This window comes from Variovorax sp. PvP013, assembly GCF_050435945.1.
In the GTDB taxonomy this organism is placed as follows: Bacteria; Pseudomonadota; Gammaproteobacteria; order Burkholderiales; family Burkholderiaceae_C; genus Variovorax.
This window is the reverse complement of record NZ_JBNDLF010000006.1, coordinates 115344-170284: the sequence shown is the minus strand read 5'-3', so window position 1 is coordinate 170284 and position 54941 is coordinate 115344. Positions and strand designations below refer to the sequence as shown.

The 54941-nt window shown below is 63.1% G+C and carries 58 protein-coding genes and 4 pseudogenes (2 of these 62 cut by a window edge); 29 read left to right on the top strand and 33 right to left on the bottom strand.

What is annotated here, in order from left to right; genetic code table 11:
* On the bottom strand, positions 1-114 hold the beginning of the coding sequence (locus ABID77_RS16785; RefSeq protein WP_429598193.1) for a LysR family transcriptional regulator. The gene continues 846 nt to the left of window position 1, outside the view; only the first 114 of its 960 coding nucleotides appear in the window; it begins with the start codon at positions 112-114; its stop codon lies off the left edge, out of view.
* Positions 115-314: 200 nt separating this feature from the next.
* Here ABID77_RS16785 and ABID77_RS16780 point away from each other — a divergent pair, with 200 nt between their 5' ends.
* The 4 genes from ABID77_RS16780 to ABID77_RS16765 all read left to right on the top strand — a co-directional run bounded on the left by ABID77_RS16780 (position 315) and on the right by ABID77_RS16765 (position 3514).
* A complete protein-coding gene (locus ABID77_RS16780; RefSeq protein ID WP_429598309.1) occupies positions 315-1229 on the top strand; it encodes a tripartite tricarboxylate transporter substrate binding protein in 915 nt (304 codons plus the stop codon).
* A gap of 5 nt (positions 1230-1234) precedes the next feature.
* Entirely contained in the window at positions 1235-2296 is a 1062-nt protein-coding gene (locus ABID77_RS16775; RefSeq protein ID WP_429598191.1) for a maleylacetate reductase, read from the top strand.
* A 27-nt stretch (positions 2297-2323) separates the two neighbouring features.
* The gene (locus tag ABID77_RS16770; protein ID WP_429598189.1) at positions 2324-3298 is read left to right on the top strand and encodes an SMP-30/gluconolactonase/LRE family protein; all 975 of its coding nucleotides are present in this window, start codon (positions 2324-2326) and stop codon (positions 3296-3298) included.
* A 63-nt stretch (positions 3299-3361) separates the two neighbouring features.
* On the top strand, positions 3362-3514 hold the full coding sequence (locus tag ABID77_RS16765) for a helix-turn-helix domain-containing protein (RefSeq protein ID WP_429598187.1): 153 nt from the start codon (positions 3362-3364) through the stop codon (positions 3512-3514).
* 359 nt (positions 3515-3873) lie between these two features.
* Here the strand turns inward: ABID77_RS16765 and ABID77_RS16760 are convergent, their stop codons facing one another.
* Positions 3874-4119 (bottom strand): hypothetical protein, encoded by a 246-nt coding sequence (locus tag ABID77_RS16760; protein ID WP_429598185.1) that lies wholly within the window; start codon positions 4117-4119, stop codon positions 3874-3876.
* A 336-nt stretch (positions 4120-4455) separates the two neighbouring features.
* Here ABID77_RS16760 and ABID77_RS16755 point away from each other — a divergent pair, with 336 nt between their 5' ends.
* A complete protein-coding gene (locus ABID77_RS16755) occupies positions 4456-6609 on the top strand; it encodes a sensor domain-containing diguanylate cyclase (protein WP_429598183.1) in 2154 nt (717 codons plus the stop codon).
* A 124-nt stretch (positions 6610-6733) separates the two neighbouring features.
* The gene (locus ABID77_RS16750; RefSeq protein WP_429598181.1) at positions 6734-6982 is read left to right on the top strand and encodes a transposase; all 249 of its coding nucleotides are present in this window, start codon (positions 6734-6736) and stop codon (positions 6980-6982) included.
* Here ABID77_RS16750 and ABID77_RS16745 read toward each other — a convergent pair.
* A pseudogene (locus ABID77_RS16745) lies at positions 6918-7505 on the bottom strand (integrase core domain-containing protein); the annotation flags it as partial. The gene ABID77_RS16750 and the pseudogene ABID77_RS16745 overlap by 65 nt on opposite strands.
* Positions 7506-7727: 222 nt before the next feature.
* Between ABID77_RS16745 and ABID77_RS16740 the strand changes: the two are divergent.
* Positions 7728-8135 (top strand): annotated as a pseudogene (locus ABID77_RS16740) (transposase); the annotation flags it as partial.
* Between the two features lie 777 nt (positions 8136-8912).
* Here ABID77_RS16740 and ABID77_RS16735 read toward each other — a convergent pair.
* The 8 genes from ABID77_RS16735 to ABID77_RS16700 all read right to left on the bottom strand — a co-directional run bounded on the left by ABID77_RS16735 (position 8913) and on the right by ABID77_RS16700 (position 19091).
* Positions 8913-12194, bottom strand: a complete 3282-nt coding sequence (locus ABID77_RS16735; protein WP_429598179.1) for a tetratricopeptide repeat protein — start codon at positions 12192-12194, stop codon at positions 8913-8915.
* Between the two features lie 23 nt (positions 12195-12217).
* Positions 12218-12607, bottom strand: coding sequence for a hypothetical protein (locus ABID77_RS16730; RefSeq protein WP_429598177.1), 390 nt, complete (start codon positions 12605-12607; stop codon positions 12218-12220).
* A gap of 296 nt (positions 12608-12903) precedes the next feature.
* On the bottom strand, positions 12904-13992 hold the full coding sequence (locus tag ABID77_RS16725; protein ID WP_429598175.1) for an IS630 family transposase: 1089 nt from the start codon (positions 13990-13992) through the stop codon (positions 12904-12906).
* Positions 13993-14158: 166 nt separating this feature from the next.
* On the bottom strand, positions 14159-14818 hold the full coding sequence (locus ABID77_RS16720; protein WP_429598173.1) for a hypothetical protein: 660 nt from the start codon (positions 14816-14818) through the stop codon (positions 14159-14161).
* Between the two features lie 872 nt (positions 14819-15690).
* Positions 15691-16113 carry a hypothetical protein gene (locus ABID77_RS16715; RefSeq protein WP_429598171.1) on the bottom strand — a complete coding sequence of 141 codons (423 nt, stop codon included), beginning with the start codon at positions 16111-16113 and terminating at the stop codon, positions 15691-15693.
* A gap of 8 nt (positions 16114-16121) precedes the next feature.
* Positions 16122-16817 carry a hypothetical protein gene (locus tag ABID77_RS16710; protein WP_429598169.1) on the bottom strand — a complete coding sequence of 232 codons (696 nt, stop codon included), beginning with the start codon at positions 16815-16817 and terminating at the stop codon, positions 16122-16124.
* Between the two features lie 90 nt (positions 16818-16907).
* The gene (locus ABID77_RS16705) at positions 16908-18461 is read right to left on the bottom strand and encodes a hypothetical protein (RefSeq protein ID WP_429598167.1); all 1554 of its coding nucleotides are present in this window, start codon (positions 18459-18461) and stop codon (positions 16908-16910) included.
* Between the two features lie 27 nt (positions 18462-18488).
* Positions 18489-19091 carry a hypothetical protein gene (locus ABID77_RS16700; RefSeq protein WP_429598166.1) on the bottom strand — a complete coding sequence of 201 codons (603 nt, stop codon included), beginning with the start codon at positions 19089-19091 and terminating at the stop codon, positions 18489-18491.
* A 951-nt stretch (positions 19092-20042) separates the two neighbouring features.
* Between ABID77_RS16700 and ABID77_RS16695 the strand changes: the two genes are divergently transcribed.
* Complete coding sequence (locus ABID77_RS16695; RefSeq protein WP_429598164.1) at positions 20043-20258, top strand: hypothetical protein; 216 nt, start codon at positions 20043-20045, stop codon at positions 20256-20258.
* A 66-nt stretch (positions 20259-20324) separates the two neighbouring features.
* On the opposite strand, the gene ABID77_RS16690 is transcribed toward ABID77_RS16695, so the two are convergent.
* Positions 20325-21218, bottom strand: a complete 894-nt coding sequence (locus ABID77_RS16690; RefSeq protein WP_429598307.1) for a LysR substrate-binding domain-containing protein — start codon at positions 21216-21218, stop codon at positions 20325-20327.
* Positions 21219-21334: 116 nt separating this feature from the next.
* Here ABID77_RS16690 and ABID77_RS16685 point away from each other — a divergent pair, with 116 nt between their 5' ends.
* Positions 21335-21781, top strand: a complete 447-nt coding sequence (locus ABID77_RS16685) for a cupin domain-containing protein (protein WP_429598162.1) — start codon at positions 21335-21337, stop codon at positions 21779-21781.
* A gap of 165 nt (positions 21782-21946) precedes the next feature.
* On the opposite strand, the pseudogene ABID77_RS16680 reads toward ABID77_RS16685, so the two are convergent.
* The 9 genes and pseudogenes from ABID77_RS16680 to ABID77_RS16640 form a co-directional block, all read right to left on the bottom strand.
* Positions 21947-22677, bottom strand: a pseudogene (locus ABID77_RS16680) (IS66 family transposase).
* Positions 22678-22830: 153 nt separating this feature from the next.
* A complete protein-coding gene (locus tag ABID77_RS16675) occupies positions 22831-23262 on the bottom strand; it encodes a MarR family winged helix-turn-helix transcriptional regulator (RefSeq protein ID WP_429598305.1) in 432 nt (143 codons plus the stop codon).
* A 131-nt stretch (positions 23263-23393) separates the two neighbouring features.
* A complete protein-coding gene (locus ABID77_RS16670; protein WP_429598160.1) occupies positions 23394-24572 on the bottom strand; it encodes a Gfo/Idh/MocA family protein in 1179 nt (392 codons plus the stop codon).
* 20 nt (positions 24573-24592) lie between these two features.
* Positions 24593-25564, bottom strand: a complete 972-nt coding sequence (locus tag ABID77_RS16665) for a PDR/VanB family oxidoreductase (RefSeq protein ID WP_429598158.1) — start codon at positions 25562-25564, stop codon at positions 24593-24595.
* Between the two features lie 10 nt (positions 25565-25574).
* Positions 25575-26552 (bottom strand): Bug family tripartite tricarboxylate transporter substrate binding protein, encoded by a 978-nt coding sequence (locus ABID77_RS16660; RefSeq protein WP_429598156.1) that lies wholly within the window; start codon positions 26550-26552, stop codon positions 25575-25577.
* 32 nt (positions 26553-26584) lie between these two features.
* Complete coding sequence (locus ABID77_RS16655) at positions 26585-27574, bottom strand: ABC transporter substrate-binding protein (RefSeq protein ID WP_429598154.1); 990 nt, start codon at positions 27572-27574, stop codon at positions 26585-26587.
* A gap of 4 nt (positions 27575-27578) precedes the next feature.
* Positions 27579-28898: a Rieske 2Fe-2S domain-containing protein gene (locus ABID77_RS16650; protein ID WP_429598152.1), complete on the bottom strand. Its 1320-nt coding sequence runs from the start codon at positions 28896-28898 to the stop codon at positions 27579-27581.
* Positions 28899-28935: 37 nt separating this feature from the next.
* The gene (locus ABID77_RS16645; protein WP_429598150.1) at positions 28936-29424 is read right to left on the bottom strand and encodes a bacteriohemerythrin; all 489 of its coding nucleotides are present in this window, start codon (positions 29422-29424) and stop codon (positions 28936-28938) included.
* A 365-nt stretch (positions 29425-29789) separates the two neighbouring features.
* Positions 29790-30056 (bottom strand): annotated as a pseudogene (locus ABID77_RS16640) (transposase); the annotation flags it as partial.
* Between the two features lie 256 nt (positions 30057-30312).
* On the opposite strand from ABID77_RS16640, the gene ABID77_RS16635 reads away from it, so the two are divergent.
* The 8 genes from ABID77_RS16635 (at position 30313) to ABID77_RS16600 (ending at position 37117) form a co-directional block, all read left to right on the top strand.
* Positions 30313-31296, top strand: coding sequence for an IS5 family transposase (locus ABID77_RS16635; RefSeq protein ID WP_429598148.1), 984 nt, complete (start codon positions 30313-30315; stop codon positions 31294-31296).
* 155 nt (positions 31297-31451) lie between these two features.
* The gene (locus ABID77_RS16630) at positions 31452-32321 is read left to right on the top strand and encodes an isocitrate lyase/PEP mutase family protein (RefSeq protein ID WP_429598146.1); all 870 of its coding nucleotides are present in this window, start codon (positions 31452-31454) and stop codon (positions 32319-32321) included.
* The gene (locus ABID77_RS16625) at positions 32290-33189 is read left to right on the top strand and encodes an amidohydrolase family protein (RefSeq protein ID WP_429598144.1); all 900 of its coding nucleotides are present in this window, start codon (positions 32290-32292) and stop codon (positions 33187-33189) included. Before ABID77_RS16630 ends, ABID77_RS16625 begins: the two co-directional genes overlap by 32 nt.
* Before the next feature lie 55 nt (positions 33190-33244).
* Entirely contained in the window at positions 33245-34246 is a 1002-nt protein-coding gene (locus ABID77_RS16620) for a tripartite tricarboxylate transporter substrate binding protein (RefSeq protein WP_429598142.1), read from the top strand.
* 66 nt (positions 34247-34312) lie between these two features.
* Positions 34313-35293: a tripartite tricarboxylate transporter substrate binding protein gene (locus tag ABID77_RS16615; RefSeq protein WP_429598140.1), complete on the top strand. Its 981-nt coding sequence runs from the start codon at positions 34313-34315 to the stop codon at positions 35291-35293.
* Between the two features lie 50 nt (positions 35294-35343).
* Entirely contained in the window at positions 35344-36204 is an 861-nt protein-coding gene (locus ABID77_RS16610; protein ID WP_429598303.1) for a LysR family transcriptional regulator, read from the top strand.
* Positions 36205-36546: 342 nt separating this feature from the next.
* Positions 36547-36816, top strand: coding sequence for a hypothetical protein (locus tag ABID77_RS16605; RefSeq protein ID WP_429598138.1), 270 nt, complete (start codon positions 36547-36549; stop codon positions 36814-36816).
* Positions 36817-36988: 172 nt separating this feature from the next.
* A complete protein-coding gene (locus ABID77_RS16600) occupies positions 36989-37117 on the top strand; it encodes a hypothetical protein (protein WP_429598136.1) in 129 nt (42 codons plus the stop codon).
* Positions 37118-37203: 86 nt separating this feature from the next.
* On the opposite strand, the gene ABID77_RS16595 is transcribed toward ABID77_RS16600, so the two are convergent.
* The 5 genes from ABID77_RS16595 to ABID77_RS16575 form a co-directional block, all read right to left on the bottom strand.
* Positions 37204-37398, bottom strand: coding sequence for a hypothetical protein (locus ABID77_RS16595; protein ID WP_429598134.1), 195 nt, complete (start codon positions 37396-37398; stop codon positions 37204-37206).
* A 108-nt stretch (positions 37399-37506) separates the two neighbouring features.
* Positions 37507-37713 carry a hypothetical protein gene (locus ABID77_RS16590; protein WP_429598132.1) on the bottom strand — a complete coding sequence of 69 codons (207 nt, stop codon included), beginning with the start codon at positions 37711-37713 and terminating at the stop codon, positions 37507-37509.
* Between the two features lie 83 nt (positions 37714-37796).
* The gene (locus ABID77_RS16585) at positions 37797-38021 is read right to left on the bottom strand and encodes a hypothetical protein (RefSeq protein ID WP_429598130.1); all 225 of its coding nucleotides are present in this window, start codon (positions 38019-38021) and stop codon (positions 37797-37799) included.
* A gap of 83 nt (positions 38022-38104) precedes the next feature.
* Entirely contained in the window at positions 38105-38680 is a 576-nt protein-coding gene (locus tag ABID77_RS16580; protein ID WP_429598128.1) for an NAD(P)H-binding protein, read from the bottom strand.
* Positions 38681-39196: 516 nt separating this feature from the next.
* On the bottom strand, positions 39197-40096 hold the full coding sequence (locus ABID77_RS16575) for a LysR family transcriptional regulator (protein WP_429598126.1): 900 nt from the start codon (positions 40094-40096) through the stop codon (positions 39197-39199).
* A 70-nt stretch (positions 40097-40166) separates the two neighbouring features.
* On the opposite strand from ABID77_RS16575, the gene ABID77_RS16570 reads away from it, so the two are divergent.
* From ABID77_RS16570 to ABID77_RS16560, 3 genes are read left to right on the top strand one after another with little or no spacing between them, the layout of a single operon-like run.
* On the top strand, positions 40167-41288 hold the full coding sequence (locus ABID77_RS16570) for a TauD/TfdA family dioxygenase (protein WP_429598124.1): 1122 nt from the start codon (positions 40167-40169) through the stop codon (positions 41286-41288).
* Complete coding sequence (locus tag ABID77_RS16565; protein WP_429598122.1) at positions 41285-42256, top strand: tripartite tricarboxylate transporter substrate binding protein; 972 nt, start codon at positions 41285-41287, stop codon at positions 42254-42256. The genes ABID77_RS16570 and ABID77_RS16565 overlap by 4 nt, the downstream gene beginning before the upstream one ends.
* Positions 42253-43125, top strand: a complete 873-nt coding sequence (locus ABID77_RS16560) for an isocitrate lyase/PEP mutase family protein (RefSeq protein ID WP_429598120.1) — start codon at positions 42253-42255, stop codon at positions 43123-43125. Before ABID77_RS16565 ends, ABID77_RS16560 begins: the two co-directional genes overlap by 4 nt.
* Positions 43126-43186: 61 nt before the next feature.
* Here ABID77_RS16560 and ABID77_RS16555 read toward each other — a convergent pair whose 3' ends face one another.
* Positions 43187-43456 carry a tripartite tricarboxylate transporter substrate-binding protein gene (locus ABID77_RS16555; protein WP_429598118.1) on the bottom strand — a complete coding sequence of 90 codons (270 nt, stop codon included), beginning with the start codon at positions 43454-43456 and terminating at the stop codon, positions 43187-43189.
* Positions 43457-43726: 270 nt separating this feature from the next.
* Here ABID77_RS16555 and ABID77_RS16550 point away from each other — a divergent pair, with 270 nt between their 5' ends.
* Positions 43727-44428, top strand: coding sequence for a dihydrofolate reductase family protein (locus ABID77_RS16550; RefSeq protein WP_429598116.1), 702 nt, complete (start codon positions 43727-43729; stop codon positions 44426-44428).
* A gap of 28 nt (positions 44429-44456) precedes the next feature.
* Here the strand turns inward: ABID77_RS16550 and ABID77_RS16545 are convergent, their stop codons facing one another.
* Genes ABID77_RS16545 through ABID77_RS16530 form a run of 4 tightly spaced genes read right to left on the bottom strand, consistent with a single transcriptional unit; the run spans position 44457 to position 47559 of the window.
* Positions 44457-45392: a 3-keto-5-aminohexanoate cleavage protein gene (locus tag ABID77_RS16545; RefSeq protein ID WP_429598114.1), complete on the bottom strand. Its 936-nt coding sequence runs from the start codon at positions 45390-45392 to the stop codon at positions 44457-44459.
* Positions 45393-45440: 48 nt separating this feature from the next.
* Positions 45441-46232, bottom strand: a complete 792-nt coding sequence (locus ABID77_RS16540; protein WP_429598112.1) for an SDR family oxidoreductase — start codon at positions 46230-46232, stop codon at positions 45441-45443.
* A complete protein-coding gene (locus ABID77_RS16535) occupies positions 46229-47188 on the bottom strand; it encodes a Bug family tripartite tricarboxylate transporter substrate binding protein (RefSeq protein WP_429598110.1) in 960 nt (319 codons plus the stop codon). The genes ABID77_RS16540 and ABID77_RS16535 overlap by 4 nt, the downstream gene beginning before the upstream one ends.
* A 53-nt stretch (positions 47189-47241) precedes the next feature.
* Positions 47242-47559, bottom strand: a complete 318-nt coding sequence (locus tag ABID77_RS16530; RefSeq protein ID WP_429598108.1) for an AtuA-related protein — start codon at positions 47557-47559, stop codon at positions 47242-47244.
* Between the two features lie 94 nt (positions 47560-47653).
* Here ABID77_RS16530 and ABID77_RS16525 point away from each other — a divergent pair, with 94 nt between their 5' ends.
* The 7 genes from ABID77_RS16525 (at position 47654) to ABID77_RS16495 (ending at position 53974) form a co-directional block, all read left to right on the top strand.
* Complete coding sequence (locus tag ABID77_RS16525; protein ID WP_429598106.1) at positions 47654-48544, top strand: DNA/RNA non-specific endonuclease; 891 nt, start codon at positions 47654-47656, stop codon at positions 48542-48544.
* 36 nt (positions 48545-48580) lie between these two features.
* On the top strand, positions 48581-48856 hold the full coding sequence (locus ABID77_RS16520; protein WP_429598104.1) for a hypothetical protein: 276 nt from the start codon (positions 48581-48583) through the stop codon (positions 48854-48856).
* Positions 48857-49223: 367 nt separating this feature from the next.
* Positions 49224-49919 carry a DNA/RNA non-specific endonuclease gene (locus ABID77_RS16515; protein WP_429598102.1) on the top strand — a complete coding sequence of 232 codons (696 nt, stop codon included), beginning with the start codon at positions 49224-49226 and terminating at the stop codon, positions 49917-49919.
* A gap of 287 nt (positions 49920-50206) precedes the next feature.
* Positions 50207-50524, top strand: coding sequence for a hypothetical protein (locus tag ABID77_RS16510; RefSeq protein WP_429598100.1), 318 nt, complete (start codon positions 50207-50209; stop codon positions 50522-50524).
* Between the two features lie 107 nt (positions 50525-50631).
* On the top strand, positions 50632-52200 hold the full coding sequence (locus ABID77_RS16505) for a recombinase family protein (RefSeq protein ID WP_429598098.1): 1569 nt from the start codon (positions 50632-50634) through the stop codon (positions 52198-52200).
* Positions 52197-53093, top strand: a complete 897-nt coding sequence (locus tag ABID77_RS16500) for a plasmid partitioning protein RepB C-terminal domain-containing protein (RefSeq protein WP_429598096.1) — start codon at positions 52197-52199, stop codon at positions 53091-53093. The genes ABID77_RS16505 and ABID77_RS16500 overlap by 4 nt, the downstream gene beginning before the upstream one ends.
* A gap of 2 nt (positions 53094-53095) precedes the next feature.
* On the top strand, positions 53096-53974 hold the full coding sequence (locus ABID77_RS16495; RefSeq protein WP_429598094.1) for a plasmid partitioning protein RepB C-terminal domain-containing protein: 879 nt from the start codon (positions 53096-53098) through the stop codon (positions 53972-53974).
* Between the two features lie 278 nt (positions 53975-54252).
* Here ABID77_RS16495 and ABID77_RS16490 read toward each other — a convergent pair whose 3' ends face one another.
* The gene (locus ABID77_RS16490) at positions 54253-54711 is read right to left on the bottom strand and encodes a DUF6283 family protein (RefSeq protein ID WP_429598092.1); all 459 of its coding nucleotides are present in this window, start codon (positions 54709-54711) and stop codon (positions 54253-54255) included.
* A 59-nt stretch (positions 54712-54770) separates the two neighbouring features.
* Between ABID77_RS16490 and ABID77_RS16485 the strand changes: the two genes are divergently transcribed.
* The gene (locus tag ABID77_RS16485; protein WP_429598090.1) at positions 54771-54935 is read left to right on the top strand and encodes a hypothetical protein; all 165 of its coding nucleotides are present in this window, start codon (positions 54771-54773) and stop codon (positions 54933-54935) included.
* On the opposite strand, the gene ABID77_RS16480 is transcribed toward ABID77_RS16485, so the two are convergent.
* Positions 54925-54941, bottom strand: the end of a protein-coding gene (locus ABID77_RS16480; protein ID WP_429598088.1) for a hypothetical protein. Its footprint extends 223 nt past the window's final position; only the last 17 of its 240 coding nucleotides appear in the window; its start codon lies off the right edge, out of view; its stop codon occupies positions 54925-54927. The two genes, ABID77_RS16485 and ABID77_RS16480, sit on opposite strands and share 11 nt — an antisense overlap.

Sequence of the window (54941 nt, the reverse complement as noted above, 5' to 3'; positions counted from 1 at the left end):
GCGCGCCACTGACGACGCCACCATGCCTTTGCGCCGAGCCACGGCCGAAAAGCTCTTGGCTTGCGCCACATCAATGAACATGGCCAGGTTCTCAGCGAACTTGATCGATTCCATCTGTGCAACCTATGCAAAGGCTTTTGGCAAACGGAGGTGATTCCGTCGCTGGGGTGCAAACCATACCATCTGTGCACCAAACCAATAAGGAGACGACGATGCATCCGCAGACAACCAGCAATTCAACCGCTTACCCCTTGGTCTGCCGCACCAGCGCACTGCTCCGGCAGTTGCGGCTCGGTCTGGCACTGTGCGCCGTGATGGCTGGCGCGGCTGCGGCTCAGGACTACCCTTCGAAGAACGTCACGCTTGTGGTGCCGTTCGCTGCCGGAGGCACGGTCGACAAGGTGGCGCGGCAGATCCAGGAGCCGCTGCGTGCCCGGCTCGGCCAGCCCGTGATCATTGAAAATAAGGGTGGCGCCGGGGGCACTATCGGCATGGCCGCCGTGGCCAAGAGTGCGCCCGACGGCTACACCTTGGCTCTGGTGTTTGACTCCTACGCGACCGAGCAGCACATCTATCCGAAGCTACCCTACGCGACGCTGCGCGACCTGACCGGCGTTTCTTACGTGGCGCGTTCGCCCATGGTTCTGGTGGTGCCGGCGGCGTCACCCTATAAGACGCTCCAGGACTACGTGGCCGCCGCCAAGAAGCCGGGCGCTGTGTCATACGCATCGGTCGGCGCGGGCAGCTCCAACCATCTGGCAGCCGAGCTGTTTCACGAGACGGCCGGTACCAGCGGCGTGCACGTACCGTTCAAGGGGGGTGGCCCGGCCATCACCGACCTGCTGGGCGGCCATGTGGACTCGATGATCGCCAGCCTGCCGCTGGTGCTGCCGCAGCTCCAAGGCGGCAAGCTGCGTGCGCTGGCCATTACCTCGCCCAAGCGCGCCGCCGCGCTGCCCGACACGCCCGCGGTGGCCGAGTCGTACAAGGGCTTCGAGGTCTATTCCTGGGTGGGCATGGTAGCGCCTGCCAAGACGCCGCAACCCGTGCTCGACGGCTTGGCCGCTGACATGACCGCCGCGCTGCGCAACCCCGATGTGGTGAAGCGCTTCACTGAGGGCGGTTTTGAAGTAGTGGCAGGCTCGCGCGAGCAGATGAACCAGCTCATCAAAGCCGAGAGTGAGCGCTGGGGCCGTGTGATCAAGGCCCGCAACATCGTCGCGGAATAACCACCATGCAGAACTTCACTTTTGTGAGCCACGCGCAGCGCGTGCTGTTCGGCGCCGGCACGCTGAACAGTACTGCGGCTGAACTCGACGCGATCGGCGCGCGCAAGGCCATCGTGTTGTGCACGCCGCAGCAGCGTGCGCAAGCCGAGCAGGTTGCCGACCTGCTGGGCGAGCGCGCCGCTGGCATCTTCGATGCTGCCGTCATGCACGTGCCGATCGAAACGGCCCGCGAGGCGCGCCGCTTTGCTACACAGCAGGGTGCGGACTGCGCTGTGGCCATTGGCGGTGGATCCACCGTGGGCCTGGGCAAGGCCATCGCTTTCGACTCGGGGCTGCCGATCCTCGCCATCCCTACCACCTATGCTGGCTCGGAAATGACGCCCATCTACGGCCTGACCGAGCAGGGCATCAAGCGCACCGGACGCGACCTGCGCGTGCTGCCGCGCACAGTGATCTACGACCCGCAACTCTCGCTGGCGCTGCCAGTAGGCATGTCGGTGGTGAGCGGCATCAACGCCATCGCCCATGCCGCAGAGGGTCTGTATGCAGCTGACGGCAACCCAGTGACCAGCCTGCTGGCTGAAGAAGGCATTGCCGCGCTGGGCCGCGCCTTGCCGGCCATCCGCCGCGATGCCGGCGACGTGCAAGCACGCGCCAATGCGCTGTACGGTACCTGGCTGTGCGGTAAGGTGCTGGGCAGCGTGGGCATGGGCCTGCACCACAAGCTGTGTCACACGCTAGGCGGCAGTTTCAACCTGCCGCATGCGGAGACACATACCATCGTGCTGCCGCATGTGCTGGCCTACAACGCTGCGGCAGCAGCTCCGGCCATGCAGCGCATCGCCCGCGCGCTGGGTGGTACAGATGCTGCGCAGGCCGTCTACGCCCTTGCTCGCGATAACGGGGCGCCGGTGGCCCTCAAAGACATCGGTTTGCAAGAGGCTGACCTCGATCGAGCCTGCGCCATCGCGCTCGACAACGAGTACCCCAACCCACGCCCGATCGAGGCCAAGGCACTGCGCCGACTGCTGCAAAACGCATACGACGGCGTGCCGCCGGCGGCCTGACCCTTTTCTTTAAACATTGAGACATCCATGCATTACAGAGTCTTGTGGCAGGCGCTCGCCTGCGTGTTCATAAGCAGCGCAGCGCACGCGCAGGCCCTGCAGTCGCCCACCACGGCCACCACGGCCACCAGCGTGCGCGCCATTGTGGTCGCGCAACAATCGGCGCCGTCGTTCCTGGAGAGCATCGCGGTCGGCCCTGACAACGCGCTGTATGTGACCGACTTCCAGGGCCGCCAGATCCTGCGCTACGCCGACGACAAGGGCTTTAGTGTGCTGGCGCGCTTAGACGTGCATCCCTGGGGCATGGTGTTTGACAGCGACGGCACGCTCTATTTCGGTGCGGCCGAACGTGGCATCAGCGACAAGAACTCGCCGCCCACTCAACTGGTCTACCGGATGGCGGGCGGTCAAGCGCCACAGCGGCTGCTGACGATCGACGATGCTAAGGCGCTCAACGGCATGACACTGCTGGCACCTGGCCGGCTGCTGCTGGCCGATGGCCGAGGTGGCACTATCTGGCACCTGGATGTGCGAAGCTTGGCGGTGTCGCGCTGGCTGCAGGACGATGCGCTCGACGTGCCGGCTGGCTTTGCGATGCCTACTCCGGCCGCCAACGGTTTAAAGATCCACGCCGGACATCTTTACATCTCCAACACCGCGCGTGGCACCATGCTACGCGTGCCGGTCGGTGCTAACCTGGCCCCAGCTGGTGCGGTGGAGGTGTTCGCGCAGCCAGTGCGTGCCGACGACTTTGCGTTCTCGCCCGTTGGCAATCTGTACTACACGACGCATCGCAAGGAGATCATGAAGATCACGCCCTCCCGAGTGGTGTCCGAGGTGCCAGGTATTGGCCCAGAACTCATTGGCAGTACAGCGCTGGCTTGGCGACAGGGCGACGATGGGCCCTTCGCTATCAATGACGGCGGCTTCATCGCGCACCACTGGTACGGCGGCCCGTCGCCAGCGGCATCGAACCTCGTGCGCCTGTATGGGCTGGATTGAACAAGAGGACCCCTTCGCCACCGCTTCGAAACTCGCATTCGCGAACTGCGGCTGTAGACAGGCTTGTCGCAGGAGGAATTTGCGGAGATGTGTGGGTTCTCGCGGACGTACATGTCGCGCATCGAAACGGGTGGAGTCAACTCGTCGCTGAATGCGATTGAGACCCTGGCCACCGCATTGCGGACTTCACCGGGCGCTCTGTTCATTGAGCTTTGAACGACTGACGGCCAAACTGCTGCCTTTTCGCAGCCACAGCCGCTGCCTTAGAAGGCGGAGGCGTTGGCTCAACCCTCAGGCCTTGCGTCACGCACAGCAGTTCCCGGTTATTGGCGTTCCTCTGTCTGCCACTGTAATCTGGGGTCAAGCCAGTTCATCCCCAAGCTGCGACGCTTTAGCGAGGCGTTGTAAGCAGGCCAGTTCGTTGTGTGGTATCTCGCCTGAGGTGGTTTGCTCATGTCCTAAGGCTAACAAGATCACACCCTCAGCAAGACCCGGAATGAGGAGTTATACAACAACGTCTTTTCAAGATATACCTGCGGTCCATCCTGATTTTTTTAGCGACTCTGAATCTTTTTTTAATATGCTGTGATGAGCTTGAAAGCTTCGCCGGATGGAGAAACCAGTACGTCACTGACTTCACAAGCCGTCAGCGTTAAACATTCATGCTTCCAATGGGGCAGCTCGGGCTCCCACTCAGACCAACTCAGGTCTGGCAACTGCGTCCGAGTGAAAGTCGTGAGTTCGTCGATAAGAACCATTTTTCCATTACTCAATGCCAACAAAGCATTCGTCTTTTCTACGCGTTTCTCGATTTTCTTCACTTTGCTTACCTGCTATGTCTTTTCCAATTAATCTAAAGTTACTACATTCCTAAGCCTGGCAGCCATGAATCCGGATGTTATGCTTTTGCCAAGCATGCACCTTATATTTAAATACACCTTGTTAATGGCCGCAACTGATCGTTTGGAGCTTTAAGTCGTTGTGACTTAAGTCCTGCATGCTGTACACATCACTGGTTTAGGCGCGTCAAGTCATGCCAACCAAGGTCGCTGGCATGGCAAGTCAATATTGCTCAGAATCGCAAATTTTTTACTCTGATCTTTGGCTGAGACATGTCACTGGATACTTTGATGTTCAGCTTGAATTGAAGCTTGCAGTTGGGCTTTGACGTGATCATCGCTTCCATGAAATGTTGTCCGCTGGACCTACATTCGATCCTTTGGCTGAATTTCTCAATGACGTCCCCGGATCAGAGCCATGGACAGCGGCGCTCGTTGTCGCAACGACTGCGTGAAGCCTCGGGGTCGCTCAAGTTGCGCATCACGCTCGGCAGCATCGCAGCGCTGGGCCTGAGCATCGCACTGACCTCGCTGGTGCTGGTGAGCCGCGCCGAACGCGCCATGCTCGAGTTCGAGCGCGAGCATGAGATGGCCGAATCGGTGCGTACTGCGGCCCTGCTATCCCGGCGCGTCGTGAGCCTGCAGCGTGCCCTGGCGTCCGTCGTCCCCCAACTCGACGCTGCCACCTTGGCCGACGGGCCGGCACTGATGCGCTTCGTCGAGCGTCAGCCGTTCCTGCGCAGCATGTTCCCCATGATGTACGTAGCCGACCTGCAGGGCCGGGGCCTGATCTACGCCGACGAGAAGGGCGGCAGCGTGCCGCGGATGAACGTGACCGATCGCGCGTACTTCCAGCGGACCCTGGCCGAGGGGCGACCCCAGATCTCCGAAGTGGTCCGCAACAAGTTGTCGCGTCAGCCAGTGGTCGTCTTCACGCAACCTGTCACGGAGAACGGCCAGGCCCGCGCGGTCTTGGCCGGTATCCTGCCATTGGACAACCGCGACCTGCTCGACGGCTTGGTCGAGAGTCAGGAAGGCAGCGTCATCTCGACCACCACGGTCGTGACCGACGATCGGGGCCTCGTGCTTGCGCATCCCGACCGCACGCGTGTGATGGGCAATCTGGTTAACGAGGCTCGGCTCTATGGCGCTTTTGCCGCCTGGCAGGCGCTGGGCTCACCGATCGAGCCTCAGGGCCTGATGGTCGCGCAGCCTGGCGAACTGGTCAGTGTCAGCGGCGTGCCAGGCCCCAACTGGCTGGTCTGGCGTGTGCGCAATGAACGCGCCCTGCTCGCGCCGCTGCACAACGCCCGGCGGGATGCCCTGCGCGTCGCCGTGATCCTCGTCATCTTGTTCTCTACCGTCCTGCTTGTGCTGTTGGGTTGGCTGCTGCGGCCGCTGGTGCAGTTGCAGGAGCGCGCGATGCACCTGTTCGACGGTACGCTGGCGCCGCGGGACGGCTGGCCTACGGCCGGTGGCGAGATCGGCAGCCTGGGCTGCGTGCTGCAACGCGTGGGCAGCGAACGCGCCGAGCTGGAGTCGCGCAATGCCGAAGTGCTCGGCCAGTTGCGCTCGGTCATGCGCGCCGCGCCCGCTGGTATCGCCATCGTGCGCGAGGGCCGCTTCGAACTGGTCGGCATCGCCTTTCATCGTCTGCTCGGATGGAACAGCGATCCGTTGATCCAGGAGGTCGACGATCCGCTGCTGAACCAACCCGTGGCGCGCATCTTCGCCTTGTCTACCGAGGCGGCCATGTTCGCGACGCTCGAGCAGGAGGCGTTCGTCCAGCAACGCGCCTACCTGGGCGAATGGCGACTGCAGCGCAGCGATGGCACGACCTTCTGGGCACGCGTGCACAGCAAGCCGATCGATGCCGCCGACGTCTCGCGGGGCGCCGTCTGGGTGGTCGACGACATCGACGAGGCACGGGCCGCGCATGAGGCTCTGACATGGTCAGCGACGCACGATCCACTCACCGGCCTGGCCAACCGCAGCATCTTCCGGCAGCGAGCCGAAGCGCTGATCGCGACCTCGGCCCAGGACCGACCAGCCGCCATCGTGTTCATCGACCTCGATCATTTCAAGCCCATCAATGACCTCGCCGGCCACGCCGTCGGCGACCTCATGCTGCTGGCCGTGGCCAAGGCCATGACGTCGCGCGTGCGCGGCAGCGATCTGGTGGCGCGCATGGGTGGCGACGAGTTCGCGTTGCTCCTGGAAGGCTGCGCGCACGACATCGCCTTGCGCATCGCGCGCGAGGTCCGCGACAGCATCGTGCAGATCGCCATGCCCTGGGATCAGGGCACATTGAGCGTGGGCGCGAGCCTGGGCGTGGCCAGCCTAACCGAGCACACTCGCGATGTGGATCATTGGCTAGAAGCGGCCGATGCAGCCTGCTACATCGCCAAGCAAACCGGGCGTGGCCGGGTGTATTCGGCCATCGATCCAGACGATTGCTTTGCAATCAAATAGGCCACAAGCGTAAGCGTACGGTCTGAACAGCATTGCTTTCGAGACGTGCGCGGTCAACGATGTGTCCGCAATGTTGAGCAGCGGACACACCCCAGACTGGACCAGCCCGACCGTGGAACGGGTCATGAGCAACGGCAAGCGCATCTTCGTGCTGGCCTTCAGGCGCTGGCTGGTCGAGCAGGCGCGCCAGCCCAGTGCGTCGGTAGCGGGCCTGGGTCTGCGCCACGGCATCAACGCCAATCAGCTGTGTCGCTGGATGCTGGTCGACCACAAGCTCGTGATCTTGCCCCCGTATTTCAGGACACGGTCTATTCGCGATGTGGCGCCTGTTCAAACTGAGCAAGGCGCTGTTGAGCAGCACGATGCTGCCTGAACTCCCTGGGTGATCTCATCTTTAGCGCCGAGTGTGGGTGGACTTCGTTGAAGTGCTCGAAGGCCACAGCCATTTGAGCCATTACCGTCCGTGCATCGGTCAGGTCCATCTGGCCGACGTAGTCACGCTTGAACGTATTGACGAAGCTCTCGGCCATCCCGTTGCTTTGCGGGCTGCACACGGGCGTGTTGATCGGTCGCAAGCCCAACTGTCGGGCGATCTGCCGCGTCTTGGCGGCGATGTAGGTGCCGCCGTTGTCCGAGAGGAACTCCAGGGCGTGAGCCTTGGGGATGCCCTCGACATGGCCAAAGCGCTTTTCCACCGCCTCAATGAGCATCTCGCGCACGGGCTCGCCTGGCAGGCCTTTGCCTTCCCAGGCCCGGTAGGCCAGGATCTCCCGATCGCAGCAATCTTTCGTGAAGGTCGCTGTCACGGTCTGACCCGAGTCTCACTTGATCTCGAAGCCGTCCGAGCACCAGCGCATGTCGCTTCGAGAGACGGCGACCTTGCCTTCGTGAGGCCGACTGGACTGGCTCCGTCTGGCAATGGGGCGGCTCAGCAGCGTAAAGCGTATTGAATAAGCGAAGACGATAGTGGTGCGAAGCTCTGGTTCACACCACTAGAGCGTGTTATGCATTTCCCGTGGCCGTCAGCAGTTTAATTGCCTTGGGCAACATGAGGATGGCGAAGCCCAGGAAGTGCAGTCCGCACAGCACATCGGGCAGTCGCTCGTAGTCCTACCTTCCTCATGACCCAGGACGCCCCGCAGCGCGAGCACAGCTTGCAGGAGGTCTTTAACGCCTTGCGATGGATCGTGCGGGCGGGCTCCCCCTGGAGATTGCTGCCCAACGGCTTTCCGCCCTGAGAGGCGGTCTATCAACAAAACCGCCGCTGGCTCGATGCGGGCGGCTCCGAGGCCATGGTCATGGACCTGCGCTCGATGATCCACTTTGCTTCCGATCGGCAAGGCCAGCCCAGTGCGGTGGTCCTGGATGGACGCATCCTGCAGTCGAGTTGCGAGAGCGGCCTGCGCAGTGGCTACAACGGCTACAAGCGCAAGCGCGGCAGCAAGGTGCACATGGCGGTCGACACGCTGGGCCATTTGCTGGCCGTACACGTGACGCCGGCCAACGCGCAGGAGCGAGCTCAGGTGTAAGAAAATTCGACTGTTTCGTTAGAGACGCCATAAAGGCTAAGCAAACTCCACACTAAACATAATTAAACTTGTATTATGCGCAACATGGTTAGCAAATGTCGGATTGGCGTCCAAAATGCTGATCAAGCTTATATGAAGATCAAACTGTGCTCGTATCAAGGCAGTTTGCTTCAGGAGTGCATGCGGTGTTGCTATCCAGCGGCAGCACTTTCAGCTTGGATGCGGATACGGGTGCGCAAACGTGATCTTGAGGCTTTCGAACGCTGACTGCTTCAGACGCGTTCGGGCACAGCGCCTGACCTGTAACGCTTCGCATCCTGTCGCACAAGCCGCCACAATTTCTTCCAGAGAGCGTCCGGCTGGTCGGGGTCGGCATGTTGACGCGGTCGGCCGCTATGCTTTGCATGCATGCCGCTGGGGCGAAGGCGATGCGGCTCAAGGATGCCTGAGCTACGGGTTCAGTGGTCGTCTGCACTAGGGACGTCGGTACACTGCCGCTGTTCGCGTAGCACTTGGTGGCCAGTGTCCTGGCGTCCTGGCGTGCAATGCTGCATGACCTAAAGCTCAACGCGCTTTTGTGAACCCTCTTTAGGTCACGCCGAACAGATGGCCGATCAGGCTAATCTTATGGCACAACCGCGATGGATGATCATGTGGTTTATAGGATTGGCTTGTCCTGAAGTAATAAAAAACTGGCTGTTGGATTGAGTCAAGTCACCGAGCAGATAATATGATTTGTAGATTGACTTCCTCGTACTCAGTCGAAAAATCCGGTTAACGCTGTACTATGTCGCTGAATGCATCAATCAAGTTGTTTAAAGAAGTAGCCAAAGTCGCCTCAAACACATCGGGTTGCTGTGCGGCTAATGCACGGTAGAGATCGTAAGCTTCCTGAGCTGTCGATAAAGCCGGCTCGTGTTGGCCCATGCTGCTTAGTATGAGGGCAAGACTGTGGAGCGATTGGGCCAAAGTAGTATTGAACACATCGGGATATTGCGCGGCCAGTCCATGATAAATAGTGACCGCTTCCTGTGCAGACGATAAAGCAGGTTCTCGCTGATCCAACCCGTTTTGGAAGTTGGCCAAGTTGTTCAAGGATCTGGCCAATTCCACTTCAAACACATCAGGTCGCTCTTCGGCTAGTGCGCGGTAGATATCGACTGCTTCCTGCGCGGCTGATAAAGCCGGCTCGCAATGTTTTAAACTATTGAGTGTGATGGCCAAGTTGCTGAGCGATTGGGCCAGATCAGCTTTGAAAACATCAGGTCGCTGAGCGGCCATTGCGCGACGGAGATCAATTGCTTCTTGCGCGGTTGACAAAGCAAGTTCGCTCCGACCTACGTCATTGAACCTGTTTGCCAAGTTGTTAAGCGATTGGGCTAGAGCAGCATTAAACACGTCTGGTCGCTGAGCAGCCAGTGCGCAGTAGAGATCGACTGCCTCCTGTGCAGCCAACAATGCGGGCTCGCGCTGACCCATGGCAAACAGTGTATTTGAAAGGGCGTTAAGGCATCCCGCAAGATAGGATTTGAATACAGCGGGTTGCTCTTCGACCAGTTTGCGACAAAGATCGACCGCCTCTTGCGCGGTTGACAAGGCTAGTTCTCGCAAGCCTATGTCGTAAAATTTGTTAGCCAGGTTACAGAGTGGCATGGCCAGATTGGCCTTAAAAATATCAGGTCGCTGTGCGGCTAGTGCACGGTAGAGAGTGACTGCTTCCTGCGCGGTCGACAACGCTTGGTCGCGATGGCCCAAGTCACTCAGTCTGCTGGCCAAGTTGTTCAGTGACTGAGCCAGAGCGGCATTAGCCACGTCAGGTCTCTGTACGGCTAAGGCGCGGTAGAAATTAACTGCCTCCTGAGCGGTCGATAAGGCTGACTCGTGCTGGCCTAACTCGCTGAATTTATTGGCTAGATTATTCAGCGATTGGGCCAGGGCAAAATTGAACACATCAGGTCGCTTCGTGGCTAATACTCGATAGAGATCAACTGCCTCCTGTGCTGTCGACAAGGCTGGTTCGCGTTGGCCTACGCCACTGAATCTATTGGCTAAATTGTTCAGGGAACTGGCCAGCTTAACCTTGAACACATCAGGTTGTTGTGCGGCCAACACGCGGAAGAGATCGACTGCTTCCTGCGAGGTTGACAAGGCCAATTCTCGTCTGTCCAAGTCGCCGAGTATGTTAGCCAAGTTACTCAGGGATCCAGCCAAAGCGTCCTTAGACTCTTCGGGTTGCTGTGCGAATAGCATGCGACGGAGATCGACCGCTTCCTGTGCGATTGACAAGGCTAACTCTCGTTGCCCCAGGTCAACGAATCTGTTTGCCAAATTGTTGAGAGACGTGGCCAGAACCGCATTGAACACGTCAGATCGCTGTGCGGCCAGTGCGCGGTGAAGATCAACTGCCTCTTGAGCAGTTGACAAGGCTGTTTCTCGCTGGCCTAGTCCGCTCAATCTGTTGGATAGATTAGTGAGCGACTGGGCGAGAGCAGCCTCAAACACATTAGGTTGCTGCGCGGCCAGTGTGCGGTAAAGATCGACCGCCTCTTGTGATGAACGAACAGCTTCTTCTCGGCGATCATTCATAGCCTGCGCGATACCTAAATTATTCAGCGCAGACGCTCTCGTTTCCAGTGGCGTCTCATCACTGGCGGTACACAAATCGTATAATCGCTGAGCCACCTGTAAGTTTAAATCCCTAAGTACAACACTTTCTGTCGGTAGGCTATTGTTTAGTGCCGCCAGTGCACTTTCATCATCTTTGATAGTTTGCGTAATGGCTTCAAGCCATGATAGCGGTGCGACCGATTTCTGGGAAAAGTCCTGTGTGCAGCGGATAACGGATTCCGCTACTGCTTGACCCACAGTAGCGTGGCAGCGCAGCACAGCCGACGTACCCGCATCTTGTTGCATCGTTCGTAAGATAAGCGCTTCGCCGATTAGGTCGGGTAACACAGGTGCAATCCCGTTGGCATGTGGCAGCGCTTCTTGTAACACGTCCGCCAGCGCTGCGGCGTCGCCACCATTCGAGCGGTTTATGGCCATCTTCTCTTCGTTGGCATAGCGCTCAAAAGTTTCTCGAGACATGCCTTGTGCCAGAGTGACGCATGCTGCCATGTGCTGCACTAATACTGGATTTAGGGAGGCAGCTTCGGCCAATTTCTTGAGTCGATCGGCTTCGCGCTGAGCTAATTCGTCCGCAAGATCGATACGATCCAAAGTCAGTGCCTTCGCATGGCCTACCCGAATCATCGCAAGCGCAGCCATCATCAAAAACAGTGGGTCACCTCCCCATGCAAGCTGCATGAGCGTGGTACGAAACGCTGGGTCGTCAAAGGGAATATGGAGGATGCGGTCCTCTCGACTGGCCTGCTCAAGCATAGCTTTGAGCAGCGCCAAACGCTCGTCAACCTGAGCGAGAGCGCGGATCGGCATTGGTTCGCTTGGATCGAGCAAGGCACGCTTGCCTGCAGCACCCCAACCGCCAGAGGCGAATACGGTGGTCCACCAGCCTGTGTCAGTATTAGCACTCCGCTCAAGCAAAAGAATACGCAAGGGTTGAGCAGGCGGATTTGTCCGATCAGCAAGTTCATCCAGCCACTTACTCAACATACGAGCGTGCTCGGCAGCGTAGTCCACCACGATCAATGTGGGCTTGCGCCATCCCCAAGCGCTGAGGTTCTGTTTTGAAAAAAAGCGATCTAACTCGGTGCGGGTGACAAAGCCAGCGTCCCAGCCCAAAGCGATGGCTTGTTCGCATAGTTCAAGCGCGATTCGTGTCTTGCCGCTGCCGCCCCCACCGACGATCACCCGAGCTAAAAGCGGCCGAGGGTCCCGGAGGTATGCATGCAGACTGGACAGTTCTGCCTCACGTCCAATCAAAGGAGTCGACAGGGTGTATGGCGAGAGTCGATCCAGGTCCTGTCGAATCTGTCGTCGAGCCAAATAACGTGTGAGCTCCAAATAAGGTTGGCCGGCAATCACTGTATTGTCATGGCCTTCTATCTGCACAATCGTATTGCCATTTCCGACAACGATCGACTCTTGGGACATCATGGTTCTCGGGAAACCTCGGAAATTTAGCTTACGCTGTTGCTTGAACCTGTGATCTGGACTGTCTTGTTGTTGTCGCCATAAGTGTTGGCTGTCTGAGTGACGTCGGTCTTTGACCCGGCTTCCTCGCCCCATTGTTTCAAGAACGCTGCTAGCTCGACATCAGCCTCCAGCGCCTTGCGCAGCTGCATGTTGAGGGCCCCCTGTGCTGCTACATCGCTAGGCTGTTGCGCCAGATCTTCCAACGCTTCCTTAGCTCCTCTGTGTCGCAAACGATCATTCAGCTTGTCAAACAGCATCTTGGCAGCCGAATCACCAATTTTTTCGGCCCCTTTGTCAATAGCTTTTTGCAGCAGTGGTGCAAGCACCGACACAGTTGAGGTTGCAAGGGCAGTCATAGTGGCAATATCTAGCATAAATTAGTCCTTTTTGGTTATCTTCAATTAAATACTAAAAACTTAGCTTCAAGAAAGTTTTTACTAAAAGTACCAGAGTACTAGAGGTGACATGCTCTGTGCCTGCCTAGCGCGGGCTCAAATGCGACGGGCCAATGTTTAATTCCTAGTCAACCGCATGCAGGAGCGCGAAGTAGCGTAATCTTAGGTCATTGCGTTGAGCCAAGGTCTGTGAAAAGCGCAACTTTCATTAATTCCCTGCCAACTTTGCGCCTGAGAGCTGATCTACTGATCCCACTGCGACTTCACAATCGTGCCTAGTGGTGAGAGTTTGAAGTTCGTACGCAGAACTCTGCGACGGACTGAAGGATCTGGTCGGCTGTTTTGGTCCAGACGAATGGCTTCGGATTCACGTTGTTGGTAGCCACGTAGGCACGGATGGCGTTCTCCAAGGCGCGGGTCGAGCGGAACCGCCCGCGCTTGAGCCTTCGTGCCGTGAGAACAGAGAACCAGCATTCCACCAGGTTGATCCAGGAGGCTGACGTCGGCGTGAAGTGCAGATGCACGCGCGGATGTCTGAGCAGCCAGCGTTGGATGATTGGACTCTTGTGAGTGCTGGCGTTGTCGAACACGAGATGCAGATCCAACTCGGCCGGCGTGGCACGCTCGACGGTCTGCAGGAAGTGACGGAACTCCACGCTGCGGTGGCGCCGGTGGACTTCGGCGATGACCGTGCCGGCCTTGACGTCCAAGGCGGCAAAGAGGTCGGTCGTGCCGTGGCGGATGTAGTCGTGGGTATGACGCTCGAGCTGGCCTAGTTGCATGGGTATGGCCGGTGCGGTGTCGCTGTGGGCCTGGATGGAGGGCTTCTCGTCCACGCACAGCACCAATGCCCGCTCGGGCGGATGCAGATAGAGGCCCACGATGTCTCGCACCTTGTCGACGAAGTACGGGTCGGTGGAGAGTTTGAAGCCCTCGGTGCGATGAGGCGCCAGGGCGAAGGCACGCCAGATGCGCGAGATGGTGGTCTGGCTCAGCCCCAGATGGGCCGCGAGCGTGCGGGTAGACCAGTGGGTGGCGTTCTCGGGCACGGTCTCCAGCGTCGTGGTAATCACCGCTTCGACCTGCTCGTCCAGGACCGTGCGCGGTGCTCCTGAGCGGGGCGCATCGTCGAGTCCGGCAACGCCGTGCTGAGCAAAGCGCCGGCGCCACTTCGATACCGTCATCAGGCTCAAACCCATGGCCTCGGCAATCGCCGTGTTGGTCGCTGCTGAATCGGCGCAAGCCAGCACGATGCGCACTCGCAGTGCCAGGCCCTGTGCTGTCTTGCCCCGACGTGCCCAGCTCAGCAAGACGGCTCGATCGGCCTCTCTCAACTCGATCGCAACGGCATGGGGTGTGGCCATGATGCGCTCCTCGGATGCTGTAAACAGCTGCCAGGGAAAACATTATAAGAGCTCATGCGAATCTTGCGTTCACACCATTAGGAGCGCTAAGGGTTGCGTTTATCGAAAGCGGAAACGCAAGCCGCTTTCAATGAGACGATGCGGTTGAGACTTACCGTTTGTTTGGCTATAGGAGTGGCGCGACACTCTTAAGTGCGTCCAGGCCGACCGCGACTGGTGTGTAAATCACTGGTGGCTCGTTGTGGACCGCTGACTTGTCGCTCAAAAAGTTTTGATAGTCGAAAGCCCCGGGCACGCCGGAGATGACGCTGCCATATTGGGTGTACGGCTTTTCTGCGGTGGTGAGCCACGTGCCGAGTGTCAGGTCGACAATGTATTCGCCACCCAAGGTGAGCCAGACGTGACCTCGGATGATCTCGGGGCGGGCCTCCATATCTTGCAGAAATTGGGCCCTGGTGTACGGGAACGCTTTATGGTCAGAATTGACCTGCACTCCCCCGATGGTCAGGTGACATGACATCGGAAGCCGCATATCTTCAATGTTGTTGCATGCGTGGAGGTGGGCGTTGCCGCACTGCGAACCAAGCGCCCAGAATTCTCCATCCCCCTTGATTTCGCCAACGTCTTCGCCGACGCCTGCATTCTTCAAGCCGGGAATGATGGCTTTTTCGAGTTCATAAACGGCCCTGCTACGTGCTCGCTCGTAGTTTGCAGGGGTCGATGTGCTGATCTTGTCTGCTCCTAACTGCAGTAGCCGCTTCTCCTTTGTGAAAGTGATGGCGGCCTGGAATGCCTGTTCGTACGCGGTCTGTGCGGATGTTGTCATTGATTTGTTGAAGCTGTCGGCAAGCCAAAGAAAACCCCCGCCGATATGACTCGACAGGGGTATAAATCCAGGGGGTTCTCACACCGCATCTGGCAGGATCTCACAGCGCAAGCACCGTGAAGGAAGGCCTCTCTGAGGAAAAGCCTTCGTTCACTGAGCCTAGTCAGGTCTACTTTCCCATCATTTTCTCAGTTAGTCGGTGTGGTTCGATGCCTCTATTTTGAGCACGACCACCTAGCTCATGACCAGCTGGACCAGGCTGTGTTACTTGGTGAACTCTTGCAGAATGTCGGTGCTGCGGTTGGCAGCGCGCAGCGGTCGCAGCCTGTCTTCCCGGTACTTGGCGTCTTGGGCTTCCGAGACACCAGCGCGCGACATCGACCTGCTGCTGCCGTATCGCTGGAACCCGGCTCGCTGAGCCTGATCACCGCAGCATCCGGCCGTCAACATGTGTTTGCTGGCCGCTTACCGACACCTTTCCCATACAGCGCGTTGAGAGGCGCCCCGGCAGTGCTAGCCCTCTCGCAGTCCCACTTTGTGAACCCGGTGACGCCAGTGTTGCTGTTGCTCCACCACACGGCAGCAAGTGCGTATGAAGCCCATCCGCCAGAAGCAAAGAACTGCTTGGCTGGCTGGCTGAGTGGAACTCTGTCACCCGGCAGGAAGAAGCCGACCGCGCAGATTTTTTCTCCACCGCAGAGCTTACTTACAGCTTGTTCGTTAGGTGGCTCGGTCTTGAGCCTTGGCGACTGCAATCTCCACAAACTTTGCCCTCAATCCGTCTGTCAGCCCACCAACTGCGTGCCAGTCCTGACTGCCAGATTCGCTGCATCCAGCAACTGCGCCCGCAACGGCGAGTACCGCTAGTATTTTCATTTCAGCAACCCACAGCTCTGAGACGCAAATTTGCTCTGCGCCAATGTCTTTTGAAGGGACCGGTCTGCGTTGAGCACGTCCTTGGCTGCGCTATCCATGGCAGCTTCAAAAATTCTGCCCAGCATGAAGTCAGCGGTGGGGCCACCCATCAGTGTGATGATGGCGATGGGTACTTCGCTTTCCATGTCGGCGGGATGAATCTTCTTCGCATCAAAGGCTGCAAAGAACCTCTTCCCGTTGTCGTAGCCTATCTTGAAATGACGATCCTGCTCTTTCTGGTCTGAGCTCAAGGCCGCGAGAGTTGAGCATCTGAAGGCTGACCAGGTTGCTTGGCCCATTCGTGCGAACTCCATGGAGCTCTGGGCAAAGGAGGCGACGGGAAGGGCAACCAGAGCCACGAGAAGAATTTTGGCAAGCATCGTTGAGGTCATAGAGGAAGAATTTCTAAGCTGTCGCGCGTGGCATCAAGCACGGCGTCATGGCGCAGGATGAAGACCTCATCCACGTTGGAAAAAGTGCGCGATGCTGTGAGCCAGCCATGGAGTAGAGGGGCGCACTCTGCGGTCTCAAGGCCAGGGAGCGACCAGTTGTCGTAGACCAAGACGGCGCGCCTATCGCAGCTCTGGTACTTGGCAAATTTCTGGACCTTCAATGTGACGAAATGGCTCATGGCTGCGAGCCAGTTTTGCCCGTACTCATCTCCGACAAAGGGTGTGCCGATTCCTTGGTATGTCTGGGCATCCAGCCTTGAGATTGGCTCGTCGTGGGGTGTCCTGGCGTCTAGAAGGCGAGGCACTAAGAGTTCACCGGAGGCCGCCGACAGCTTGCCTTGTTCAACATCAATCTTCGCTTCCACATGGCTCACAGCCTCCGTGTGCTCAATCCCTACGGTGCAGCCCCCCAATGAGAGGATGAAGTCAGGTCGTTCGGTACGAGTGAGCATCACGGGGAAGCTGTAGCGCCGCATGGGCAGGGCTTGCAGGAGTTGATGGATAGCCCACTGCTCAACTTGCCATGACTTGCGGCCAAGGTGGCGAGGAGTAACCTTGATATGCAAGGCTGCAACGGCATCCGCAAGTTGGACTTGATTGGTCGCAGTGAACAGTACCGTGTCAGCCTTCATCGTCATGCTCGGAAACCCCGTCCTTGGCTTGGGCATCGCAAAACGATGCTGGCCATAAATCAATTCCGGTCCAGTTAGACATCTCTGTTCCTATCGAAGGCGAGGCTGAACGCCAATTGCTTCAAATACTCGTTTGATGCTCATCTCTGAAGCTTCCTCCAAAATTGCGGGTGTTTCGTAGCGATGAACATAGTTAGCAAGGTGCTGCCCGATGTAACCCTTTTGTGTTTGTGACTCACGGTTGTCTTCCACTGCTTTGGCCAGAATTTCTGGGCCAGACTTCCCGGTCTGTCTCATGACACTGACGAAACTTTCCATCTCGCTAGTTGAGATGATAAAAATGCGTTCTAGTGGCAATACATCACCACCTTCTGCTGCGTCGGTCAACGAATCCGACCTTATGATTCGTCCGAGTCTCTCAGCGGTGTAAAGGTGAAGATCTGAGTTGGCAACTATTATTGCGTAAGTCAAACCACCTGTATACCAGGAAGCCGCTTGGTTTTGCACTGCAACCCTTCTTACTTGCTTGATGCCATCGCGAATTCTTTTGGTGGCGACTTTTAAAATTTCCTCATTGACTGAAAATAGGCTTCCATCGTTGTAGAGAGTCATTTTGGCTTCAACGAGCAAACAACCATCGTCAGATGGGATTATTGCTTCAACTTGAGAGCCTGCCGGAAATTCTTCAGATTGAGCTGCTTCCGAGATGTAGGGCTTGTCCAAAGACTGAACTAGGTCAACCACATATTCTTCGTGGATTATTGAATAGGCTCGGGAGTAATCTTGCCCATTTTCAGACAGCCGGATGTGCACTGCATCTTCCATCCCGCGTGAGAAGACAGCTTGGTGCCAAACACTTACTGTTTCATTTGTTCGTTGAAGCAACGGGAAACGACGAAAAATTGGAAACTCATAGAGCTCTGATGAGCCTCTGTTGTGCTGAAGATTCTTGTTTTGTAGTTCTGTCCGCAGGGTTATCGGGTCACGAGCCAACAAGTCAAAGAATGTGTTTATCGGTTGTGTGTAGCGAGGTGCTAAGCCAAAATACTTCCGTATGTTGAAGTGCATGTCGCCGTTGAGCACTGCTGAGTAAACAGCCATGCTGATGTCCATGAACGGCTCTGGTTCAATCCCCAAGCCCTCTACAAACATCTTTCGCGCTGGATGTTGAGGCGGTAGCCTTGAAATCAGCATTGGAGTTCTCATGAAGCTCCATGACGGCCTTTTTTGAAACTCCATTTGCCCTGCAAACATCTGGCGAAGCATCGCGTAGACGTTCACCTTCTGTCCTTCTGGTCGTGACAAGTTCCATAACTCGTTGCGGATGTAGTCAAATTGTTCCACTGATATCGGCGGATTGACTCGCATCGGAACCATATTGTCTTGAAACGCCCACTTAACTAGAAGTAAGGCTACCCATGGTGCCGAACGAAGCTCATGCTCTTTGTTCTTGGTCATGTGGTGATGTAAGGATGTCAGAGCTGCATCAATGATTGACAACGCATTGAATCGTCTAAGTTTGTTGCGGATGCGTCTGTACTCTGCGTCAATATCGCGCTTGTCTAATACCGCAGTACGTCCAATCTCAATCGCGTAGTTGGAGGCAAAAGAACCGAATTTTCCAGCACTGTATGGCAGCTTCAAGTTGTCTCCGCAGATCAAAAAACAGTGTTAACGCGAAAGATTTTTCCTGACTTCATTCCTGACCTCTGCGAGTTGAGGTGCAAAACGCTGAGTATTCTGCGGGACTTCATCAAGCATGAAGTAGCGGCGAAAACGAATTTCAACAATCGCAGGGAGTTGCCTGCGAAAAATTCGCTTCAATGAGCCAACTGATTGGTTCTGGCCCTCAGCATGAAGAAGTTTGCGCTGGCGTCTTGCAACTGCCTCAATGCCTTTAGAAGTACCGTTCTCGCTGAGGTAGCTAAACATCAAGTCTCTCCACCAGTCGTTGGCCGTGACGATTGCCATAGAGCCATGTTGCAGCTTGCGGTTCTTCCAGCTTCCCATGGCATGCCCAATGTCGGTTGTCTGAAGGAGCGTGCGGTAGAAGTCCCGAAAGTGACCAAGAAGCTCGGCAGGGTCTACTCGGTCAGATGGACCAATCAAGCCCAAGCAGGGGGCACCTTTGCCAGTATCAATGCCGCTCACGATGTTCGCGCCGTAGCAGGTGGAGACAACCACGAAAAGCTGGAACCCGCATGCCTCGTTTATAGGCCGCAGCAAGTCACACAGGTCCTCCCAGCTCAACTCACTGCCGTTGGCGAAATACAAGCCGTCATCGCTTGAACCATGGCACTCAATATGTAGCCACGGGAGGTGGCCAGCCTTGCTCTTCTCGAGCACCCCCGCAGCAACGTCACGAAAGCCTTGGACACCAGCGCATGTGAACAACCCCAAGGGAAGGGCGAACGGCGAATCCTCAACAACCGGCTAAAGGTACTTAAAGAGCTCAGTGCCAGTTTTCAGTTCATGGTCCTCAAGCGACTCAACGATGTAGAGGCGGTTGAATCGTAGGAAGTCCATCGGACGGCATCATAGGAGCTACCCTATGGTCGCCAAGGTCTGTGCTGAGCATGTGAAGGTGTCGCATAGCCAGCGGTGCTCCCAGATGGCGATAAGTTCTAAGTACTTGAAGGCGCCCAATCGAGCGAAAGTTGCGAATTTCCAATAGTCGGGTGGGCACCATGTTCCTCCCTAGGTCGCATGCACTATGCCACCAAATATCCGTTCTGTTCTCGCAAATTGATTCGTCGCGCCAGCGGCTTCAGGGCACTGCTGACATAGAAGCTTTTGCGTTCGCTAAAAGCGTGGTGTGTCGCAAAGCGGCCCTGGGTGCAGCACCGCAATCAATCTCCAGCCATATTTCGCAATTCAAGTTTCGACGTCTGCTTCTGCCCCGAAAGCTGCCGTCGACGTTTTGTTCAGTATCTACGGTAATCGCTGCTAAGTACCCACTTCAATTCACTGCTAACGCCTGAGCATTCATTCCACTACCCATTTAAACTTCCTGCCTTCCTGCCTTCCTGCCTTCCTGCCTTCCTGCCTTCCTGCCTTCCTGCCTTCCTGCCTTCCTGCCTTCCTGCCTTCCTGCCTTGGAGGGGTATGGTGGTCATCCCGTTAGCGGATTTGGTGTTTCGGGCTGGTCGTGAGCCTTTGACGGTCCCATCCCGCTATCCTTGGGTGCTGTCCTGGCCCTGCCGCCTCCCTCCTCTTCCACCCCGTATGCCCACCGAACGCCTGCCCGCCCTGGGTCACGATGGCAATGCCTATGTCGTGGTCCGCAAGACGCCGGGCCTCCCGGCCATCTCCCGCCGCGACAGCCAGTACGACATGGCCCGCTACCAGCTCAGCGCCGGCGAGGAGCTCGCGCCCACGGGCGAGCCGCAGACCTTTCGCACCGCCGACGGCAAGATCGTCCTGACGCTCATCGCGAACTGATGGATCGGCTCCAACCACGAGGTCGTCGAAATCAGGACGCTGTGCGGATGCTCGCGCCGCTCTCGGTCATCCTGAAAAGTCGGGGTGCTTGCTGAACACGTCGGCGAGCATGTCGACGAAGCTGCGCACCTTGTAGGCAATGTGACGGTGGGCCGGATAAACCGCGTGCAATGGGATCACGGGCAACTGCCATGCCGTCAGCACTGGAACCAGGGTTCCCTCCCTCAGGGCGGGCCCGACGACGAAGGCAGGCTCAAGCGCAATGCCTGCACCGCCAAGCGCCGCGGCCAGCAGGGTCGGGCCGTCGTTGCATTCGAGCTTGGGCTGAATGGGCACCTCCACCGTCTCCTTGCCCTGGCAGAAATGCCACGCGTGACCCCAACGCAGTTCGGAAAAGTGCAAGCACGCATGGGCTGTCAACGCCTGGGGTGTCTCGGGGATGCCATGGCGCGCGAGATAAGCCGGTGCCGCGCAGGCGACGATCGGTGAGGTGCCGATCCGGCGCGTGACCAGATTCGGCTCAAGCGTGAGTGCTCCGCGAATCGCCAGGTCGTAGCCACCACCCACCAGGTCCACGCTCGCCGTCGACAGTGACAGCGCGATGGCCATGCCAGGATGGGTGTCCAGATAGGCTGTCACCACGGGGGCCAGATGATGGACTCCCAGGTCGGGGGGCGCCGCGATGCGCAGGCGACCAATGGCTTCGGTCTGAAACGACCGCGCAACGCGCTCGGCTGCGCAGACCTGCTCGGTGAAGCCGGCCAGTGCCGCTCGGTAGGCCCTGCCGGCCTCGGTCAAGGTGACCGCACGCGTGGAGCGCTGAAACAGCCGAACGCCCAGGCGCTTTTCCAGGCCCAGGATCTGAGCGCCGATCGTGGCACGCGCCACGCCCAGTGCCAACCCGGCTGCAGTGAAGCTCGAATGCTCGGCGACCGCCAGGAATGCCATGACGCCAGCCATCGGATCCACGGGCTTCATCTGAACGATCTATTTGACAGTGATGGCCGATTATTGAGCTTATCGCCAGCGTGACGGAAGACAAGAATGGCATCCCCTCCACTCCTGCACCCCTCGTCATGGCTGAGCACCTCTGGTTCACCACCGCGCATCTCACGATCTTGCTGCCCAAAGCGCACACAGCGAATGGCATCTCGCTGATCGAACATCACATGGCAAAGGACTTTGCCATTCCGCTGCACGTCCACCATGACGAGGAAGAGAGCTTCTACATGCTCGACGGTCAACTGCGGCTGCAGATAGGCAATGCCATTCACACACTGAGCGCTGGGGAGGCCGTGTGCCTGGCCCCTGGCGTGGCGCATTCATTTCGGATCGTGTCCCCACAAGCGCGCTTCCTGACCCTGACGAACGGACGTTTCGAAGACATGATTCGCAGTTTGGCGCGACCGGCCGAGAAACCCGAACTGCCACCTCAGGATGAGCCCACAGCCCAACAGATCCAGACGCTCATCGACGCCTGCCAGCGTCATGGGATCGAGTTCATCGGGCCACCTGTCGATTGACACAACGGGTGAAGGGGTCGCGTGATGGTGGTGTTGCACAAGCCCATAGCACGCTGCATTGACCCTAACCAAAGACGACGTTACGCCGCACGCACCGTCTCAGGTAGCGTTGACGGCACCGATCAGCTCGTTCGTCGCAGAAGCGACGTACCGCCCGCTGGGCACTCAGGTGCAGGTGTCGGTGGGCCTGGCCGGGCGAGACGGTCCCGGTGTCGGCCAAGCCGTGCTGCTGCAGGCAAAAGACAGCAGCCCCGGCGTAAGCGTCCGGGCAAGGCATCCCTCGGCAATGCGACCTGGCTCGGCGGCGAGTACCTGCTCATAAGCCTTGTATTCGTCGCGCACCAGCGTGCCGCGCCAACCCGGTGTCTGGTCCGGGTCATCGTCGGCCTTGCCAAGGAAGGCGCTCGGGTACTGCGCATTGCGTCCAAGGCAGAAGTCGTAGACCACGCCCGGTGCCGCATCGAAGGCACTTCGCGCATACGCCCGACGTAGGCCCGTCGGGTCTTGCCGGCGCCCGGGTCCAGCATGGCCACGGGCGTCTCGTCGGCGTGCAGTACCCGGCTGGAGAGCACGAAGCGCTTTTGCGCGACGAACAGCGGCTCCAATGCTGCACCACCCTGACCGAACCAGCTTGCCAGCGTCGAGCGCGGAGCATGCACCCCCGAGCGGGCGTTGATGGACTCCTGGCGGTAGTACGGTACGTGGTCGACGAAGCGGCCGATCAGCGTGTGGGCGACCAGGCCTGCGGCGGGTATGCCGCCGTCGATGATCTGCGCCACGGCCGCCTCCTGCACCAGGCACTGGCAGCAGCGGCAGGCCCACTTGCCGTACACGTGGAGATGCACGAAGAACTCGGCCGGAACGATGTCCAGGCGCTCGCTGACGTCCTCGCCCACGCGTGTCGTCGGCTTGCCGCAGCCTTGGCTGGGGCAGGTGGTGTCCGTGGGCTCGTGGTGGTGCTCGACGTGACGCAGATGATCGGGCAGTGGCTGGCGACGCGGCCGTGGTTGACGCAACGCGCAGGGGTGTGCGGCAAGAAAATATCCCGTTTATTTCGTGAAGTCCGGATCGGCCTGATCGCGCGCGAGGTTGTCGATCATGATGAGCAGTGCCCTGCGCACCGTGGCGATCTCGCGATCGCTAATGCCTTCAAGCGCCAAGGCATTGACTTCCTGCGCCAGTGGCACCAGCTCATCCTGCAGCTTACGACCGTAAGGTGTCAGCTGGACGTAGATGTTCTTGCGGTTCTCGGGCCGTTGCTCCAGGGTGACGTACCCGAGCGATTCCATGGCCCGCAAGGCGATGACGGTGGTGGGCTCCATGACGCCGGCCTCGACGCTCAGTTCGCGTTTGGTGATGCCGTCGCGTTCCCACAGGATGCGCAGGAAGGTCCAGTGGCCCGGCAGCACGTGATGCTCGGCCAGGCGCGACTGGAGCGAACGCATGAAACCGCGCGTGGCGTCCTTCACCAGATGCGCCATCCGGTCGTTGGGAACGGCGTCGTGCCAGCGGCGCAGAACCCGTGCGGCGACTTCGGCTTCGTGCTTCTCGGCTGATTTGGACAAAGGCGAAAAAGAGGGAGTGGAGGATCGTTCCTATTGTGTCAGTTGCCTCATGCCGGAAGCTCCACGTCCTGGTTCGAGCCGGCCGAGGCCAGCAGCGCCAGGCAGACGGCGAGCGTCGAGCGGGCCCACGCGCCGTCGTGCAGCGGTGCCCGGCCGAGCACGATGGCGTCGAACAGCTCGTCGATCACCTCGAAGCGCGGGACGGGGGGCGCGGTCAATGGCCGCTGCGCCTTCTCGCGATCGCCGTAGACCCAGGTGCCGTCGGGCATCGGCCGCACGTCACCCCGCTCGCACGACACCACCACGGGCCCGAAGTGCTGGTGCCAGCGCCCGCCTGCATCCGGCGGCTGCGGCACGTAATCCGCGCCGCCGTAGGTGGCCGCGGCCTTGAGGCGCGCTTCGTCCTGCGCGGAGTCCACCGCCGCCAGTCGCCGACGCGCCGCGCCATGGGCGTCGGGCGACTTGGCCGCACCCATCTCGCCGATCCAGCCACACCATTCGTCGGAATCGAAATGCCCGTAGCCGCTGTAGCCCAGGCTGGCGAAGGCGCCGTCGTCGAACCACATCAGGGCCGAATAGGCGCCCTGCGTCGGGCGCGTCGGGTCCCAGTCGCCGGTGACGGCGCGCACCCGCGTGACCGCCGATCCGGCGAGCAGCCGCACCACGTCGACCTGATGCGCGGCCTGACTGAAAACCACGCCGCCGCCCTCCTCGGTCCGCAGCTCCTCGGGCCGCCGCGGCCGATAGAGGAAGTCGGTGTAGTTCAGCGCCTGGATCATGCGCACCCGCCCGACTTCACCGCTGGCGATGATGTCGCGTGCCTGCAGGTACGGGGAATCGAAGCTGTGGCAATGGCCGACGATCAGCCGCACGCCGGCCGCGCGGCAGTCCTCGATCATGGCATCGCACTCGGCCAGCGACAGCGCCATCGGCTTCTCGACCAGGACGTGCTTGCCGTGACGCGCGGCGATCCGGGTCTGCGCCGCGTGGAACTGGTGCGGACTGGCGATGTAGATCGCCTCGACCTCCGGATCGCCGGCGAGGCCTTCGATGTCGGCATGGACCGGCGCGTCGAAATCGCGCGCGAACCGGGTGCGGGCCTCTTCGCGCGGATCGCAGGCAGCCACCAGCCGCACCCGGCCGTCCTTCAGCAGGGTCGGCAGCATCAATGTGAAGGCCCGGCCCAGACCGGCGACACCCAGGCGGATCTGCCGAGGCGCGGGCACGGACGCAGGCACAGGCGCGGTCACAGATCGAGCACCAGTTCAGGCGATCTGGCGCGCGAGACGCAGATCATGATCTGGCGCTCCACCTCCTCGGGCATCAACACCATGTCGCGGTGATCGGCCTCGCCGCCAAGCAATCCCGTGCGGCACGTGCCGCAGGTACCGCTCTCGCACGACGACGCCGTGTCGCACCCGTGCTCGCGCAGCACCGAGAGGATCGACTGGCCCACCGGCACGTCGTATTCGCCGCCGCTGCGCGCCAGCTTGACCTTGAACGGCCGGTCGTCCGGACGCACGCCGCCGCCCTCGTTGAAACTCTCGAAATGCACGTTGGCCGGCGACCAATGGCCGGTCATGTCGCGCACGGCCTCCATCAGCGGTCGCGGGCCGCAGCAGTAGACATGTGCCGTGTTCGGCTTCTCGAGCGCCGGCCACAGATCGAAGGTGCGCGCCGGATCGCCCTGGTCGTGATGGATGCGCACCTGTTTCTTCAGTTCCGGCTGGCTCAGATCGTCCAGGAACGCGGTACCGGCCGGCGACCGGGTCAGGTAAAACAGCTTCCACGGCGCCGGCGGCAACTCGCCGAACGAACGGATCATCGACAGGATCGGCGTGATACCGATGCCGCCGGCGATGAACAGGTAGCCCTTCGCCTTGTCGACCAGGGGGAAGGCGTTGTCGGGCACGGAGGTCGGCAGGGTGTCGCCCTCCTTCACGTCGTCGTGCATGCTGACCGAGCCGCCCTGTCCGGCGGCATCGCGCTTGACGGTGATGACGTAGCGATCGCGCTCGGCCGGATCGTTGGACAGCGAATACTTGCGCATCGCGCCGCTGGGCGTCTGCACCTTCACGTGCGAGCCGGGCGTGAACGGCGGCAGCTCGCTACCGTCGGGCTGCACCAGCTCGAAACTGCGGATGCCGTCGGCGACGTCGTAGGCGCGGGCGACGCGCAGCGGCATCTGGGTATCGGCGTGGGTCTGGATGTCGGTCATGGGCGCCCTTTCACTCGGCCTTCAGGTTGGCGCGGCCGGCGGCATCGGTGACGCGCGCGGTCTCGCTCTTCAACGCCTGCGCGAGCTGCTCGGGCGAGCCGCCGACCGGGTCGACGCCGGCCAGACGCAGCTGCTCGATCACGTCGGGCCGCTTCACGATGCGGGCGATCTCGCCGCTCACGCGCGAGATGGCGACGGCCGGCGTGCCCGTCTTCGCAAGCACCGCGACGTTGAAGGCGAATTCGAAACCCGAGATCTTCTCGGCCAGTGCCGGCATCTGCGGCGCCAGCGGCGAGCGGGCGGCGCCGTTCGTGGCCAGCAGCTTGGCTTGGCCGGCCTTGACGAAGCCCATGAGCGACGGCGGCGAGGCGAACACCATGTCGACCTGGCCGCCGATCATGGCCGGCACCGAGTTGGCGCTGCCGCGGAACGGCACGTGCGTCATGACGATGCCCAGCTTCGAACCCATGGCCTCGGTCGTCAGGTGGTGGATGCTGCCGGTGCCCGAGGACCCGTAGTTGAGCGCGCCGGGTTTGGCCTTGGCCAGCGCGATCAGCTCGTCGAGCGTGTCGGCCTTGACGCTCGGGTTGACGGCCAGGAACAGCGGGGCCTTGCCGACCAACGAGACCGGCACGAAGTCGGCGATCGCGTCGTAGCTCATCTTCTTGATCAGCAGCGGCGTGATCGACAGCATCGGACCGTCGGTGACCAGCAGCGTGTAGCCGTCGGCCGGCGACTGGGTCAGCGTGGAAGCCGCCGCGGCACCGCCGGCGCCCGGCTTGTTCTCGACGAACACCGACTGGCCCAGCGCTTCGCCGAGCGGCCGCGAGAGGATCCGCGCCACGGTGTCGGGCAGGCCCCCCGGCGAGTACGGCACCACCAGCTTGATCGGGCGCGAGGGAAAGGCGTCGGCATGTGCCGATGACGCGATGCTCAGACAGGCGATGGCGGTCGAGGCCGCCAGCCAGCCCAGGGTTCTGCGTTTCATGGGGATGTGTCTCTTTTTTTGGAGTGGGAGCGTCAGATGCTGTAGGTCTCGTAGGTCGCGGGATGGAACAGTTCCTCGACCGGGACCTCGCGCGACGACAGGCCCTGGGCGTGGTGCGTGCGCACGAAGGCTTCGAGCGTCCGGCGTGCCGGAGCGACGCCGTAGCACCAGAAGTCCTCGCCCATGGTCTCGCGCGCGGCCTGCAGCTGCTCCTCGACGAAGGGCAGCGTCACCTTGGTCGCCGACGTGTCCGAGAGCAGCTGCAGCGCCGCCGCCTTCGACTGCGTGAACGCCTTGACGAGCGCACCCGGCAGCCACGGATGCAGTTCGGCCAGCTCCTTGCGGATGGCAGCGACATGCATGATCGGAAACACGCCCGTGCGGCGGAAATAGTCCTTGGCGACGGCCGTCGGATCGTCGAACAGCCAGCCGATGTTCGGGTTGGCGAGCGCGGCGCGGCTGGGGGGTCGGGGGGCCATGAAGCCGTCGATGTCGCCCCGGTCGAGCAGCTCGGAGATCGTCGTGTCTGCCGGCGCCTGTTCGATGCGGATATCGCCGGGCAGCTGCAGCTTGACCTTTTCGGGTCGGCCGGGCGTCTCGATGCCGCCGCGCACCCAGGTCACGTCCGAGGGAGACACGCCGAAGTCGTCCTCCAGGATCGCGCGCGCCCAGACGTTGGCGGTGAGCTGGTATTCGGGCAGGCCGATGCGCTTGCCCTTCAGGTCGGCCGGCTGGCCGATGCGGTCCTTGCGCACGTAGATCGACGTGTGGCGGAAGGCCCGCGACAGGAACACCGGTAGCGCGATGTACGGGCACTCGCCGCGCGAATGCTTGACCAGGTAACTGGAGAACGAGAGTTCGGTGACGTCGAAGTCGACGCTGCGCATGGCGCGGAAGAACATCTCCTCCGGGTTGAGCAGCATGTAGACCGGATCGACACCGTCGATCTGCACCCGGCCGTCGAACAGCGCCCGCGTGCGGTCGTAGTCGCCCATGGCGACGGAGAGCTGGAGCTTGCTCATGGGATCAGGCCTTCACGGAATAGGAGTCTTCGAATTCGGGGTGGTCCACGCCGTCGTGCCAGATGAAGCGGGTCTCGTGGACCCGCCAGTCCGTGGACTTGGGCACGATCGCCTGGAACGCGCAGACCGCCGGCGTGGCGGCCTCGGCGCCCGTGCCGATGGCTGGCGCCCCCTGCGCGAAGGCGCGCACGGCCTCCAGCATCTGCTTGCGGAACTCCACGATCGCCAGGTCGCTGGCACCCAGCCGGTCGTGCGTCCGGTCGGCGATCGGACCCATGGTCAGCCACATGGCCACATCCTGGTTTGGAAAGCCGGTGATGCCGGTGAAGTTGCCGGCCTTCATGGCGTTGCGGTCCTGCCAGAACATGTTTTCCATCGTGCGCAGGGGGCGGTACCGGGCGTCCAGGTCGACGCCCACGGTCTGCCGCAGGAAGCGCCGCCAGGTCTCGGTCTCCGGCGTCTGCGCGGGATGACCCCAGGCGATGAAATAGAACGCGGTGTTCGTGTCGTCCATCGGCACGTTGATGTTCGCCACGTTGTAGAGGTTGTTGGGCGGGATCAGCGCGGTGGCCGGGGCGACGAAGACGGTCGAGCGCACGTAGTCGTTCACGGCGGCGTTGGTCAGCGGCCGGCGCAGCGCGGCATAGCGGAAGCCATAGCCGGTGCGCTGCACCTGCATGCGCGGCGCCTTGTCGGTGGAGGGCCGCAGCCAGGTGTTCGCGGTCGCCTTGGCGCCATCCACGCGGGCCGGCACCATGTCCGACGAATGCAGGCTGGAGCTGTGTGCCGAATCGATGGCGCCTTCCAGGATTTGCGCCCAATTGCACGGCAGCAGCACCTTGGCGATGCTCACGCGCGTCTCGGCCGTGGGCGCCCAGGCCGGCGGCCTGAACGCCGGCACGTCGTCCTTCGGACCCATGTAGGCCCAGACCAGGCCGCCCCACTCGCTCGTCGGATAGGCGGTGTGCTTGACCTTCTCGGCCATGCCGCTGGCGGCGGGCTCCGAAGCCATCTCCAACACGTTGCCATCGACGTCCATCTTCCAGCCGTGGTAGAGGCAGCGCAGACCGCCTTCTTCGTTGCGGCCATAGACCAGCGACGCACGGCGGTGCGGGCAGTGCTCGTCCATCACGCCCAGTCGACCGTCGGTGTCCCGGAACACCACCAGGTCCTCGCCGAAGACACGAGCCTTGACGGGCGTGCCATCGGGCTCACTCACCTCTTCCACCAGACATACGGGCGTCCAGTGGCGTCGCATCAGCTGTCCCATGGGCGCCGTGCCTTCAACGCGGCAGAGCAGATCGTTTTCTTCCGAAGTCATCATGGATTTTTCTCGTGGTGTATGCGTTGTTGAATCGAAATCAGGCGCCGGCAGGCGCGGCGTCGCGACGGCCTGGGCTCGCGCTCCCCCTCTTGCCACCGAGGTGGAGGACAACAGGCTTGGCGCCGTGCTGCAACTTGCACAGCCAGTGCGACAGCGCCGAATCGAGGTGCTGGACATGCCTGGGGAACCACGCCGCCAGTTCGCCCGACAGGCGCCGCACGACCTCGTGATCGCCTCGTGCCAAGCGCACAGTGACGCCGCGCAGCGTGCCGAGCACGGCTTCGTGTTCCTTGATATGGCAGTCGCGGGGCGGGAAGCCGGTCACCGTCATCAATTCGTTCTCAGCCGAGAAATGCGCCGTGGCGTCGTCGAGGACCGCCTTCAACGCAAACGGAAGGTCCTCGTTAGACGCCTCCTGCAGCCGGGCGATCAGTGCGACGAGGCGCTGGTGCTCGTCGTCGAGGCTCGGGTCTCCGAGCAGCATCGAATCGGACCAGCTGAGCGGCCCAGGCATCGTGGCATTCACATGCAAGTCCATAGACTTTGTCGAGATCAGACAATTTTAGTTAGCTTGCTAAGTATATTAGGTTCATTGCGTTAAGATCGCAACACCTCGAAATTGGTGTTTCCCCCAATGTGGTTCCGTCGGCCCCATTCATTGAGACATGGACGCGTCCATCCGCGGCGTCACAAGGGCGGCGGGAATTTGTTCGAAGATGGCGGGACGCTGGATAACCCGGGTACGCCTGGAAGATTGCGCAGGTCGATGCGCGCCGGGTCGTGTGTTGGCGCGCTGGCCACTCACTCTCGACCGCGAAGCCCGGCGTTAGGTCAAGGACTGACGCGAGGTGACGCAGGCGTCATTGCGCACGGCTCGCGGGCTAGAGCGTGTTATGCATTTCCCGTGGCCGTCAGCAGTGGAATTGCCTTGGGCAGCATGAGGATGGCGAAGACCAGGAAGTGCAATCCACGCAGCACATCGGGCAGTCGCTCGTAGTCCTTAGCCAGCCGGCGAAAGCGTGCCGCCCAGGCGAAGCTGCGCTCGACCACCCAACGCTTGGGCAGCAACACGAAGCCCTTCTTCGCCTCGGCCAGCTTGATCACCTGCAGCTCGATGCCGTGGGCTTGGGCATCGCGCCTGGTCTGTTCGCCCGTGTACCTGCCCATGTGGATCGAACTGGGCATTGACGATGCTGACAGCTACCTGGACTCGCTGACCTGAATCGCTGGATTCTCATCGGGCATGCCATCCATAACGGCGGCTTATGCAAATCGCAGGGGTTCCCTCCTGCACGTCATCGGATCTTTTTCCTAGACTCCATTGTCATTCACTAGGGAGACGCTGATCAATAGGTTGTCTCGGGCACAGCTTGTGCGTGCCTGAGGTCATTGCAAATCGCAGGATCCTCCACCCATGAGCCAACGCAGCTTTGCCAGCGCCGAGTACGCGATGAAGAAGAAGCGCACGCGACGCCAAGTGTTCCTCTCCGAGATGGAGCGGGTGGTGCCGTGGTCGCGCTTGATCGCCGTGATCGAGCCGCTGTACCCTGCGAGTGGGCGTGTCGGGCGCCAGCCCATCGGGGTCTCCAGGATGCTGCGCATGTATTGCTTGCAACAGTGGTACGGCCTGGCCGACGAGGCGCTCGAGGATGCGCTGTACGACAGCCAAGCGATGCGCGACTTCGTTGGCATCGATCTGTCGCATGAGTCGGTGCCCGATTCGACCACGCTGCTCAAGTTCAGGCGCCTGCTGCTGGCCAACGACCTGACCAAGGCGCTGTTCGACCAGATCAACGCGCATCTGGCAGAGCAAGGCTTGCTCATGCGTGCAGGCACCATCGTGGACGCCACCATCATCGCGGCGCCGAGTTCGACGAAGAACGCGGGCAACGCACGAGACCCGGAGATGCATCAGACCAAGAAGGGCAACGCCTGGCACTTCGGCATGAAGGCGCACATCGGTGTGGATGCCAGCTCGGGGCTGGTTCACACGGTGGTGGGCACGGCGGCCAACGTGAGCGACGTGACGCAGGCCGGTGCGTTGTTGCACGGTGATGAGACCACGGCGCACGGCGATGCCGGCTACCGAGGCGTGCACAAACGCGAGGAAGCGTCGAAGCCGTATTGGCACGTAGCGATGCAGCCGGGCCGCAGAAAGCAATTGAACCCGAAGCGCCGATGGGCTCGGCTGCTCGAGCAAGCCGAACAGTTGAAGGCGAGCATCCGGGCCAAGGTCGAGCATCCGTTCCACGTGATCAAGAACCTGTTCCGCCACAAGAAGGTCCGCTACAAGGGCTTGGCGAAGAACACGGCGCAGTTGTTCAGCCTGTTCGGCTTGGCCAACCTGGTGATCGCCAAGAGGCCGCTACTGGCCATCCATGCCCGAGGTGCGTCTTGAATGCACTCAGCAGTACCTGGAAGGGGCATGGAAGGTTTGGAAAAAGCTCATGTGCAACCTTCATGACCAGCAATTGACTGGCTTTAGCTCGACTTTGTGCTGCACACCGTCAAACAACAGTCATTGATCAGCGTATCCCTAGGAGTCCTGTCCCAATGTCCCATCCCGGCACTCAACTGCGCGCGGCGCTGGCCGCCCGACGCGGCCTGCTCGTTCCCGGCGCGGGCAACGCCCTGGCCGCCCGCGTGATCGAAAGCCTGAACTTCGAGGCCGTCTACTTGAGCGGCGCGGGCCTCACCAACAACTTCTATGGCCTGCCCGACCTGGGTTTCGTCGGTCTCGACGACATCGCCCGCCACACCGCCGCCATTCGCGACGCGGTCGCGCTGCCGCTCATCGTCGATGCCGACACCGGCTTCGGCAACGCCCTCAACGTGCGCCACACCGTGCGCACCCTGGAGCGCGCCGGCGCCAACGCGATCCAGCTCGAGGATCAGGTCAGCCCCAAGAAGTGCGGCCACTTCGCCGGCAAGGCCGTGATCGCCATGGCGGAGATGGTCGGCAAGGTCAAAGCCGCCGTCGACGCCCGCCAGCACGGCGATTTCCTGATCATCGCCCGTACCGACGCCCGCGCCATCCACGGCCTGGACGACGCGCTCGACCGCGCTTGCGCCTTTGCCGAAGCCGGCGCCGACGTGACCTTCGTCGAAGCGCCCACCGGCGTCGACGAACTGCGCCGCATCGCCGCCGAATTGCCGTGCCCACAGGTCGTCAACATCGTCATCGGTGGCAAGACGCCAGCGCTGCCGGCGGCGGAGTTCGGCGCCATGGGCTTCGGGCTGGTGCTCTACGCCAATGCGGCGCTGCAGGGTGCCGTGCGCGGCATGACCAACGCGCTGTCGCGGCTGCAGCGCGACGGCGAGCTGCCCGAAGACCCGACGCTGGTCGCCACCTTCGCCGAGCGCCAAGCGCTGGTGCAGAAGCCGCTGTTCGATGCTCTGGACGAACGCTATGCCGGCGGCTGAACGCACCGCCGCGACCGAGGCGGTCGTCGCCGTCGACAGCCATGCCCACGTCTTCGAACGCGGGCTGCCTTTAGCGGCGCAGCGCCGCCACGCGCCCGATTTCGATGCACGGCTGGGGGAGTATCTGGGTCTGCTCGACACCCATGGCATCTCGCACGGCGTACTGGTGCAACCCAGCTTCCTGGGCACCGACAACCACTATTTTCTGGCCGCCATCGCGCGCCATCCGCAGCGCCTTCGTGGGGTGGCGGTGGTCGATCCGACCACACCATTGGCGGTCCTGCAATCCCTCAAAGCACAAGGCAACACGGGCGTTCGAATGAACCTGGTGGGTCTTGACCTTCCTGACTTCAGCACGCCCGACTGGCAGGCCCTGCTGGGCCACCTCCGGGATCTCGATGCCCATGTGGAGATCCATCGCGACGCGTGTGACCTCCCACAATTGCTTGATGCGCTGCTGCCGAGCGGTTGCCGCTTGGTAATCGATCACCTCGGCCGGCCGGATCCGATGCTGGGCACCACCGATCCGGGCTTTGAGGCGCTGCTGCGTGCCGCCAACAGCGGCCGGGTTTGGGTGAAGCTGTCGGCCGCCTACCGCAGCGCACAGGCGCCCCGTTTGCCCGCCGAGTCCCGCGCCGCGAACCTGGCAGCCCGAGACGCTGCCAGCGCGCGTGCGACCGCCCGGGCCCTGCTGGCTGCTTTTGGCGTGCAACGCCTGGTGTGGGGCAGCGACTGGCCGCACACGCAGCATCAGGACGTCATCGATTTCACTGCCAGCCGTGCGCTGCTCGATGACTGGGTGCCCGATGCGGCCCAGCGTCGCCGCATCCTCGCGGACACGCCGGCCGAATTGTTCGGACTGCGCTAGCCGGCGAGCCGATCGAACCGATGCCTTCTGACCCTCAATATCCAAGAGACTTCCCATGAACCGACGCCCTGTCGCCATCCTGGCCCTGCTCGCGGGTGCCGCCATCGGCACTGCCGCTGCGGCTCAAACGCCAATGCCACCATCCCCCCGCCCGACCGGCGCTTTCCCGACCAAGCCGGTGCGTCTGGTCGTCACCTACCCGCCCGGCGGCACAGTGGATGCGGTGGCCCGCATCCTGGGGCCGAAGTTGTCGGCGCGCTGGGGGCAGCCGGTGGTGATCGACAACCGCGCGGGCGGCGGTGGGCTGATCGGCGGCGAGATCGTGGTCAAGGCGCCAGCCGACGGCTATACCCTGCTGTTCGACGCCTCCAACCAGGCGCAGAATCCAGCATTGAAGAAGCACATGCCCTTCGACACCCAACGCGACCTGCTGCCGGTCTCGTTGCTGGTGCGGGTGCCCAACATGATCGTGGTCAATCCCCAGTTCGAAGCCCGCACGGTCAAGGACCTGGTGGCGCTGGCCAAGGCCCGACCCGGACTGATCGACTACGCCTCGTCCGGCAACGGCTCATCGCCCCATCTGGCCGGCGAGCTGTTTGGAATGATGACGGGCACCCGGATGACGCACGTCGCCTATCGCGGCGGCGGCCCCGCCATGGTCGACGTGATGGCCGGCCAGGTGCCAGTCTTCTTCGCCAGCATGGCCTCCGCCCTGCCTTATCTCAAGTCCGGCAAGCTCACCCCGGTCGCGGTCGCCGGCCAGAAGCGCTCGCCGGTATTGCCCGACGTGCCGACCGTGGCCGAGGCGGGCGTGCCCGGCTACGACATGTACGAGTGGAACGCGGTTTTCGCGCCGGCGGGCACTCCCGCCGCCTTGGTCGATCAGATCTCCAAGGACATCGCTGCGGTGCTGGCAGATCGAGAGATCAACGCCCGCCTGATTGCCCTGGGCGCTGAGGTAATCGGCTCGACACCGGGCGAGCTCGAGCGCTTCCGCCGCACCGAGATCGAGCGCTGGACGCGGCTTGCCAAGCAGGCGCGCATCGAGCTCGATTGACCATTCCATCGGATACGCCATCCGATGCTCTCGTCCACATCCACAACAACTCAACGAGATTTTTCCATGACCGACTCCATCCTTCGACGCACCGCCATTGCCACATTGGCCTGCACCGCCGCCGCCCTTACCTTGCCGGCTTTCGCCCAAGCCGATGCCTGGCCAAGCAAACCGATCCGCTTCGTCGTGCCGTTCTCGGCCGGCGGCGCCAACGACCTGATGGCACGCTCGGCGGCCGAAGGCGCCTCCAAGCGCCTGGGCCAGCCGATCATCGTGGAGAACAAGCCCGGCGGCTCCACCAGCCTGGGGGCGGCCGTGGTGGCGCAGAGCAAGCCCGACGGCTACACCTTCCTGATCAGCGCGGCCGGGGTCATCTCCAACAGCATGATCAAGAAATCGATGCCCTACAAGGACGCCGACTTGACCCCGGTCGCCATGGTGGGGCTCGCCCCATCGGTGATCCTGGTGCCGGCCGATGCGCCGTACAACAACCTCAAGGAATTCATCGCCGCTTCACAGAAAGGCAACGGCTTCCACTGGGCCACCGCCGGCACCGGCAGCACGCCGCACTTCGTCTCCGGCATCCTGCAGACGAAATACACCGCCAAGCTCGACATCATTCCGTACAAGAGCGGCTCCGAATCCATCACCGCGGTGCTGGGCAAGCAGGTAGAGGCCACCTCCGAGGCCAGCATCGTCGCCCTGCCCTACCTCAAGAGCGGCAAGTTCAAGGCGCTGGCCGACACCTGGACCTCGCGCATCTCGGCTTACCCACAGCTGAGCACGGCCGTCGAACAGGGGTTTGCCGACATGCAGATTGCCCATTGGTGCGGCGTGCATGCGCCGGCCGGCACGCCCGAGGCCGTTCTCGACAAGATGGCCGCCGCCATTGACGCGGCCATGAAGGACCCGGCCACCACCGCGCACCTCAAGGGCATCGGCATCGAGCCGATCGGCGGCACCCGCGCGTCGTTCGCGAAGTTCGTCGGCGACGAGCGTGCCCGGCTCGGCGCGGTGGTCAAGGCCACCGGCATGAAGGACGAGTGAGCGCGCTGGAGAGCCCCTCCGGCGCGGGCGGGCCGCTCGACACCCGTCTGATGCGCTACCTGCTGGCTGTCGCCGACGCCGGCAGCCTCACCCATGCCACCGAGGCCCTGGGCGTGGCCCAGCCCGCGCTGAGCCAGGCCTTGAAGCGTCTGGAGACCGACCTCGGCGTACGCCTGTTCGATCGCTCGCGGCGCGGCGCCGTCCTCACCGAGGCGGGCCTCGCCATCATCGACGACGTGCGCGCGAGCTTGGCATTGGCGACCTCGGCCACCGAACGGGCCCGTGCCATCGCCGGCGGCCGCGCCGGGCGGCTGCACATCGGCTTCGTGACCCACGCGGCCTACGACGTGCTGCCCTCGGCCCTGCGCCTCTTGCGCACCGAATTCCCCGGGGTGGAGGTGGTGCTCAGCGAGATGAGCAACGCCGACCAGTTGCACGCCCTGGAGCAAGGCGCCATTGATCTCGCCATGCTGCACACCCCCATCACACTGGCCGGACCGGTGCGTGTGAAGCTCGTGCGACGCGAGCGGTTCGTGGCGGTGCTGCCCATCGGCCATCCGCTGGGTCCGGACGGCCGCGTCGGCCTTGCCGACGTCGCCGCACTCGGACTGGTGTGGTTTCCGGAGCAGCAGTTGCCTACGGTACGCGCCGGCATCTTCGGCGCCATGCAGCGAGCGGGACTGCGGGCGCATGTCGTGCAGGAGGCCAATCGCTCGCTGACGGTGCTGTCGTGCGTGGCTGCCGGCCTGGGCGCTTCGCTGCTGCCGCAATCGGCCGCGGTGCTGGCGCATCGCGGTGTGCAGTTCGTGGAATTGCGCGATGGCGATGGCCTGCCGCACTTCGAGCTGGGTGTTCTCTGGGTGGCGACTTCTCGCCTCACCCTGGCCGAGCGTTTGGCCGAACATCTTTGAGCACGCAGCCGCTCGGCTGCTTGCACCGATTGATCTCAACACATCATGGCGGGCGCATCGATCAGCAACGCGAGGAAAATGAATCCTGCTGTCCAAGAACTGCCACTTGATCATGTGGCGCTGGCAAACAGCCAGCAACTTGTGCCAGTGACATCGCTGTCGAGGAGCACTGGCCTCCCATCTTGAGATCGGCCTTTGTGGCGCAGACCATGATGTCCACCCAAATAGCTGGACATCATCAATGGAGGCCAATCCGAAGCAGCGCAAACATCACAGCACGCGTTCAAGGCGCAGGTCCTGGCCGCCTGTGCCGAACCGGGAGCGTCGGTGGCGGCGGTCGCCTTGTCGTTCAAGCTCGATGACAACCTCATGCACCAATGGCGTCGCGGCCATGGTCCGGGTTCTGATCGTGGCACTTCGTCGACCACGATTGCCGAGTCGACGCCACAGTTCATTGCCTTGTCTTTACTCGCTGCACCGCCGCCGGCACTCCCTTCCACACCCATGGCGGCCAAGTTTGCGGTCGGCGAGATCCGCTTGGAACTCAAGCGTAATGCGCTTAACGTGAGCATGACATGGTTGACCTCGGCGGCCGCCGAGTGCGCAGCCTAACCGCGCGAGGTCTTGAGGTGATCCGCATTGACGCCCTGTGGCTGTGCATCAAGCCGGTGGACATGCGCTACGGTGCCGAGCATTTCCTCGCACCTGCGCGCGAGATCCGCTTGCTCTTCGCTGAGGCCGCGGTCCGTGCCGGCGTGATCCGGTTGGCGACCCGATCGACCAGATGCAGGTCGACTTCGCCACCGAGATCGTCACGTTGTGCGCGCGGCTCATCGATCGCTACCCAAACCCCGAACGCACCCAAGACACAATCGACGACGCGATCAAAAAACAGCTGTTCGACGCAACCTGACGCTGTGATGCTTTGTCGGCCGGCCAGGGCCGCCGACCGACATTGCGACTCTCTTAAGTTTTCGGCGCTCGGAGGAAGCGCGGAAGTCAGACTCGCTCGTCGTCCACTTCTGCACATGCCGCGGAGGCGCCAGCTTCGAGCGCTTCCTGTTCCGTGGTGTACAGAACGGCAGCCAAGCGCGGATTACCTTGATTGATCGTGTATTGGTACTGCCAGCTATCGGCTGAGGGCTGTACTGCCACATGCAGCGAGCGGCCGTTATGTTCAAACGTCTTGTGCATCGTTCACTCCGTCAGTTTGACGCTGTAGTATGAAAAACGACCTTCTCGTCGCCGGTGCTTGGCTGAGGCTTTACCTCAAGCCTATTTAAGAAGGCTTGGTATCTTCCCCTACGGAATCCACATCTTCTCGGCAGCCTTCACGGCAACGTCCCTGTCAGGAAAGACATCGACGTGCTCCTCAACATCAGGCCGTTCTTCCTCGACGACCCTGTGCACCAACCAGCCATCTTCATAGCGCCGCAATGTCGCCACCGCATGCCTGCCGCTCTTCGCCAAGTCAACGTGCACTTCTTCGAGAAACGTATGTCTATCCATGGTCGCTTTCCATTGTTGAGGCACGCAGTATGACCGTCGCCGACTGGCCCATCGGCTGCCACACCTGCCAAACAATCAATGCTTCAGCTCTTGTCGGCTTCGCTGTCGATCCAGCAACGCGCGGCGGTGTTAGCAGCTTGCTCTGCGGCTTCGCGAGTTGGAAACGTTTCGCTGGTCGCTTCGTTGATCACACCATCGGTCACGTCTTCGCTGGTGCTATCGACGTCGAACACGCCGCGGTATTCGCCCGCCTTCACGACCGTCGACGCTGCGTCGTAGGTTCGACCACGGTACTCGTTGGTTCGCATGGCGATTCACTTTCAAAGAAACGAAGTATGACCTCGCTCCTCCTCAGCCGCAGGAGCAATGTGTTCAGGACGAAAGCACACCGTCAATTGCGAAAGACTGCCCGCAGGCGATCGACATCCTGGAGATCGGCCACGGCGATCTGCGCACCACGTTGCGCCCAGGCCGCCGCCCGGGTGGCATCGCGCGTGACGACCGTGACAGGATGCCTCTGCGCGAGCAGGCACGCCGCCACGGCCGAGCCCACATGGCCGGTGGCGCCCATGACGATGAACATGCGAGCCTCCCGGGTCTCAGCGGGACTGGTCGCGCTCCCACTGGGCTTCCGCATCGAGCCAGGCCTGCACGGCGTCACCGTCCGTGCCGCCGCGACGCTCGCAGGCGGCATAGGCGGCCTCGCGGCCAGCGCCAGGCCCGTGACCAGGCGCTGGTCGCGCGGCAGGTGCGAGTTGCGTGCGGCCCCCACCAGGCGCTGCAGCGAACGCTCGTGCGCCTCATAGAGCGCCGGCGCGGCCTCGCCCAGCAGCAGGCGCAAGGCGTCGACGATGCGTTGCTGGCGCGGGGTGTAGGCCATCGAATCGAGGGTGGACGCCGGCTCGACAGAAGCGGCGGTGGCGGTGGTGACAGCGACGGGCGACGAAGAGGAAGTGCAGGCGGTCATGGCAGGCTCCAGGGTTGGAAGACAGCGCAGGCGGGATTGCCTGCGTGCCCCCGATCCCCACCCCGCCGCAGCGCAGCGCTCAAGGCCGCCGCAGGCGCGCGCGCAGCGCGCCGAGCACGCGGCCACGCGCGCACAGGGCCTTGAACGCGAGAACGGTGGGGTAGCGTGAGGGCACACAGGCAAGCCCTCCCCCGACCTCTCCAGCGCCTCGCTGAGTGGCCTGGAAGGCTGCGCAGCAGTCCCCGCGAGGGGATGAGCGGACAGCGAAACCTGCAAGGGCACGTCCCGCCCTAGGCGGGCAGCGCCAGATCCGGGTCCGTGCTTGCGTTCAGAAAACAGCGAAGCCGCTCGATCCTTGAAAGGCGCTTATCCGACGGTACTGACCGGGCGGCCATCGATCCACATGACAAGATGCAAAGTCCCTGGCTATGGGCGAAGGGCTACTTCCTACCGATGAGGCGTTCCTGCGCTAAATCAGTGCACTGTCTGGGACAGACCGCGGCGGCACGCGGATCCTCACACCCCGCTCGCCGTCCGCTGGCGCTGGGCATCGATGCAGACCGAGGTCATGGCGTCGCGCAGCACCTCCAGCGCGCGGTCGTCGTCGTCGGCCTTGCGGGTGACCAGCGACAGCTGCAGTACCGGCGCGCCGCGGCCGAGCCGGACGATGCGCACGGGATAGATCTGGCACAGCCTCGGGTCGGCCAGCTGAACGAGCGAGATGCCCAGGCCGGCGCTGACCATCGCGACGATGGCCGCGACCGTGTCGAACTCGAACTCGCTGTGCTTGTCCTTGAAATGGGTGGCGACATAGCGCGCCGCCAGCGCGCCGGTGACCGTGTCGCGGTCGTACCGGATCCAGTCATGCTGGCGGAACAATGTGGCGACGCTGCTCTCGTTCACGCCCGGGGGCGCGATCAGCACCAGCTCGCGCCGCAGCATCGACCGCCAGCGCAGCCGGCTCGACGCACCGCGCTCGGGCTGTGCGACCAGCGCCGCGTCAAGTTCGCCCGCCTTGACGGCCGCCACCAGCCCGCTGCTGCGGCCGCGCGTTGGCCGCACCTCCAGTGCCGGATAGCGCTCGCGCAGCAGTCCGAGCACGCCCGGCATCAGCACCGGCTGCATCGACTCGATCATGCCCAGCCGCACGACGCCCTCGATGCTCACGCCCGGGCGCTTGCGCAGCGACTCGATTTGCTGCAGCGCGTCGCGCATGGCGGTCGAGACGTCGTGCGCCAGGCGCGTCGGGCGCACCTGCGCTCCCGAACGGTCGAACAGCGGCTGGCCCATGTAGACCTCCAGCTGCTTCATCTTCATGCTCACGGCGCTCGGGGTGAGGTCCATCTCGGCAGCCGCAGCGGCGAGCGTGCCGCCGCGCAGCACGGCATCGAGCGTGAGGAAGGCATCGAGCTTCATCAAATTTCCTGACTTGAGACACCAAGGAACATCGCTATTTTCATTGCGTCGCGTTGCCTAGACTGCGCCCATGAACAGAGACATCCCCGAACACCTCGCAGCCGGCCCCCGCGCCTGGCTCGCCGCCAACGTCCAGCAGGACGGATCCTGGGTCCAGCATCTGAGCGCCGAGGCGGTGGCCGGCTTTGACGCCGCGCTGGCGCACGCCCGGCGCGTCGACAAGCCCTTCCTGTCGATGACGCAGGCCGACTTCCCGCTCGACGAGACGGCGTCGGGCGCGCTGGCACAGGCCATGGCGACCACCCAGGGCCGCTGGGGCATGTGCCTGCTCAAGGGCTTCCCGGTCGAGCGCTGGAGCGAGGCCGAATCGCGGCTCGCCGTCTGGGGCATGAGCTTGTACATGGGCGTTGCGCGGACCCAGAACCGGGCCAGCCAGATCATGAACGACGTGCGCGACGAGGGCGGCAGCTACAAGGTCAAGGGCGGGCGCGGCTACAACACCAACGCCGGGCTCGACTTCCACCAGGACTCCTGCGACGTCGTCGGCCTGCTGTGCCGCCGCACTGCCAAGACCGGCGGCACCAGCAAGGTCGTGAGTTCGATCGCGGTGATCGACGAGGTGCGTCGCGTGCGGCCGGACCTGGTCGACGTGCTCAGGCAGCCGATCCACCACAGCTACCAGGGCACGCAGGACCCGAGCCAGCCGCCGTTCTACAACTGCCCGATCCTGGGCAGCGACCCTGTGCATTTCGCGATGCGCACCAACCGCAAGAACACGGTCGCCGCCCAGCGCGACTTCCCCGAGGCGCCGCGCCTGACGACGGCGCAGGTCGAGGCGCTCGACCTGCTCGACGAACTGCTGCCCGACCCGCGCTTTTGCTACACGATGTCGCTCGAACGCGGCGACATGCAGTTCCTCAACAACTACGTCACCCTGCATTCGCGCACGCCCTTCGAGGACTTCGAGGACGCGGACCGCAAGCGCCACCTGTTCCGGCTTTGGATGTCGATCCCGTCGTCCCAGCCGCTGCCGCCCGAGTGGGAGGACTACTACGGCGACGTGCGCGCCGGCGCGGTGCGCGGCGGCGTGCGTGGCAGCGCCATCACTCCCGAGTTCGTCGAGTACGAGCGTCGCCAGGCGGCCGCCATGGGCATGCCGCTGAAGGCCTGGCAAGCCGCCGCCGCATCATGAACCGGCGTCAGCTGATCGCACGGGCAAGCGCCCTGGCCGCGCTGCCGACGGGCCTGCTGGCACTCGACGACGCCCTGGCCCAGCCGCAGACCGTCAAGCTGCTCGTTGGCGCCACGCCCGGCGGCGGCACCGACATCGTCGCGCGGGCCATCGCGCTGGAACTGGGCAAGCGCCTGGACCGCCCATTCATCGTCGACAACCGCCCGGGCGCGGCCGGCAACATCGCCGCGCTGGCCACGGCCAAGGCCGAGCCCGACGGACAGACGCTGCTGTTGAGCTACACCAGCCACGCGATCAACGCCTCGCTCTACGACAACCTGCCCTTCGATCCGGTCAAGGACTTCACGCCCATCAGCCAGATCGCGAGTTCGCCGGCGATCCTGGTGGCACGGCCGTCATTCAAGGCCAGCAACGTCGCCGAACTGATTGCCCTGGCCAAGACCCAGCCCGGCAAGCTCAACGTGGCCGTGGCAGGCATCGGCTCGGCCAACCATCTCGCGGGCGAGATGCTCAGGCGCGATGCCGGCATCGACATCGTGGGCGTCCCATACAAGGGCACCGGGCCGGCGATCCAGGACGTGGTGGCCGGCCAGATCGACCTGGTGTTCGCGGGCGTGGCCACGGTGCAGTCGTTGATCAGGGGCGGGCGCCTCAAGGCGCTGGCCGTCACCAGTCCGAAGCGCCTGCCCGCATATCCCGACGTGCCGGCGATCTCCGAGGTGCTGCCGGGCTACGAATACAGCTCCTGGTACGGCCTCTTCGGCCCGGCCCGGATGCCCCGGGAGATGGTCGACCGGCTCGCCGGCGCCGCCCGCGCGGCGCTCGCCTCGCCGGAGATGGCAAAGCGCCTGGCCGACGAGGGACTGGTGCCGGTGGGCAGCACGCCCGCCGAGTTCCAGAAGTTCGTCGCCACGGAGATCGTGCGCTGGGGCAAGGTCGTGACGGCGGTCGGGGCGAAACCCGAATGAGCGCGCCTCGTCTCACGTTGCGCGAGCGCTTGGCGCAGCCGCGCCCCCTGCTCGCGCCCGGCGTCTATGACGCCTTGACCGCCTTGTTGGCTGAACAAGCCGGCTTCGAGGCGCTCTACCTCTCGGGCGGCGCCGTCGCCTATTCGCAGCTCGGACGCTCCGACGTCGGCCTGACCACCGCCAGCGAGACCGCCGACGTGCTGGCGCGCATCACCGACCGGGTGTCGATCCCGGTGATCGTCGACGGCGACACCGGCTACGGCAACGCGCTCAACGTGCAGCGCACGGTGCGCGCCTTCGAGGCGGCGGGCGCAGCCATGATCCAGCTCGAGGACCAGGGCTTTCCGAAACGTTGCGGCCATCTCGACGGCAAGACGCTGGTGCCGGTTGCGGAGATGTGCGGCAAGCTAAAGGCGGCGGTCGATGCCCGGCGCTCCGACCGGACGCTGATCCTGGCGCGCACCGACGCGGTGGCGATCGAGGGTCTCGAAGCAGCCTTTGAACGCGCCGAGGCCTATCGCCATTGCGGCGTCGATGCGCTCTTCATCGAGGCCCTGCGCAGCGAGGCCGACATGGACAAGGCCTGCGCGCGCTTCGCGCCGCACCTGCCGATGCTGGCCAACATGGTCGAGGGCGGCAGAAGTCCGGTGCAGAGCGCCGAGGCATTGGGCGCCCGGGGCTTCCGCATCGTCATCTTCCCCGGTGGCACCGCGCGCTTCGTGGCGGCGCAACTGCAGCGCTATTTCGCCAGCCTGCACGCGAAGGGCACGACCGCGCCGATGCAGGGCGAGATGCTCGACTTCGACGGCCTCAACGAGGTCATCGGTACGCCCGAGCTGATGGCACGCGGCCAGCGTTTCGCGAGTTGAGTGGTCGTCCCACGACGGTGCAGGTCAGGAGCGCTGCGCCGATCGACCCGCCACCGCCCCTTCATTCGCCCTGGACGCCCGCAGCCGTGATGACCTCGCCCCACTCCTCCACCTGGCTGCGCACGCAGGCCTGAAAGTCGGCCGGTGCCATGACCCCCACGTCGACACCCTGATCGGCGAACCGTCGGGCCAGATCGGGAGGGGCCGATGCCTTGGCGACCTCGGCCTGCATCCTGTCGACGATGGCCTGCGGCGTGCCCTGGGGCGCGGCGATGCCGAACCAGTTGGTGGCCGTGAAGTCCTCCAGTCCCGCCTGCGCGCCTGTCGGCACGTCGGGCAGGGCGGCCAGGCGCTGCGCGGGCCGTGCTGACCATCGCCTCGCTGCGCGACGCGCACGCGGTCGACAGCGATCTGTTCGACCTGCTGCCGCAGCTGCGCCAATGCGCCGAGACCATCGGGCGCGTCGCCGGCATCGCGTAGGCAGCCCCTGTCGGACGCGGCCGGCTCGGCGAGACGAGTCGGTCCGGTGAGCAGCGGCGCGGCACTGTGACATCAATGCACTCCCGACATTTTTCCCCCTGATGGAATTGGAGCTGCATCGATGAAACCGCACGTGATCTGCCACATGGTGAGCCCCCTGGACGGCCGCCTGCTCGTCGATGGCTGGGCGCCCAAGGAAAGTCCCCTGCGGAAGCCGATCCTGGACGAGTACCAGCGGCTGCACGAGGCCTTTGACGCCGACGCCTGGCTGGCCGGCACGACGACCATGGAGGAGTTCGCCAGGGGCCAGGCCGGCGCGGGCGAGCCGCCCGCGTCGCCGCCGGAGCGTCCCTGGCACCTGGCCGACGCGCAGGCCCGCCACTTCGCCATCGCCATCGACCGCAAGGCCCGCCTGCACTGGGACGGCGCCACGGCCGACGGCGGCCACGTGGTGGTGGTCCTGGCCGCTTCGGTGTCTGATGCGCACCTGGCGGAACTCGCTGCCACGGGAATCTCGTACCTGGTGATGCCCAGCGACGACATCGACCTGAGGGAGATGCTCGAGGAACTCAACCAGCGCATCGGCATCCGCAAGGTGCTGCTCGAAGGCGGCGCCACCATCAACGGCGCCTTCCTGAAGGCCGGCGTGGTCGACGAGATCAGCGTGCTGCTGGCGCCGGCCATCGACGGCAGCACGGGCAGCCCGGCGATCTTCGAGGCTGGCAAGGACGGGCTCGGTACGCACAGCAGGCTGGACCTGGCTTCGGCGGATCCGGTGGCCGCGGGCGCGGTGCACCTGCGCTACCGCGTCGTGTCCGACTAGGACCGCAGGCGCCCGCATGGCGCCGGCGTCAAAAGCCGACGTTCTCAGGACCTTTCAACCCCAGCAGCGTCCGTGCCTCGTCGGGCGTCGCGACACTCAGGCTCATCGATCGCAGCAGGCGGCAGACCCGCGCGACCTGGTCGGCGTTGCTGCGCGCCAGCGTGCCGGGGCCGTCCCACAGCGAATCCTCCAGCCCGACGCGAACATTGCCGCCCTGCGCCGCCGCCGTGGCGGCAATGGGCATCTGCGCGCGGCCGGCGCCCAGCACCGACCACAGATAGTCGTCGCCGAACAGCCGGTCGGCGGTGCGCTTCAGGTGGGCGACGTCGTCCGGATGGTTGCCGATGCCGCCCAGGATGCCGAACACGGTCTGCACGAACAGCGGCGGCGTGACCAGCTTGCGGTCCAGGAAATGCGCCAGGTTGTAGAGGTGCGCGGTGTCGTAGCACTCGAACTCGAAGCGCGTGCCGTTGGCGGTGCCGTGCTGGAGCACGTACTCGATGTCGGCGAAGGTGTTCTTGAACACCAGGTCGCGCGTGCCGTCGAGGTAGGGCCGCTCCCAGTCGTGCTGGAATTCCTTGTGGCGGTCCAGCATCGGGTAGAGGCCGAAGTTCATCGAGCCCATGTTGAGCGACGCGACCTCGGGCCGCAGGTCCAGCGCCGGCCGCATCCGCTCCTCCACCGTCATCGTCGGCGCGCCGCCGGTGGTGATGTTGATGACGCCCCGGCAGCGTGCCTTGATGTCGCCGACGAAGGCGCGGAAGGCGTCGGCGGTCTGTACCGGCCGGCCGTCGCGCGGGTCGCGGGCGTGCAGGTGGACGATGGCGGCGCCGGCCTCGACGGCCCCCACCGCCGCATCGGCGATCTGCTGCGCGCCGATGGGCAGGTGCGGCGACATGCTGGGCGTGTGGATGGACCCGGTCACGGCACAGGTGACGATGACTTGACGCTGCTTGCGCGACATGGGGGATGTCCTGGAGGTGGGGTGGATGAAGGCCGGACGAACGCCGGGTCAGCGTCCGCCGGCGACGTCGACGACGGTGCCATGGACGTACGAGGCCGCATCGGAGACGGCCCACAGCGCCACGTCGGCGACCTCGGCGGCGGTGCCGGAGCGCCGCATGGGCACGGCGTCGCGCGCCAGCGCCTGCAGATGCGCCAGGCCGCCGTGGACGTCGTGGATGTCGGTCTCGATCAGGCCGGGGCGCAGGGCGTTGACGCGGATGCCCTTGGCGCCGACCTCCCTGGCCAGCGAGAGCGTGAAGGTGTCGATCGCGCCCTTGGAGGCCGCATAGGCCGCGCCGCCGCCCAGGCCGCCCAGGCGCGAGGACACGGACGACATGTTGAGGATGGCGCCGCCGCGCCCGCCCTGCGCGGTCGACATCCGGCGCACCGCCTCGCGGCTGCAGAAGTACAGGCTGAAGACGTTGGCGCGGAACACGGCCTCGACCTGCTCCTCGGTGGCGTCGGCGACCGGGAAGCGCGTCAGCACGCCGGCGTTATTGACCAGGACGTCGAGCGGGCCGAAGCCTTCGTCGAGACGTTCGAACATGCGCGTCACCTCGGCCTGGCGGCCGACGTCGGCCTGCAGGACCAGCGCCTCGCCGCCGCGCGCGCGGATGCCGTCGGCCAGGGCCTCGGCCTCGCGCTGGCTGCGCAGGTAGTTGATGGCCACGCGGTAGCCGGCGGCGGCGGCCTTGAGCGCGATCGCCGCGCCGATGCCTCGGCTCGCGCCGGTGATCAGCATGGTGCGGCGCTGCGCGGGCGCCTCCTGCCCCTGGAACGTGTGGTGGGTCGGGTTCATTCGGGCTGCACCTTGGCCTCGGTGACCAGGCGCTTCCAGTTGCCGACCTCGGAGACCATGTAGTCGCGCAGCTGCGTCGGATTCATCGGCATCGGCGTCATGCCCAGCGTGGCGAAGCGCTCCTTCACCTCGCGGCTGGCGACGGCCTTGAGCGTCTCGGACGACAGCCTGTCGACGACCGCCTTGGGCAGGCCTACCGGCCCGACGATCGCGAACCAGCCCTTGATGGCGTAGCCCGGATAGGTCTCGGCGATGGCCGGCCAGTCGGGCATGACCGGGCTGCGCTGGGCCGTCGTCACGGCCAGGGCCTTGAGCTTGCCGCCCTTGGCCTGGGCGATGGCGTTGCCCATGTCGGCGAAGGCGAAGTCCACCGTGCCGCCGATGACGTCGGCCAGGGCCAGCGGGATGCCCTTGTAGGGCACGGGCAGCGTGTCGGTGGCGGCGACACGGTCGAGCATCGCGGCGCAGACCTGCGAACTCGACGACCCGTAGCCGGCGGACAGCTTGCTCGGCTGCCGGCGGGCCAGCTCGACGAAGTCCTTCAGGCTGTTGGCTGGCGAGTCGGCGCGCACCATCAGCACCAGCGGGTTCTCGCCCACGCCGGCCACCGGGGTCAGGTCCTTGAGCGGGTCGTAGGGCATCGACTTCAGCAGCGCTACGTTGGCAGCGATGGCCGAGTTCGACGAAAACAGCAGCGTGTGGCCATCGGCAGCCGCCCGCACCACCTCCAGACCGGCAATGGAGCCGTTGGCGCCAGGCTTGTTCTCCACCACGAAGGCCTGGCCGGTGAGCTGCTGGAGCTGCTGGCCGACCACGCGCGCGGCCAAGTCGGTGGCCGCGCCGGGCGGGAACGGGACGATCAGGCGCACCGGCCGGTTCGGGTAGTCCTGCGCCGCCGCGCCCGCCGCGACGCAGACGGCCAGCGCCGCCAATACTGCCTGGATGATCTTTCTCATTGGATGGCCTCCTTCTTTTTTGCTTCCGAAAAATCGAATAAAAACCCGTTCGGCTAGAGCGTCACCGGCAGGTCCAGCAGGTGGAACGACAGCGCCTTGCCGTGCATGTCGAGGTTCAGCGACGAATTGACGCCACCATCGAGCACCCGCTCCAGCACAAAGTTCATGGCGCCGATGCGCGGCAGCAGGTAGCGCCGCACGGCCGTCGGACGGCGGTAGGCGAAGTGCTCGGCCACGCGCTCGGTCGTGACCTCACGCACCAGGGCCTCGTAGTGCGCGGCGTCGTAGGCGATCACACTGATGTTGATGAGGTCGCCCTTGTTCCTTGGCCCGGTCGATGTCGCGCTGCGAACCGCGCTGGATGCCGCCACCGGCCCGCACGATCGGACGCCCCCCGGCCTGCGCCCGATGGATCCGGTACCCGAACCCCCATCGATCACATCGCGATCCCTGATACTGCGCGCCATGTCTCGCTTCCTCGTCATCCTGCTGGTCACGGCCTGCGTCGCACCCGCCTGGGCCGCCACCGCCTGTCCCCAGCACTTCGCCCTCGGGGTGGCCCCCCTCCTCACGAATCCTTCACTCCAGTCCCGCACCCGCGAGCTCTGCTTCGAGGCCCATGCGGTGCTGCACTCGGGTGTGAGCCGCACCCCGGTCTATGCCGCCGAGCACCTGACGCGGTCGAACCTGCTCGAGGCCCGCACGCTCTCGCGCAAGGATGCATTCCATCCCGAGGCCTCCCTGCCAATGGCCGATCGGTCCGAACTCGGCGACTACGCCCGCTCGGGCTACGACCGGGGCCACATGGCCCCCAATGGCGACATGCCCACACGCACGGCCCAGGCCCAGTCGTTCTCGCTGGCCAACATGGTGCCGCAGCTCCACGCCAACAACGCGGGCGTGTGGGCCGGCATCGAGATGGCGGTGCGCGAACTGGCTCTGACCGAGGGCGAACTCTATGTGGTCACGGGCCCGGCTTACCTCAGCTCTGACATCCAGCAGATCGGCCGTGGGGTCCTGGTGCCCACCCACCTGTGGAAGGTGGTCTACAGCCCCACGCAGCAGCGTGCCGGCGCCTATGTCATCACCAACGACGAGACCCGGGCCTATTCGGCCGTGAGCCTGCGCGACCTGGAACGCATGGTCGGCGTGCAGGCCCTGCCGGCATTGCCGGCACAGGCGCAGCAAGCCGGCATGGCCTTGCCGCCGCCATTGGCCCAGGGGAGCGGGACCGCCCGCCGGCGGGAGGCACGCGATGAAGGCGCCGGTAGCTCCAAGGCGGCCGGGGAGGGTGACTTCACGCTGCAAGATCTCGCCCGCAGCGTCGACAAGGTGCTGCGCCGCGCCGCCCACTGACGCTCCTGTCCTTCCTCCACCTTCCAGTCCACGACCATGACCGCACAGAACGCCAGATCAGCCGCCGCCTTCGAACCCTATGCCAACGAGAGCGATGTGCTGCGCATCGGACATCTGGAGATCGAGAACCGCGTCGACCGGGTGAGCTTCACGGGCGACGTGGTGCTCACCCGGGACCGGGCGGGCCTGGCGCTGGCGAAGGACCTGCAGGGGCTGCTGGCCCGCGTCGTCCAAGCCCTCGAATCCGACCAGGCGTTGCCCGAAGCGGTCGAGGTGCTGGCCGCCAAGACAGTCAAGAATCCTTTCGCCTGAACGGCCACGCAAGCCGTGTCCACGGCAGGGCCCTGACGTCCTGACATCGGGCCGCTCGCGGCCCGTGCTGCATTTGCAATTCCCTGTTCCTGGCCTTTTGCCTTTCCTCATGACCGATCTTTCGCGCCCGTTCTCCCATTGTCCTGGACTCACCCGCCGGATCCCGAGCCGGCGTCTGTGCGGCATGGTGGCTGCGACCGTCACCTTCGTGGCCGGCTGCGGTGGCGGCGGGAGCGACAGCTCCAGCAATGGCTCCCCCGGTACCGCCTCGACGACCGCTGTCGCGACCGCCAATGCTCCTGCGGTCGTTCCGTCCACCGAGACGGCCCCAGCGACGCCCTCGAGCGCGTGCCCGCAGCACCATGCCTTGGCCACGCCACCGACCGTCGTGCGCGAGGGCCTGCGACCGCTCACCCGCGAGCTGTGCTACGACGCCTTCGCCGTCCTGCACTCGGGCGTGAGCCGCACGCCACTCTATGCCGCCGAGCACCTCACGCGCGCCAACCTGGCCTCGGCCGCCACGCTCGAGCGGGTCGACAGCTTCCGTGCCGAGGGCGCCCTGCCCGCCGAGGAACGCGCCGAGCTCACCGACTACGCGCGTTCGGGCTACGACCGGGGTCACATGGCGCCCAACGCGGACATGCCCACCCCGACCGCGCAGGCGCAGTCCTTCAGCCTGGCCAACATGGTGCCGCAGATCCACGCCAACAACGCGGGTATCTGGTCAGGCATCGAGCAGGTCGCACGGCGCCTGGCCACGGGCGACGGCGAGGTGTACGTCATCTCGGGACCAGCCTTCCTCGGCAGCGAGGTCAAGAGGGTCGGGCGCGTGCTGGTGCCCACGCACTTGTGGAAGGTGATCTACCGGCCAACCGTTCAGCAGGCCGGGGCCTATGTGATCCGCAACGACGACTCGGCGGCCTACCGAGTCGTGAGCATGACTGCGCTCGCCCAGGCCGTGGGCATCGACGTGCTGCCAAGCCTGCCCGCCGCCGTGCGCGAGGTGGCCATGGAACTGCCCCAGCCCACCAGTGGGTCCACCCAGGTGGCATGGTGGCCTTGAGACACGCAGCGCGTTGACAGCTTGGGGCATGGCAGTAGGAAAAATGAGGGAGACGAAGCCTCCTGTGCTCTTGAAGGCCCCACGACCTCGCGCCATGCTGCGGTACAGGGAGTCCTCAAAGGAAGGTGGCATGGGTTGCCAGGCTTGCCATGGGGACATCGACCACGCTGGAGGATCCGATGACCGCTCGATGGTGCGCATGTTGCGCGAGGGCATTCGACCCGGCACCGCAGGTTCCCCGACAGACGTACTGCAGCGATCCAGCTTGCCAACGCGAGCGTCGACGCTTGTGGCAAGTTGCCCGTCGTCTGTCCGATCCGGACTACCTGAAGAACCAGGCCGATGCACAAAGCGACTGGGCACGCCGGAATCCAGGCTACTGGAAGGCGTATCGGGAATCCCATCAGGACTATGTCGAGCGCAACCGCCATCAGCAGCAGGAGCGCAATGCGCGGCGCGAACGCCGTGCCGTGGGCACCGCGAACCTTGCCGGCCTTCCTGCAGGCCTCTACGAACTGCGACCAATCCAGAATGGAAAGATTGCAAAGACGACTGTCTGGACAGTGCATCTGCAAGTCATTTCGCAGCGTGAGGTGCGAGGTTGAGTCTTCATCTTGATTGCAAAGAGACGACTTGATCGCCGCTCGACATCGTTGCTGATAGCTTCAAGCCTTCATACGCAGGCAGGCCCTGACATCGTTTGCGAGGCATCATGGCGCATACCGATTCAATGGTTCCGACATGGGATGGTGGCGAACCTGTTCGCCGGGCCGCCCAGTACGTTCGCATGTCGACCGAGCACCAGCAGTACTCGACCTCCAACCAGGCGCAGAAGATTCAGGAGTACGCGTCGCGTCGCAATCTCGAGATCGTTCGCACCTATGCCGACGAGGGGAAAAGCGGGCTACGCATCGATGGCCGGGCCGGGCTGCAACAGCTCCTTCGGGACGTCGAGTCGCGGGATGCCGATTTTTCGGTGATCTTGGTCTACGACGTCAGCCGGTGGGGACGGTTTCAGGATGCCGACGAGAGTGCCTATTACGAGTACGTGTGCCGGCGTGCCGGCATCCAGGTCGCCTACTGCGCCGAGCAGTTCGAAAACGATGGCTCGCCTGTCTCAACCATCGTGAAGAGCGTCAAACGTGCGATGGCAGGGGAATACAGCCGCGAGTTGTCGGCCAAGGTCTTCGCCGGACAGTGCCGTCTCGTGGAGATGGGGTTTCGCCAAGGCGGGCAGGCAGGCTTCGGCTTGCGCCGCGTCTTGCTGGACCAGGCAGGCGCCATGAAGGCGGAATTGGATCGTGGGGAACACAAGAGCCTGCAGACCGACCGGGTCATCTTGAAGCCTGGCCCGCAAGCGGAAATCGACCTCGTGCACCAGATCTATCATTGGTTCACGAACGACGGTCTCAATGAATGTGCAATTGCCGTGCGTCTGAACGGCATGGGTGTTTCCAGCGATCTCGGCCGCGCTTGGACACGGGCCAGCGTGCACGGCGTGCTGACCAACGAAAAGTACGTGGGCTGCAATGTCTACAACCGCTGCTCGTTCAAGCTGAAAAAGCTGCGTGTGACCAACACGCCGGACATGTGGATCCGCAAGGACGACGCGTTCGACGCTGTGGTGCCCCAGGCACTTTTTTACACCGCCCAGGGCATCATCCGGGCACGTTCGAGACGTTTCAGCGACGTCGAACTGGTCGAGCAGCTTCGAACCCTCTTGAACCACCGGGGTTATCTTTCGGGTCTTGTCATCGACGAAGCCGAGGGCATGGCCTCGTCCAGCGTGTATGCACAACGCTTCGGCAGCCTGCTGCGCGCCTACCAACTGGTCGGGTTCACACCGGCACGCGACTTGCGCTACATCGAAACCAACCGTTACCTGCGGCGGCTGCATCCCAAGATAGTCGACGATGTGGAAGCCCAGATCGAACACCTGGGAGGCCGGCTCTACCGGCACAGCGGCACCGACCTGCTCGATGTCAACCACGAATTCAGTGTGTCCCTGGTCCTCTCCCGCTGCCAAGTGCTCGACAGCGGCGCTCGGCGCTGGAAGGCCCGCCTGGAAACCAGCTTGGCGCCGGACATCACGCTGGTGGTCCGGCTGTCCAGCAACAACGAGGACTTGCTGGATTACTACCTGTTGCCGTCTCTGTGCTTCGGGCAGAACAAGCTCAGCTTGATGGAGCGAAATTCCATTGAGTTGGAAAGTTTTCGCTTTGATACCCTTGACTATCTCTATGGCATGGCGGAGCACGTGCGGCTGAGGAGAGCGGCATGACCGAAGGCGCTCGAGAGCTTCGCCTGATCCCGGTGGACCGGATCGAGGTCTTGAATCCGCGGGAACGCAACGAAGAGATGTTCGAAGAGATCGTCGACAACATCGCAAAGATCGGACTGAAAAAACCCATCACCGTGTCGCCGCGGCAGGGACCCGATGGCAACGAATGCTTCCTTTTGGTCTGCGGCGAAGGACGCCTCAAGGCCTTCAAGCGACTGGGAGAGAGTCGCATCCCCGCCTTGGTGGTGGCAACGACCGACGAGGATGCTTTCATCATGGGTCTGATCGAGAACGTGGCGCGACGACGCTATCGACCCATGGAGTTGGTCAGCGGCATCGCTGCCCTTCAGCAGCAAGGCTTGGGTGTTCGACAAATCGCGGCCAAGACCGGGTTGAGTGAAGACTATGTCAGGGACATCGGACTGCTGGTCGACAAAGGCGAGGAGCGACTCATCGGCGCTGTGAAGACGGGGGCGTTGCCCATGCGCGTGGCATTGTCGATCGTGCGGGCGGGCGATGATGACAAAGCGGTGCAAACGACACTGCAGCACGCTTACGAAGCAGGAGATTTGCGAGGACAACAACTCATTCAGGCCAACAAGCTCATTCAGAAAAGAATGACATACGGTCCGGCCGTGAAAAGGAAACCAGACTCCAAATCATCGCCCAATGCCGCGCTGACACCGGGCTCCATCATTCGCGTCTACCAAAAGGAAGTCCAGCGCCAGAAGTTCCTGGTGCGGCGTGCCTCATGGTCACAGCAACGGCTGCTTTTCGTGCTGGGTGCCCTGCGCAACCTGGCGACGGATGAGAACTTCTGCAACTTGCTGCGCGCCGAGGGACTGGACACGGTACCCAAGTACCTGGCCGAACGACTCATCGCGGGAGCCTGATCATGCCCGTCACCCTGGCCTTCCTGATGAAGCCGCTGTCCATTGCGATCGACAGCATACTGCCATCGCGACTCTGGCGGGACAACGTGATTGAGACCAAGAAGGTCCAGAAGATCAGGGCATCCATCGAAGAGATCGACATCATCGAGCCATTGTCGGTCTGCGCCGTGGACCGGCGTACCGGACGGCACCTGCTGCTGGACGGACATTTGCGACTGCTGGTGCTTCGGCAGCTCGGCCGGCGGGAAGCGCCCTGCATCATCGCCACGGACAATGAATCCTATACCTACAACAACCGGGTCAACCGGATGTCGACGATCCAGGAGCATTTCATGATCCTCCGAGCCATCGAACGAGGTGTGTCGAAGGAGCGTCTGGCGCGTGCGCTGTGCATGGACCCTTCCATGCTCGGTAAGAAAGTGCGCTTGCTCGATGGCTTGTGCGAAGAAGCCACCATGCTGCTCAAGCAGCATGAATTCTCCCCGGAAGTATGTTCCACACTCAGGAAGATGAAGCCTGCGCGACAGGTCGAGTGTGCCGAATTGATGTTGGCTGCCAGCATGCTGACGGTCACCTATGCGAAGGCCTTGCTGGTGGCCACGCCGGTCGAGTTCCTGGTAAGCGGCAAGAAGCCGACGCCTTCCAGACACGTCACGCACGAGCAGATCTGCCGCATGGAACGCGAGATGTCGAACTTGCAGGACCAGTACCGATCAGCCGAGCGGTCGTTCGGCGAGGACACGTTGAACCTGGTTCTGGCCCAGGGCTACCTGCGCAAGCTGGTCGAGAATGAGCCCGTTCGCAAGTACCTCGATACGCACTACACCGAGGTGCTCAAGGAGTTTGAAAGCATTGTGGCGACCAGTTCGATGCAATCCTGACCCATGGCCAGCACCGCACTAGCCATCGACAAGGACTGCCACGCGCCGACACCCAACGATCATCAGCCGCCGTGTTGAGCGGCGCCCGAATCCTGCTCAGCGTGTCCGGCAATACAAGGAACGACTGGATGTCCGCCAGCGGTGTGCCGACAGCCGGCAATTCGATTCGTTGCGGACCATGGCCAGGATCAGGCGACACGCAGGCACGGCAGGCAGCCGGCGGACATCCTGCCTCGTCGAACACCCATGGCTGGAGGTGTCGGAGGTTGCGAGATCCGCTACGCCGGGTCGACGGACGCGCGTGGCAGGGTCGTCTCGAACGATGGGTGCTGTTCGCCACGCAGCCTGAGCTTGTCGCGGTTCTCGCAGGACATCATGCGCAGGCGCAGGGCCAGGTTGTTGCCCGGACCCAATTGGTGGTTCAGCCAGCCGATGCAGTGGGCCTCGTCGGTCTCGTGGCAGACCATGACGCGCAACGCCGCACCCGCAACCGGCAGCGTACCCGGCTCCGCGATGGTGGCCGCGAGAGCCTGGTGCTTGGACTCGCAGTAGCCGTGGGGGATGTCGTGCGGATCGACCTCGACGCGCCACGGACAATGCGCGCATTGCGCGGTACGTTTCAGTTTCCAGGACGTCATGAGGCTTCGGTCGGAGTGGTTCAGGTCGATGACTTCGAGGGCGCTGGCGCAGTTGAAGCAGCCATCGCCCTTCTGGCTCTCATCCAGGTCGCGCGCCATGTCCCCAGGTGCCAAGTTCGGGCAATCGGCGAACCGATGGCACCCGGGCGATCCGTCGGATGGCCGTCGACGAAGACCACCTCACCATGGATGCGCTCGCCACCATGACACCGACCGCGCGCTGCGGCAATGTCGACCGGCGCACGCATCGTGCGCGAGCTCTCGATCCGGTGGACATCGTACAGGGGACCGTGGTGGTTCGGACCCACAGGCTCACAGCGTGAACAGGC

Excerpts from the sequence above, each read along its gene's own strand:
- ABID77_RS16720 (WP_429598173.1), bottom strand. The coding sequence starts at position 14,818 with ATGACAACATCCGCACAGACCGCGTACGAACAGGCATTCCAGGCCGCC.
- ABID77_RS16635 (WP_429598148.1), top strand. The coding sequence starts at position 30,313 with ATGAGCCAACGCAGCTTTGCCAGCGCCGAGTACGCGATGAAGAAGAAG.
- ABID77_RS16590 (WP_429598132.1), bottom strand. The coding sequence starts at position 37,713 with ATGGATAGACATACGTTTCTCGAAGAAGTGCACGTTGACTTGGCGAAG.
- ABID77_RS16540 (WP_429598112.1), bottom strand. The coding sequence starts at position 46,232 with ATGAACCCGACCCACCACACGTTCCAGGGGCAGGAGGCGCCCGCGCAG.
- ABID77_RS16710 (WP_429598169.1), bottom strand. The coding sequence starts at position 16,817 with ATGAAGGCTGACACGGTACTGTTCACTGCGACCAATCAAGTCCAACTT.
- ABID77_RS16690 (WP_429598307.1), bottom strand. The coding sequence starts at position 21,218 with ATGGCTGGCGTCATGGCATTCCTGGCGGTCGCCGAGCATTCGAGCTTC.
- ABID77_RS16525 (WP_429598106.1), top strand. The coding sequence starts at position 47,654 with ATGTCTCGCTTCCTCGTCATCCTGCTGGTCACGGCCTGCGTCGCACCC.
- ABID77_RS16600 (WP_429598136.1), top strand. The coding sequence starts at position 36,989 with ATGCAGGTCGACTTCGCCACCGAGATCGTCACGTTGTGCGCGCGGCTC.
- ABID77_RS16560 (WP_429598120.1), top strand. The coding sequence starts at position 42,253 with ATGAGCGCGCCTCGTCTCACGTTGCGCGAGCGCTTGGCGCAGCCGCGC.
- ABID77_RS16565 (WP_429598122.1), top strand. The coding sequence starts at position 41,285 with ATGAACCGGCGTCAGCTGATCGCACGGGCAAGCGCCCTGGCCGCGCTG.
- ABID77_RS16775 (WP_429598191.1), top strand. The coding sequence starts at position 1,235 with ATGCAGAACTTCACTTTTGTGAGCCACGCGCAGCGCGTGCTGTTCGGC.
- ABID77_RS16625 (WP_429598144.1), top strand. The coding sequence starts at position 32,290 with ATGCTCTGGACGAACGCTATGCCGGCGGCTGAACGCACCGCCGCGACC.
- ABID77_RS16780 (WP_429598309.1), top strand. The coding sequence starts at position 315 with ATGGCTGGCGCGGCTGCGGCTCAGGACTACCCTTCGAAGAACGTCACG.
- ABID77_RS16585 (WP_429598130.1), bottom strand. The coding sequence starts at position 38,021 with ATGCGAACCAACGAGTACCGTGGTCGAACCTACGACGCAGCGTCGACG.
- ABID77_RS16505 (WP_429598098.1), top strand. The coding sequence starts at position 50,632 with ATGGCGCATACCGATTCAATGGTTCCGACATGGGATGGTGGCGAACCT.
- ABID77_RS16490 (WP_429598092.1), bottom strand. The coding sequence starts at position 54,711 with ATGGCGCGCGACCTGGATGAGAGCCAGAAGGGCGATGGCTGCTTCAAC.
- ABID77_RS16545 (WP_429598114.1), bottom strand. The coding sequence starts at position 45,392 with ATGTCGCGCAAGCAGCGTCAAGTCATCGTCACCTGTGCCGTGACCGGG.
- ABID77_RS16615 (WP_429598140.1), top strand. The coding sequence starts at position 34,313 with ATGACCGACTCCATCCTTCGACGCACCGCCATTGCCACATTGGCCTGC.
- ABID77_RS16655 (WP_429598154.1), bottom strand. The coding sequence starts at position 27,574 with ATGAGCAAGCTCCAGCTCTCCGTCGCCATGGGCGACTACGACCGCACG.
- ABID77_RS16610 (WP_429598303.1), top strand. The coding sequence starts at position 35,344 with ATGCGCTACCTGCTGGCTGTCGCCGACGCCGGCAGCCTCACCCATGCC.
- ABID77_RS16715 (WP_429598171.1), bottom strand. The coding sequence starts at position 16,113 with ATGCTTGCCAAAATTCTTCTCGTGGCTCTGGTTGCCCTTCCCGTCGCC.
- ABID77_RS16535 (WP_429598110.1), bottom strand. The coding sequence starts at position 47,188 with ATGAGAAAGATCATCCAGGCAGTATTGGCGGCGCTGGCCGTCTGCGTC.
- ABID77_RS16520 (WP_429598104.1), top strand. The coding sequence starts at position 48,581 with ATGACCGCACAGAACGCCAGATCAGCCGCCGCCTTCGAACCCTATGCC.
- ABID77_RS16750 (WP_429598181.1), top strand. The coding sequence starts at position 6,734 with ATGAGCAACGGCAAGCGCATCTTCGTGCTGGCCTTCAGGCGCTGGCTG.
- ABID77_RS16495 (WP_429598094.1), top strand. The coding sequence starts at position 53,096 with ATGCCCGTCACCCTGGCCTTCCTGATGAAGCCGCTGTCCATTGCGATC.
- ABID77_RS16735 (WP_429598179.1), bottom strand. The coding sequence starts at position 12,194 with ATGATGTCCCAAGAGTCGATCGTTGTCGGAAATGGCAATACGATTGTG.
- ABID77_RS16665 (WP_429598158.1), bottom strand. The coding sequence starts at position 25,564 with ATGACCGACATCCAGACCCACGCCGATACCCAGATGCCGCTGCGCGTC.
- ABID77_RS16650 (WP_429598152.1), bottom strand. The coding sequence starts at position 28,898 with ATGATGACTTCGGAAGAAAACGATCTGCTCTGCCGCGTTGAAGGCACG.
- ABID77_RS16685 (WP_429598162.1), top strand. The coding sequence starts at position 21,335 with ATGGCTGAGCACCTCTGGTTCACCACCGCGCATCTCACGATCTTGCTG.
- ABID77_RS16485 (WP_429598090.1), top strand. The coding sequence starts at position 54,771 with ATGGCCGTCGACGAAGACCACCTCACCATGGATGCGCTCGCCACCATG.
- ABID77_RS16730 (WP_429598177.1), bottom strand. The coding sequence starts at position 12,607 with ATGCTAGATATTGCCACTATGACTGCCCTTGCAACCTCAACTGTGTCG.
- ABID77_RS16770 (WP_429598189.1), top strand. The coding sequence starts at position 2,324 with ATGCATTACAGAGTCTTGTGGCAGGCGCTCGCCTGCGTGTTCATAAGC.
- ABID77_RS16570 (WP_429598124.1), top strand. The coding sequence starts at position 40,167 with ATGAACAGAGACATCCCCGAACACCTCGCAGCCGGCCCCCGCGCCTGG.
- ABID77_RS16500 (WP_429598096.1), top strand. The coding sequence starts at position 52,197 with ATGACCGAAGGCGCTCGAGAGCTTCGCCTGATCCCGGTGGACCGGATC.
- ABID77_RS16675 (WP_429598305.1), bottom strand. The coding sequence starts at position 23,262 with ATGGCGCATCTGGTGAAGGACGCCACGCGCGGTTTCATGCGTTCGCTC.
- ABID77_RS16620 (WP_429598142.1), top strand. The coding sequence starts at position 33,245 with ATGAACCGACGCCCTGTCGCCATCCTGGCCCTGCTCGCGGGTGCCGCC.
- ABID77_RS16575 (WP_429598126.1), bottom strand. The coding sequence starts at position 40,096 with ATGAAGCTCGATGCCTTCCTCACGCTCGATGCCGTGCTGCGCGGCGGC.
- ABID77_RS16695 (WP_429598164.1), top strand. The coding sequence starts at position 20,043 with ATGCCCACCGAACGCCTGCCCGCCCTGGGTCACGATGGCAATGCCTAT.
- ABID77_RS16595 (WP_429598134.1), bottom strand. The coding sequence starts at position 37,398 with ATGCACAAGACGTTTGAACATAACGGCCGCTCGCTGCATGTGGCAGTA.
- ABID77_RS16660 (WP_429598156.1), bottom strand. The coding sequence starts at position 26,552 with ATGAAACGCAGAACCCTGGGCTGGCTGGCGGCCTCGACCGCCATCGCC.
- ABID77_RS16725 (WP_429598175.1), bottom strand. The coding sequence starts at position 13,992 with ATGGCCACACCCCATGCCGTTGCGATCGAGTTGAGAGAGGCCGATCGA.
- ABID77_RS16630 (WP_429598146.1), top strand. The coding sequence starts at position 31,452 with ATGTCCCATCCCGGCACTCAACTGCGCGCGGCGCTGGCCGCCCGACGC.
- ABID77_RS16550 (WP_429598116.1), top strand. The coding sequence starts at position 43,727 with ATGAAACCGCACGTGATCTGCCACATGGTGAGCCCCCTGGACGGCCGC.
- ABID77_RS16580 (WP_429598128.1), bottom strand. The coding sequence starts at position 38,680 with ATGACCGCCTGCACTTCCTCTTCGTCGCCCGTCGCTGTCACCACCGCC.